Annotated in this window: 57 protein-coding genes and 2 tRNA genes (1 of these 59 running past the window's edge); 30 read left to right on the top strand and 29 right to left on the bottom strand. The window is 71.8% G+C overall.

Going from position 1 to position 52919, the window contains the following annotated elements:
- Window positions 1–1108 carry the 3' portion of an NADH:flavin oxidoreductase/NADH oxidase gene (locus tag GGQ83_RS14000; protein ID WP_184385061.1) on the top strand. 5 nt of this gene lie to the left of the window's left edge, so 1108 of the gene's 1113 nt are visible here — the last part of the coding sequence; its start codon lies off the left edge, out of view; it ends in the stop codon at window positions 1106–1108.
- A gap of 360 nt (window positions 1109–1468) precedes the next feature.
- Entirely contained in the window at window positions 1469–2014 is a 546-nt protein-coding gene (locus GGQ83_RS13995) for a helix-turn-helix domain-containing protein (protein ID WP_184385059.1), read from the top strand.
- 68 nt (window positions 2015–2082) lie between these two features.
- Here the strand turns inward: GGQ83_RS13995 and GGQ83_RS13990 are convergent, their stop codons facing one another.
- A complete protein-coding gene (locus tag GGQ83_RS13990) occupies window positions 2083–3078 on the bottom strand; it encodes a Bug family tripartite tricarboxylate transporter substrate binding protein (RefSeq protein WP_184385057.1) in 996 nt (331 codons plus the stop codon).
- A gap of 181 nt (window positions 3079–3259) precedes the next feature.
- Here GGQ83_RS13990 and GGQ83_RS13985 point away from each other — a divergent pair, with 181 nt between their 5' ends.
- Window positions 3260–3934: an AzlC family ABC transporter permease gene (locus GGQ83_RS13985; protein WP_184385055.1), complete on the top strand. Its 675-nt coding sequence runs from the start codon at window positions 3260–3262 to the stop codon at window positions 3932–3934.
- Window positions 3921–4238: a hypothetical protein gene (locus tag GGQ83_RS13980; protein WP_184385053.1), complete on the top strand. Its 318-nt coding sequence runs from the start codon at window positions 3921–3923 to the stop codon at window positions 4236–4238. Before GGQ83_RS13985 ends, GGQ83_RS13980 begins: the two co-directional genes overlap by 14 nt.
- Before the next feature lie 36 nt (window positions 4239–4274).
- Here the strand turns inward: GGQ83_RS13980 and GGQ83_RS13975 are convergent, their stop codons facing one another.
- Window positions 4275–5228 carry a 1-phosphofructokinase family hexose kinase gene (locus tag GGQ83_RS13975; protein ID WP_184385051.1) on the bottom strand — a complete coding sequence of 318 codons (954 nt, stop codon included), beginning with the start codon at window positions 5226–5228 and terminating at the stop codon, window positions 4275–4277.
- A gap of 62 nt (window positions 5229–5290) precedes the next feature.
- Here GGQ83_RS13975 and GGQ83_RS13970 point away from each other — a divergent pair, with 62 nt between their 5' ends.
- The gene (locus tag GGQ83_RS13970; RefSeq protein WP_184385050.1) at window positions 5291–6763 is read left to right on the top strand and encodes a protein adenylyltransferase SelO; all 1473 of its coding nucleotides are present in this window, start codon (window positions 5291–5293) and stop codon (window positions 6761–6763) included.
- A 12-nt stretch (window positions 6764–6775) separates the two neighbouring features.
- Here GGQ83_RS13970 and GGQ83_RS13965 read toward each other — a convergent pair whose 3' ends face one another.
- The 17 genes from GGQ83_RS13965 to GGQ83_RS13885 all read right to left on the bottom strand — a co-directional run bounded on the left by GGQ83_RS13965 (window position 6776) and on the right by GGQ83_RS13885 (window position 17092).
- A complete protein-coding gene (locus GGQ83_RS13965) occupies window positions 6776–8914 on the bottom strand; it encodes a coiled-coil domain-containing protein (RefSeq protein WP_184385048.1) in 2139 nt (712 codons plus the stop codon).
- 28 nt (window positions 8915–8942) lie between these two features.
- A complete protein-coding gene (locus GGQ83_RS13960; RefSeq protein ID WP_260170882.1) occupies window positions 8943–9263 on the bottom strand; it encodes a gas vesicle protein K in 321 nt (106 codons plus the stop codon).
- Window positions 9260–9508, bottom strand: a complete 249-nt coding sequence (locus GGQ83_RS13955; protein WP_207018179.1) for a gas vesicle protein — start codon at window positions 9506–9508, stop codon at window positions 9260–9262. The genes GGQ83_RS13960 and GGQ83_RS13955 overlap by 4 nt, the downstream gene beginning before the upstream one ends.
- On the bottom strand, window positions 9495–10250 hold the full coding sequence (locus GGQ83_RS13950; RefSeq protein WP_184385046.1) for a GvpL/GvpF family gas vesicle protein: 756 nt from the start codon (window positions 10248–10250) through the stop codon (window positions 9495–9497). The genes GGQ83_RS13955 and GGQ83_RS13950 overlap by 14 nt, the downstream gene beginning before the upstream one ends.
- Window positions 10247–11230 carry a GvpL/GvpF family gas vesicle protein gene (locus GGQ83_RS13945; RefSeq protein ID WP_184385044.1) on the bottom strand — a complete coding sequence of 328 codons (984 nt, stop codon included), beginning with the start codon at window positions 11228–11230 and terminating at the stop codon, window positions 10247–10249. The genes GGQ83_RS13950 and GGQ83_RS13945 overlap by 4 nt, the downstream gene beginning before the upstream one ends.
- Window positions 11227–11481 (bottom strand): gas vesicle protein GvpG, encoded by a 255-nt coding sequence (locus GGQ83_RS13940; RefSeq protein WP_242535107.1) that lies wholly within the window; start codon window positions 11479–11481, stop codon window positions 11227–11229. The genes GGQ83_RS13945 and GGQ83_RS13940 overlap by 4 nt, the downstream gene beginning before the upstream one ends.
- On the bottom strand, window positions 11478–12233 hold the full coding sequence (locus GGQ83_RS13935) for a GvpL/GvpF family gas vesicle protein (RefSeq protein ID WP_184385041.1): 756 nt from the start codon (window positions 12231–12233) through the stop codon (window positions 11478–11480). Before GGQ83_RS13935 ends, GGQ83_RS13940 begins: the two co-directional genes overlap by 4 nt.
- A complete protein-coding gene (locus GGQ83_RS13930; RefSeq protein WP_184385039.1) occupies window positions 12230–12445 on the bottom strand; it encodes a hypothetical protein in 216 nt (71 codons plus the stop codon). Before GGQ83_RS13930 ends, GGQ83_RS13935 begins: the two co-directional genes overlap by 4 nt.
- Window positions 12442–12744, bottom strand: a complete 303-nt coding sequence (gvpJ, locus tag GGQ83_RS20445) for a gas vesicle protein GvpJ (RefSeq protein ID WP_207018177.1) — start codon at window positions 12742–12744, stop codon at window positions 12442–12444. Before gvpJ ends, GGQ83_RS13930 begins: the two co-directional genes overlap by 4 nt.
- 3 nt (window positions 12745–12747) lie before the next feature.
- Complete coding sequence (gene gvpO / locus GGQ83_RS13920) at window positions 12748–13002, bottom strand: gas vesicle protein GvpO (RefSeq protein WP_184385037.1); 255 nt, start codon at window positions 13000–13002, stop codon at window positions 12748–12750.
- Between the two features lie 14 nt (window positions 13003–13016).
- Entirely contained in the window at window positions 13017–13316 is a 300-nt protein-coding gene (locus GGQ83_RS13915) for a hypothetical protein (RefSeq protein ID WP_184385035.1), read from the bottom strand.
- On the bottom strand, window positions 13313–14338 hold the full coding sequence (gene gvpN / locus GGQ83_RS13910) for a gas vesicle protein GvpN (protein ID WP_260170881.1): 1026 nt from the start codon (window positions 14336–14338) through the stop codon (window positions 13313–13315). Before gvpN ends, GGQ83_RS13915 begins: the two co-directional genes overlap by 4 nt.
- Window positions 14339–14343: 5 nt before the next feature.
- Window positions 14344–15003, bottom strand: coding sequence for a hypothetical protein (locus GGQ83_RS13905; protein WP_184385033.1), 660 nt, complete (start codon window positions 15001–15003; stop codon window positions 14344–14346).
- 188 nt (window positions 15004–15191) lie between these two features.
- A complete protein-coding gene (locus GGQ83_RS13900) occupies window positions 15192–15689 on the bottom strand; it encodes a hypothetical protein (RefSeq protein ID WP_184385031.1) in 498 nt (165 codons plus the stop codon).
- On the bottom strand, window positions 15686–16201 hold the full coding sequence (locus GGQ83_RS13895) for a hypothetical protein (RefSeq protein WP_184385030.1): 516 nt from the start codon (window positions 16199–16201) through the stop codon (window positions 15686–15688). Before GGQ83_RS13895 ends, GGQ83_RS13900 begins: the two co-directional genes overlap by 4 nt.
- A gap of 5 nt (window positions 16202–16206) precedes the next feature.
- Complete coding sequence (gene pyp, locus GGQ83_RS13890) at window positions 16207–16581, bottom strand: photoactive yellow protein (protein ID WP_184385028.1); 375 nt, start codon at window positions 16579–16581, stop codon at window positions 16207–16209.
- A gap of 28 nt (window positions 16582–16609) precedes the next feature.
- Window positions 16610–17092 (bottom strand): hypothetical protein, encoded by a 483-nt coding sequence (locus GGQ83_RS13885; protein ID WP_184385026.1) that lies wholly within the window; start codon window positions 17090–17092, stop codon window positions 16610–16612.
- 157 nt (window positions 17093–17249) lie between these two features.
- On the opposite strand from GGQ83_RS13885, the gene GGQ83_RS13880 reads away from it, so the two are divergent.
- The 4 genes from GGQ83_RS13880 to GGQ83_RS13865 all read left to right on the top strand — a co-directional run bounded on the left by GGQ83_RS13880 (window position 17250) and on the right by GGQ83_RS13865 (window position 21442).
- Complete coding sequence (locus tag GGQ83_RS13880; RefSeq protein ID WP_184385024.1) at window positions 17250–18509, top strand: AMP-binding protein; 1260 nt, start codon at window positions 17250–17252, stop codon at window positions 18507–18509.
- Between the two features lie 87 nt (window positions 18510–18596).
- Window positions 18597–18809, top strand: coding sequence for a gas vesicle structural protein GvpA (gvpA, locus tag GGQ83_RS13875; RefSeq protein WP_184385022.1), 213 nt, complete (start codon window positions 18597–18599; stop codon window positions 18807–18809).
- Between the two features lie 67 nt (window positions 18810–18876).
- A complete protein-coding gene (locus GGQ83_RS13870; RefSeq protein ID WP_184385020.1) occupies window positions 18877–19644 on the top strand; it encodes a hypothetical protein in 768 nt (255 codons plus the stop codon).
- A 169-nt stretch (window positions 19645–19813) separates the two neighbouring features.
- On the top strand, window positions 19814–21442 hold the full coding sequence (locus tag GGQ83_RS13865) for a hypothetical protein (protein WP_184385018.1): 1629 nt from the start codon (window positions 19814–19816) through the stop codon (window positions 21440–21442).
- Window positions 21443–21456: 14 nt separating this feature from the next.
- Here GGQ83_RS13865 and GGQ83_RS13860 read toward each other — a convergent pair.
- The 4 genes from GGQ83_RS13860 to GGQ83_RS13845 form a co-directional block, all read right to left on the bottom strand.
- Window positions 21457–21533 (bottom strand) — tRNA-Arg (locus GGQ83_RS13860).
- Window positions 21534–21542: 9 nt separating this feature from the next.
- Window positions 21543–22571: a DUF697 domain-containing protein gene (locus tag GGQ83_RS13855; protein ID WP_184385016.1), complete on the bottom strand. Its 1029-nt coding sequence runs from the start codon at window positions 22569–22571 to the stop codon at window positions 21543–21545.
- The gene (locus tag GGQ83_RS13850; RefSeq protein WP_184385014.1) at window positions 22564–23979 is read right to left on the bottom strand and encodes a YcjX family protein; all 1416 of its coding nucleotides are present in this window, start codon (window positions 23977–23979) and stop codon (window positions 22564–22566) included. Before GGQ83_RS13850 ends, GGQ83_RS13855 begins: the two co-directional genes overlap by 8 nt.
- A 9-nt stretch (window positions 23980–23988) precedes the next feature.
- Window positions 23989–25530: an MmgE/PrpD family protein gene (locus tag GGQ83_RS13845; RefSeq protein WP_184385012.1), complete on the bottom strand. Its 1542-nt coding sequence runs from the start codon at window positions 25528–25530 to the stop codon at window positions 23989–23991.
- 134 nt (window positions 25531–25664) lie between these two features.
- On the opposite strand from GGQ83_RS13845, the gene GGQ83_RS13840 reads away from it, so the two are divergent.
- The 8 genes from GGQ83_RS13840 to arsJ all read left to right on the top strand — a co-directional run bounded on the left by GGQ83_RS13840 (window position 25665) and on the right by arsJ (window position 33954).
- The gene (locus GGQ83_RS13840) at window positions 25665–27038 is read left to right on the top strand and encodes a dihydroorotase (protein WP_184385010.1); all 1374 of its coding nucleotides are present in this window, start codon (window positions 25665–25667) and stop codon (window positions 27036–27038) included.
- A gap of 104 nt (window positions 27039–27142) precedes the next feature.
- Window positions 27143–28123: a phosphate/phosphite/phosphonate ABC transporter substrate-binding protein gene (gene phnD / locus GGQ83_RS13835; protein WP_184385008.1), complete on the top strand. Its 981-nt coding sequence runs from the start codon at window positions 27143–27145 to the stop codon at window positions 28121–28123.
- Window positions 28124–28198: 75 nt separating this feature from the next.
- Window positions 28199–29017 carry a phosphonate ABC transporter ATP-binding protein gene (gene phnC / locus GGQ83_RS13830; RefSeq protein WP_184385006.1) on the top strand — a complete coding sequence of 273 codons (819 nt, stop codon included), beginning with the start codon at window positions 28199–28201 and terminating at the stop codon, window positions 29015–29017.
- Window positions 29014–29847, top strand: coding sequence for a phosphonate ABC transporter, permease protein PhnE (gene phnE / locus GGQ83_RS13825; RefSeq protein WP_184385004.1), 834 nt, complete (start codon window positions 29014–29016; stop codon window positions 29845–29847). The genes phnC and phnE (GGQ83_RS13825) overlap by 4 nt, the downstream gene beginning before the upstream one ends.
- Before the next feature lies 1 nt (window position 29848).
- The gene (gene phnE, locus GGQ83_RS13820; RefSeq protein WP_184385002.1) at window positions 29849–30667 is read left to right on the top strand and encodes a phosphonate ABC transporter, permease protein PhnE; all 819 of its coding nucleotides are present in this window, start codon (window positions 29849–29851) and stop codon (window positions 30665–30667) included.
- Window positions 30668–30720: 53 nt separating this feature from the next.
- On the top strand, window positions 30721–31581 hold the full coding sequence (locus GGQ83_RS13815; protein WP_184385000.1) for a metalloregulator ArsR/SmtB family transcription factor: 861 nt from the start codon (window positions 30721–30723) through the stop codon (window positions 31579–31581).
- A gap of 49 nt (window positions 31582–31630) precedes the next feature.
- Window positions 31631–32671 (top strand): ArsJ-associated glyceraldehyde-3-phosphate dehydrogenase, encoded by a 1041-nt coding sequence (locus tag GGQ83_RS13810; protein ID WP_184384998.1) that lies wholly within the window; start codon window positions 31631–31633, stop codon window positions 32669–32671.
- Window positions 32668–33954 carry an organoarsenical effux MFS transporter ArsJ gene (gene arsJ, locus GGQ83_RS13805; RefSeq protein WP_311728195.1) on the top strand — a complete coding sequence of 429 codons (1287 nt, stop codon included), beginning with the start codon at window positions 32668–32670 and terminating at the stop codon, window positions 33952–33954. The genes GGQ83_RS13810 and arsJ overlap by 4 nt, the downstream gene beginning before the upstream one ends.
- Here arsJ and GGQ83_RS13800 read toward each other — a convergent pair whose 3' ends face one another.
- Window positions 33955–35277 (bottom strand): LLM class flavin-dependent oxidoreductase, encoded by a 1323-nt coding sequence (locus tag GGQ83_RS13800; RefSeq protein WP_242535106.1) that lies wholly within the window; start codon window positions 35275–35277, stop codon window positions 33955–33957.
- A 71-nt stretch (window positions 35278–35348) separates the two neighbouring features.
- Window positions 35349–36350, bottom strand: coding sequence for an MFS transporter (locus GGQ83_RS13795; protein ID WP_184384994.1), 1002 nt, complete (start codon window positions 36348–36350; stop codon window positions 35349–35351).
- A gap of 320 nt (window positions 36351–36670) precedes the next feature.
- Here GGQ83_RS13795 and GGQ83_RS13790 point away from each other — a divergent pair, with 320 nt between their 5' ends.
- The 4 genes from GGQ83_RS13790 to argC all read left to right on the top strand — a co-directional run bounded on the left by GGQ83_RS13790 (window position 36671) and on the right by argC (window position 41163).
- Window positions 36671–37105 carry a hypothetical protein gene (locus GGQ83_RS13790; RefSeq protein ID WP_184384992.1) on the top strand — a complete coding sequence of 145 codons (435 nt, stop codon included), beginning with the start codon at window positions 36671–36673 and terminating at the stop codon, window positions 37103–37105.
- Window positions 37102–38184, top strand: a complete 1083-nt coding sequence (gene opgC / locus GGQ83_RS13785) for an OpgC domain-containing protein (RefSeq protein ID WP_184384990.1) — start codon at window positions 37102–37104, stop codon at window positions 38182–38184. Before GGQ83_RS13790 ends, opgC begins: the two co-directional genes overlap by 4 nt.
- A 63-nt stretch (window positions 38185–38247) precedes the next feature.
- Entirely contained in the window at window positions 38248–39930 is a 1683-nt protein-coding gene (locus tag GGQ83_RS13780; RefSeq protein WP_184384988.1) for an acyl-CoA dehydrogenase family protein, read from the top strand.
- 255 nt (window positions 39931–40185) lie between these two features.
- Window positions 40186–41163, top strand: a complete 978-nt coding sequence (gene argC / locus GGQ83_RS13775; protein WP_184384986.1) for an N-acetyl-gamma-glutamyl-phosphate reductase — start codon at window positions 40186–40188, stop codon at window positions 41161–41163.
- 6 nt (window positions 41164–41169) lie between these two features.
- Here the strand turns inward: argC and GGQ83_RS13770 are convergent, their stop codons facing one another.
- The gene (locus GGQ83_RS13770) at window positions 41170–41547 is read right to left on the bottom strand and encodes a hypothetical protein (protein ID WP_184384984.1); all 378 of its coding nucleotides are present in this window, start codon (window positions 41545–41547) and stop codon (window positions 41170–41172) included.
- Window positions 41548–41659: 112 nt separating this feature from the next.
- Between GGQ83_RS13770 and GGQ83_RS13765 the strand changes: the two genes are divergently transcribed.
- Window positions 41660–42631: an MBL fold metallo-hydrolase gene (locus GGQ83_RS13765; RefSeq protein ID WP_184384982.1), complete on the top strand. Its 972-nt coding sequence runs from the start codon at window positions 41660–41662 to the stop codon at window positions 42629–42631.
- Between the two features lie 81 nt (window positions 42632–42712).
- A complete protein-coding gene (locus GGQ83_RS13760; RefSeq protein ID WP_184384980.1) occupies window positions 42713–43282 on the top strand; it encodes a hypothetical protein in 570 nt (189 codons plus the stop codon).
- A 129-nt stretch (window positions 43283–43411) separates the two neighbouring features.
- On the opposite strand, the gene moaB is transcribed toward GGQ83_RS13760, so the two are convergent.
- The 3 genes from moaB to GGQ83_RS13745 all read right to left on the bottom strand — a co-directional run bounded on the left by moaB (window position 43412) and on the right by GGQ83_RS13745 (window position 46687).
- A complete protein-coding gene (gene moaB / locus GGQ83_RS13755) occupies window positions 43412–43951 on the bottom strand; it encodes a molybdenum cofactor biosynthesis protein B (protein WP_184384977.1) in 540 nt (179 codons plus the stop codon).
- Window positions 43952–43956: 5 nt separating this feature from the next.
- Complete coding sequence (locus GGQ83_RS13750; protein ID WP_184384975.1) at window positions 43957–45639, bottom strand: lytic transglycosylase domain-containing protein; 1683 nt, start codon at window positions 45637–45639, stop codon at window positions 43957–43959.
- Window positions 45640–45877: 238 nt separating this feature from the next.
- Entirely contained in the window at window positions 45878–46687 is an 810-nt protein-coding gene (locus GGQ83_RS13745; RefSeq protein WP_184384973.1) for a uracil-DNA glycosylase, read from the bottom strand.
- Between the two features lie 167 nt (window positions 46688–46854).
- On the opposite strand from GGQ83_RS13745, the gene GGQ83_RS13740 reads away from it, so the two are divergent.
- The 7 genes from GGQ83_RS13740 (at window position 46855) to GGQ83_RS13710 (ending at window position 52685) form a co-directional block, all read left to right on the top strand.
- On the top strand, window positions 46855–48483 hold the full coding sequence (locus tag GGQ83_RS13740) for an electron transfer flavoprotein-ubiquinone oxidoreductase (RefSeq protein ID WP_184384971.1): 1629 nt from the start codon (window positions 46855–46857) through the stop codon (window positions 48481–48483).
- Window positions 48484–48597: 114 nt separating this feature from the next.
- Window positions 48598–48981, top strand: coding sequence for a DoxX family protein (locus tag GGQ83_RS13735; protein WP_184384969.1), 384 nt, complete (start codon window positions 48598–48600; stop codon window positions 48979–48981).
- Window positions 48981–49190 carry a hypothetical protein gene (locus GGQ83_RS13730; protein ID WP_184384967.1) on the top strand — a complete coding sequence of 70 codons (210 nt, stop codon included), beginning with the start codon at window positions 48981–48983 and terminating at the stop codon, window positions 49188–49190. The genes GGQ83_RS13735 and GGQ83_RS13730 overlap by 1 nt, the downstream gene beginning before the upstream one ends.
- On the top strand, window positions 49187–49855 hold the full coding sequence (locus tag GGQ83_RS13725; RefSeq protein WP_311728186.1) for a class II aldolase/adducin family protein: 669 nt from the start codon (window positions 49187–49189) through the stop codon (window positions 49853–49855). Before GGQ83_RS13730 ends, GGQ83_RS13725 begins: the two co-directional genes overlap by 4 nt.
- 105 nt (window positions 49856–49960) lie before the next feature.
- Window positions 49961–51721 (top strand): tetratricopeptide repeat protein, encoded by a 1761-nt coding sequence (locus GGQ83_RS13720; RefSeq protein ID WP_184384965.1) that lies wholly within the window; start codon window positions 49961–49963, stop codon window positions 51719–51721.
- 8 nt (window positions 51722–51729) lie between these two features.
- Window positions 51730–52620: a 4-(cytidine 5'-diphospho)-2-C-methyl-D-erythritol kinase gene (locus tag GGQ83_RS13715; protein WP_184384963.1), complete on the top strand. Its 891-nt coding sequence runs from the start codon at window positions 51730–51732 to the stop codon at window positions 52618–52620.
- Window positions 52611–52685 (top strand) — tRNA-Gln (locus GGQ83_RS13710). Before GGQ83_RS13715 ends, GGQ83_RS13710 begins: the two co-directional genes overlap by 10 nt.
- Window positions 52686–52919 lie beyond the last annotated feature (234 nt).

Below are 52919 nucleotides of genomic sequence, written 5' to 3'. Positions count from 1 at the left end.
CCATCTCTTCTCCCCCTGGACGCTTCGCGGCGTCACCTTCCGCAACCGCATCGGCGTCTCGCCCATGTGCCAGTATTGCTGCGCCGAGGACGGGCTGCCCACGCAATGGCACCTGGCCCACCTCGTCTCGCGCGCCGTGGCGGGGCCGGGCATGGTGATGACCGAGGCTGCGGCGGTGACCCCCGAGGGCAGGATCAGCCCCGGCGACCTGGGCATCTGGAGCGACGCCCATCTGGAGGGCCATACGAAGCTCGCGGCCGCCATCGCCGCCGCGGGCTCGGTGCCCGCCATCCAGCTGGCGCATTCGGGCCGCAAGGGCAGCCGCCTGCCGGCCTGGGATTCGGGTGCGGCCGTGCCGGGCTGGGAGGCGCTGGGCCCCTCGGCCGTGCCTTTCGGCAACTACGCGACACCCCGCGCCATGACCGAGGCGGACATCCTGGCCACGCGCGACGCCTTCGTGGCCGCCGCGCGCCGGGCCGTGTCGGCCGGCTACCGGCTGATCGAGATCCATGCGGCGCATGGCTACCTGCTGCACAACTTCCTCTCGCCGCTGTCGAACCGGCGCAATGACGGCTGGGGTGGGGATTTCGAGGGCCGCACCCGGCTGCTGCGCGACATCGCGGCCGCCACGCGCGCCGCCATCCCCGAGGAGGTGGTGCTGGGCGTCCGCATCTCCCACACCGACTGGGTGGAGGGTGGCTGGAGCACGGAGGAGAGCGTGGAACTCTCCCGCCACCTCAAGGCGCTGGGCGTGGATGTGGTGGATGTCAGCTCCGGCGGGCTCGATGCCGGGCAGCAGATTCCGCTCGGCCCAGGCTACCAGGTGCCGGGTGCCGATGCGGTGCGGCGCGGCGCGGGCATCCCCGTGATGGCGGTGGGCCTGCTGACCGAGGCGGCGCAGGCCGAGGCGGTGCTGGCCGAGGGCAAGGCCGACATGATCCTGCTGGCCCGCGCCTTCCTGCGCGACCCCTACTGGGTGCTGAACGCCGCCGTGGCGCTGGGCGCCACCGAGGCCCTGTCCGTGCCGCCGCAATATGAGCGCGGTTGGGGCGGCATGGGCCCGATGCGGATCAACCGTGCGGTCGGCGCGCCCATGCCGCCGCTCTGAAACAAGGGCCCCGTGCCGGCCTTTGTGCCGGCCGGAAAAACCCTGGATTGGCATTCGTCTTTGCATGCGCAAGTCGGCCGTGCCTCTGCACGGCCGCCACCCTTCCGCGTGGCCGCTTTCTGGAACACCCGGTCAGGATTCACCGGTGCATGTAAATTTTACGCCGCGTCACCTGAAATTTCGTTAAAAACAAAATCATGGCGGTCGTTCTTTTGTCATTATGCACGTTCTAGTTGTGCAACCGCTGGGCATCTGGCAGGTTGATCTCATGTTGCTTGGCGGTGGTTCAGGGTGTTCCACCTCATCCGCACCATCTCGTCGGATGCGCCGTCAGGTTCCCTGAACAGGAGTGAGACGACCATGGCCGATTCCACCTCACCTGGCGCTTCGTCCGCGGTTGGCTCGCGCAACGCCGTGCCCCCCACGCGGAATGCCGCCGGGCCGGGCCGGGTGCAGCGGGCCCGCCGCCCCGCCGCGGAAGCGACCCGCGGGGCGCGCCGCGCCGATGAGACCGATATCGAACTGGGCCAGCGCCTGTGGCAGCTCCGGCTGCACCGCGGCGTCACCCGCCGCGAGGCCGCCGAACGCCTCGGCGTCACCGCGCAGCAGGTCCAGAAATATGAGCTGGGCCAGGACCGCCTGTCCATCGGTCGGTTGGTCCGGCTGGCAGCGCTGCTCGAAACCCCGCTGCCCGTGCTGATCGACGGTCTGGGCGAGCAGGACGGCACGGCCGAGCCCGCGCTGGAGCGTGCCCAGCGCCATGCCGAGAGCTGCGCCCTCATGCAGAGCTTCGCGCTGATCGACCACGGCGAACTGCGCGAGATGGTGCTGAACCTGGCGGACCGCCTGGCGCGCCTGCCCGCCGGTGAGTCCGGCAGCATGCCAGCCTCGACGCCCCGTCGCTGACCGCGGCGCCGCCTTCAACCGCGGCGTGATCCTCCGCTACGGATCACGCCGCGATCCCATGCCTGGGGTCAGGCTTCGGGCCTGAAGCCCGAGGCCTCCACCACCGGACCCCACTTCTCCGTCTCCTCGCGGATCCGTGCTGTGAAGCGCGCGATGTCCTCATGGGCCGGCGTGAACTCGCGCTGCTCCAGGGCCGCGCGGAAGGATGCATTGCCGTTGGCCGTGCGCAGCGCCTCGCTCAGGGCCGTCGCCACCGCCTGCGGGGCGCGTGCCGGCAGAAAGACACCGAACCATTCATCGGCGGTCAGCGCCGGAAAGCCCTGCTCCGCGAAGGTCTGGAAATCCGGGAAGCGCGGGATGCGCTGCGCGGCCGTGGTCGCGATCACGCGCAGCCGCCCGCCTTCCATCTGGGGCACGATGTCGCCGATCACGTTGATGGAGGCCGGCACCTGGCCGCCCAGCAGGTCGGTGATGGCCGGCGCCGCCCCGCGATAGGGCACGTGGTTCAGCTCCACCCCCGCCGCCCGGGCCAGCATCACCCCCGTGAAATGCGGCACCGAGCCCGCGGCCGGCGAAGCATAGGCCAGGCCCCCGCGCTGCCGCGCCAGCGCCAGGAATTCCGCGAGGTTCGTGACCCCCGGCGCGCCAGGCCCCACGGCCATGGCGAAGGGATAGACCACCACCGGCGAAATGGGGCTGAGGTCCCGCAGGGGGCTGTAGCGCAGCCGCTCGCCATAGAGGTGCGGGTAGATCGAGATCATGCTGGCCGGCGTCAGCAGGATGGTGGCGCCATCGGGCTCGGCGCGCATGACCTCCTCGATGGCAAGCCGGCCCGTGGCACCCGCCCGGTTCTCGACGACCACCTGCGGCGCCCAGACGCCCCGCAACCGCTCGGCCAGCTGGCGCGCGGTGAAGTCCACCGTGCCACCGGCGGGGAAGCCCACCAGGATGCGCGCCGGACGGTTGAGCGCGGCCGTCTGCGCGCGAAGAATTCCGGGCGCGGCCAGGAGTGGCACCGCCAGGACGGGCGCGCGAAGAATATCGCGGCGCGAAAATTGTAACATTCTGTCTCCTCCTCCGTGTCTGTTTCAAGCCTGGAACAGAGTGCGCCGAAGGGGCCCTGCGTTTCTCCCCGCCGGCCTCTGCGGGCCATGCTGGGCCCATCATGCCTCATCATGGCCGCCAAACGCCATGGAGGGGGCACCCGCCATGGACGCGCCCCCCGGGCGGGGCCAACATGCCGGCATGAGTTTCCGCCCCGCCTGCCGCGAGGCCCTGGGCGTGCCCGCCCTGGCCATGGCCGCCACCTTCCTGGCCTTCGGCGCGGCGGTGCAGGCGGCGGGGTTCGGGCTGGGCTGGGCCATCGCCGCATCGCTGTTCGTCTATGGAATGCCGGGGCAGCTCGTCCTGCTCGCGGCACTCGGCACGCCGGGTGGCGCGCTGCCGGCCGTGGCCGGCGCCGTCGCGGCCAATGCGCGCTTCGTGCCCATGGCGGTGGCGCTGGCCCCCTGGCTGGGCGGGGGGCCACGACGCTTCCTCGCGCTGCCCTTCATCGCCGTCACCCCTTGGGCCATGGCCATGCGCCGGCTGCCCGCCGTGCCGGTGGAACGGCGGCTGGCCTGGTTCCTGGGCTTCGGCCTCACCTCCTGGACGGTGGCGGGGCTGTCCACGCTGGTGGGGCATCTGGTGGCGCCGCTGCTGGACATCTGGTTCCTGGCGGCCTTGCTTTTCGTGAACCCCCTGTATTTCGGGCTGATCCTGGCAAGTGACCTCGGCCAGCCCTTCGTCCGCCGCGCGGCCATCCTGGGTGTGGCGGCGGCCCCCCTCGCCTTCGTGCTGCCCGCCGCCTGGGCCCTGCTGGGGGCGGGGCTGGTGGGCGGCACGCTGGCCTTCCTCTGGAGCCGCCATGTCGGCCGATGACCTGGCCTTGGCGCTGCTGGTGGCGGCCTGCGCCGCCATGCGGGGCGCGGGGCTTTTCGTGGCGGGGCGCCTGGGGGCGGACCACCCCTTCGTGCGCTGGGCCGCCAGTGTCGCGATGGCCACGCTGGCGGCCTTCGTGACGCTGGCGGTGGTGGCGCCCACCGGCTCGCTCACCCTCATTCCCTGGCAGGGGCGGGTCGCGGGCTTCTGCGCGGCCATGGGCGTGCTGGCCTGGCGGGGCGGGCTCTTCGCGCCCCTGATGGCCGGGCTGGCGGCCACGCTGCTGGTGGCGATGCTGGTGTAGCGCCTGGTCCGGGGCGGCTGCTCATCAGCCGCTCACTCAGGCGCCCTTCAGCATCGGCCGCAGCGCGTCATGGATGGCCTCCACATCGGCGCGGCGCGCATGGGCGGTGCCCTCCGCCGCCACGGTGGCGCCGCCGGCCGCGCTGCCCCAGAGGAAGGCCTCCTCCACGCTCTCGCCCCGCGCCAGCGCCAGGGTCATCGCGGCCACGAAGCTGTCCCCCGCGCCGGAGGCGCCGCGCACCACCACATCGGGCGCGGGCAGGCGCCAGCATTGCCCCTCGGCGCTGACCAGGAGGGCGCCGCGGCTGCCCAGCGTCACCGCCACCAGCCGCGCCGCGCCCGAGGCCGCCAGCTCCTTCGCGGCCGCGATCAGGGCGGGTGTCTCGCGAAGTTCGCGGCCCACCAGCGCCTCGAACTCGCCGAGGCTGGGCTTCACCAGCGCGAGCCCGCCCACATCCAGCGCGGCCTTCAGCGCGGCGCCGGAGGTGTCCAGCACCACGCGCCGCCCCGCCGCCTTGGCCTGGCGCAGCGCGCGGGCGAAGAAATCGGCCGGCACGCCGCGGGCCAGGCTGCCGCTGAGCACCACCCAGCCGCCTTCCTCGCGGTTCAGGGCGTCCAGCGCGGCCTGCCATTCGGCCTCGGCCAGCAGCGGGCCCTCGGGGATGAAGCGATATTCGAGGCCGCTCGAAATCTCATGGATCACCTGGGCGATGCGCGTGCGGCCCGCGATGGGGAGCGCCCGGTAGGGCGTTTCGCCCTCGGCCAGCAATTCCTCCAGGAAGCGCCCCGCCACCCCGCCCGAGGTGACCAGCGCCAGCGTGTCCCCGCCCAATTCCCGCACCACGCGCGAGACATTCACCCCGCCGCCGCCCGGATCATAGCGTTCGTGGAAGGTGCGGGTCTTGCGGACGGCGCGCACGGTTTCCGCCTCGGCGGACAAGTCCACCGAGGGGTTGAGCGTCAGGGTGAGGATGCGTTCGGCCTGGGTCATGGCAGGCATTCTAGCCCCAGCCGCCCCTTGTCGCGGAACCCGCGCGGTTCGATCTCTTCCGCATGCCAGACACGCTCAGCGACATCCGCTTCGGCTTCGACCATTCTTATGCCCGCCTGCCGGAGCGATTTTTCGCGCGCGTGGAACCCACGCCGGTGGCCGGGCCGCGGCTGTTGCGGCTGAACGCCCCGCTGGCGGCCGAGCTGGGGCTGGACGCTCAGGCGCTGACCGGGCCCGCCGGTGCCGCCATCTTCGCCGGCAGCGCCCTGCCCGCCGATGCCGAGCCCATCGCCATGGCCTATGCCGGCCACCAGTTCGGCGGCTTCACGCCGCAGCTAGGCGATGGCCGCGCCATCCTGCTGGGCGAGGTGCTGGACCGCGAAGGGCGCCGCCGCGACATCCAGCTGAAGGGCTCGGGCCCCACCCCCTTCTCGCGCCGCGCCGATGGGCGCGCGGCGCTGGGGCCGGTGCTGCGTGAATACCTCATCAGCGAGGCGATGACGGCGCTCGGCGTGCCCAGCACCCGGACGCTCGCCGCCGCGCTGACCGGCGAGATGGTGCTGCGCGAACCCGGCCCCCTGCCCGGCGCCGTGCTGACGCGCGTGGCGTCCAGCCATATCCGCGTGGGCAGCTTCCAGTTCTTCGCCGCGCGGGGCGACGCGGAGGGGCTGCGCCTGCTGGCCGACCACGCCATCGCCCGCCACGACCCCGAGGCGGCGCGGGCCGAGCACCCCTATCGCGCGCTCTATGAAGGCGTGCTGGAGCGCCAGGCCGCGCTGGTCGCGCGCTGGATGCTGCTGGGCTTCATCCATGGCGTGATGAACACCGACAACACCACCATCTCGGGCGAGACCATCGACTACGGCCCCTGCGCCTTCATGGACGCCTACGACCCCGAGACGGTGTTCAGCTCCATCGACCATGGCGGCCGCTACGCCTATGGCAACCAGCCGCGCGTGATGCAGTGGAACCTGGCGCGGCTGGCGGAGGCGATGCTGCCGCTCTTCGACACGAACGAGGACGCGGCGCTGGATTGGGCGAAATCCGCCATCGCCACCTTCGGCCCGCGCTTCGAGGGCCATTACCGGGCGGGGCTGCTGGCCAAGCTCGGCATCGGCGCGCCGCGCGAGGGCGATGACGCGCTGGCCATGGGCCTGCTCGACGCCATGAAGGCGGGCCGCGCCGATTTCACGAACAGCTTCCGCGCGCTGACCGAGGCCGCCGCCGGCGATGATGCCCCGCTCGCCGCGCAAGTCACCGGCACCGACGCCATCCTGCCCTGGGCCAAGGATTGGCGCGCGCGCATCGCCACCGAACCCGGCGTGGCCGAACGCCTGGCCGCCGCCAACCCGCAGGTGATCCCGCGCAATCATCTGGTGGAGGAGGCGCTGGAGGCCGCCACGCGCGACCTGGACCTCGCCCCCTTCGACGCGCTGCTGGCCGTGCTGCTGCGCCCCTTCGAGGCGCCGCCCGCCCGCTACACCCTTCCGCCCGAGCCGAGCGACCGCGTCTACCAGACCTTCTGCGGCACCTGAGGCGCGGCGCGCTCAGGCCGCGCCCCGCGCCTCGCCGTCCATGGGCTCCTGCCCGGGCGCATCGGCGGCCAGGGCGAGCGCGGTCGCCACCGTCTGCAGCCGGTCTATGGTGGATTGGATGCTCCCCAGCACCTCGCCCACCCGGCCCGACACGGGGGCGGGCCAGGCCTCGCCCGGGCGCTGTACGGCCTGCTCGGCCAGGCTCTCGGCCTCGCCGAGGAGTTCGGCGACCTCCGCCTCCACCTGCCCCACCCGGCGCAGCGCGCCCGAGAGCGGCGCGTGCCGTGGGGTGAGCTCCGCCACCAGCGAGGCCGCGATAGAACCGCGCGGCTCGGGCAGGCTGGGGGCGCGACGGGGTGCCAGGGGTTCGGCCCGCGTCGGCAATGCGGCCTGAAGCTCGGCGATGATCGGGCCCAGCGCGGCGCGCGCATCGGGCATGGCGCGGGCGGAGGTCTCCAGCGCCGCCCCGGCCTCGCGCACCGCGGCCGCGGCACCCGCCAGTTCCTGCGCGGTCTCGCCCAGCCTGGCGCCGCCCTCCACCAGGGCCTCCAGCCGCGTGACGTGGTTCGCCAGGCTCTCCAGCGGCAGGGCCTCGCCCAGGTGCTGGGCGCCCTCCTCCAGCGCGACGGCGACGGCCTCCACCCGCGCCACCTGGACGTCCAGCGCCGCGAGCGGCAGGGCATGGACCATCTGCCGCGCCCCCTGCTCCAGCGCCGCCACCCCGCCCGTGACCTGGGAGAGCTGCGCGGCCAGCACGGTGGTCAGCCGGTCCAGCTGGCCCGCCATCTCGGTCACGGGGATCTTGCCCGCGGCCTGCTCCACCGCCCCGGCCGCGGCGTCCATGCGCGCGATCTGGGTGGTCAGTTCCAGCACGGGCAGCCCGCTTTCCAGCCGCTCGGCCGCGCTCTGCACATGGATCGCGGCGGCGGTGACGCGGTCCACCTGGGCGGCGAGGTCGGCCACCGGGATGACCGAGCCCAGGCCCTGGGCCACGCGGTCCATCTCGGCCGCCAGGGCCGCGACACGCGCCACCTCGGCCGGCAGGCCGGCGAGGGGCTGCGCGGTGGCCGCACCCTCCTCCAGCCGGGCGGCCAGGGCCTCCAGCCGTTCCAGCGGCAGGGCGGGCGGCTCGGTGGGGGTCAGGGCCGACACCCGCTCCGCCGCGGCCGCCAGGGCGGACTGGGCCTCGGCCAGGGCCTCCTGGCCGGCGGTGGAGACGCGTTCCGCCGCCACACCGATCCGCACCACCGCCTCATCGGTCACGCGGGTCATGGCCTGCTGCGCCAGCGAGGCCAGCTCACCCAGCAGGGGGGCGGTGGCGCGGCATTCGGCGGCGGCATTCTCGAAGGCGGGCAGCAGCGCGGCGAAGGGCGCGGGATCGGACGGCGCAGCGGGCGCCGCATGCAGGTTGTCCACCGCCACCTCCAGCCGCTCCAGTCCGCGCGCCTCGCGCTCCAGCGTCGCCTCGGCGCGCCCGGCAAGCTGGCCGAGCGTGGCGCCCAGCGTCTCCACGCGGTCCAGCAGGGAGGCGAGGCGGGGATCGGCCTCGCCAGTCGGCAGGGTTTCCAGCCGTTCGGAGAGAAGGCGCACGCGATGCGCCAGGCGGTCCTGCTGGTCGCCGGCGCGGGCCGTGGCGCGCGCCACCTCCTCCTGCGCCTGGCGGGCGGAACCCAACGCCGCCTGCACCTCCTCCCGCAGGCTCTCGCTCCAGGCGGGCGGGCCAGCCTCGGCGGGCGGGCGGCGGCGCGCGGCCAGCAGCAGGCCGAGCAGCCCCAGCGCGCCCATGGCAAGCGCCGCCAGCGGCAGGGCCGCCTCCAGCGGGGCGGTTGGCGTGCCGGCGGGCAGCGTGGCCAGCGTGCCCTCGATGCGGCCGGCGAGGCCCTGCAGCATGGCCTCCACCCGCAGCGGTTCGCCCGCGCGGTCCTGCAACTCCGCCAGGGCCAGCAGGCGACGGCGGAGTTCGGGCAAGGCCGCGGCCTCGCCGGACTGCGCGCGGTCGAGCTGCGCCAGCGCGGCCTCCCATTCGGGCTGCAGCGGCGCGGGCGCGGGCAGCGGCATCACGGGGCGCGTGCCGAGCCAGAGCGCGGCACCCGCCGCCAGCAGCGCCGCGACGGCCAGGGCCATGAGGGCCGTGAACTGGTTCCGGGACATCATGTCCTCCTTTCCGCGCGGGCGCGGATCACATGAGCCGGCCGAGCGGGCCGAGATCGAGGTTGAGGGTTTCCGGCGCGATGCCGAGCTTGCCGCAGAGGCTCACCACCGCCTCGCGCGCGCGCATCAGGCCGAGGCCCAGGCGCTCGGCTTCCTCGGCGTCCAGGCCGCCGCCTTCCATGCGCCGCACCGCCTGCGCCTCCAGCAGCCGCCGGAGGAATTCCACCAGCGTCAGCACGAGGCGCGAGAGGTCCTGCTCCATGTTCTCGGGGGCGAGGGCGAGCCGCATGGCCACCGGGGCCGCGGCCGCGGCCAGCGCGTGCTGGGCGTCATCGGCCATGGCGATCATGGCCGGGTCTCCGGCCGAACCTGCGCCAGGCGCGCGGCGGTCTCGACCGAGGCGAGCAGCGCCCGCAGCCCGACATGGACCAGGTCCACGCCCGCCACGGAAATCACGAGCTGGCCGTCCAGCACCACGCCGGTGTCCAGCAGCCGGTCCAGCACGTCTACCAACGCCTGCGGCTGGGGCACCAGCGCCTGCGGCTGGGGCGCCTGCGGCTGGGGCGCCAGCCCGCGCGGTTCAGCCATGGGCATGGGCCAGCGCCTCCCGCGCGAAGGCATAGGGCGGCCAGGGGCCGCTGAGGGTGAGGGAGACACCCGTCGCGTCCAGCTCGCTCGCCATGTTCTCCAGCGACGGGGGCGGGGCGCCGGGCAGCAGCACATTGACGCCCAGCATCCCGGCGCGGGTGCGGGCGGGGATCAGCGCGCGCGCATGATCGGCCAGCGCGACCTGGAGACGGGTGGCGGCGGCGTCGAGATGGCGGGCCCGCGCCTCCTCCCGCGCGCGTTCCAGCCGGCGCTCCAGCAGGAAGCGCGTGCCGGGCCCGGCCACCGCGGCCGCGCCGCTCAGCCGCGCGAGCTCCGTGTCATGGGCGGCGAGCCAGGCCTCCAGCCGCGGCGTATCCTCGCGCAGCAGCAGCGTCCATTCCGCGCAGCCCTGGGCGTGGGTCAGGGCGGTGGCGAGCGGGCCCGCGCGCTCGGCCAGCCAGAGCCGCAGCGGCGCCTCGCTGGAAAACACCGCGCCGAAGGCGAGCGGCAGGGCCGTGCCCGCCAGCACGCCGCACACCGCATGGTGCCGCAGCGCCTGGCGGGAGACCCATTCCGGGTCGCTGGCCAGCCCACCCTCGGCGAACCAGGCGGCGGGCACGGGGCTGACCAGGGCGACCACCGCGCCCTCCGTGACCAGGGCAAGCGGCCCCGCCCCCTCCAGCCCCGGCATATCCGGCACGGGCACGCCGGCGGGAAGCGCGGCATAGGCGTAGAGGGCGAGGCTCATGCGGCGAGCTCCGGCAGGATGATGCGCCGTGCGGCGCGGGTGGCGAGATCCTGTTGCGCAAGGCCCTGCCCATCCGCCGGCAGGGCGCCGCGCAGCAGCCGATGGGCCTCGCTGGCGGCGGCGAAGCCGGTGGCGCTGCCGCCGGCACGGTCGGGATGCAGCGTGCCCGCCACCTCCCGCCAGCGCCGCGCGAGCGACCTGCCATCGGCGCGGGCGGGCAGGCCCAGCAGGCGCCAGGCGCCGTTGAGCCGGCCGGCCTCGTCCTCCACCACGCGGAAGGCGCTGAAGGAAAGCGGCGGCAGCGGGCCCGTCAGGTCACAGGACATGCCCTGGGTCAGCGCGGGCGGCATGGCGCCGAGCCCGGCCTCGATGGCGGCCTCGCCCCCCGCGGGCACGAGGATGGTCAGCGAGGTCTCGCCCTCGCCCCCCGAGACATTCTCGGGCGAGAGGGCGACCACGAGGGGCAGCAGCGCGGCGCGCAGGGCCATGGCGCGCTCGGCCCGCGCCTCGGCCAGGATGGCGGCCACGGCATCGGCCACATCCTTCGGGCGCTCGCTGGCGGCGAGGCGGCGCACCGCGTCCCGTCGCGCCGCCAGGATGGCCTCCGGCGCCCAGCGCAGCGTGACCTGCCACTGGTGGCGCCCGCCCTCGCGCGCCAGCGCGGCGCCGAGGGCCGGTGCGGCGGCCTCGATCAAGGCCGCGAACTCGCTGGCGGGACACAGGGCGGCAGCGGGATCCGCCGGCAGGAAGGGCCCCACCTGGCAGGCGATTTCCAGCCGCCGTTGCACGGCGTGCAGGCGCTTGAACATCGCGCTGCGGCCAGCCGGGAAGGCGGTGCGCGGCGCGCTCTGCGCCACGCCCAGCAGCCCACCCACCCGGCACAGCCGCAAGGCCGGGCCAGGCAGGGCGGCCAGGGCGGCTTCCAGCGCGGGGGCCATGGCCGCCTCGGCCACGCCCAGCAGGGTCAGTTGCGGGGTCATGGCGCGCCCTCCGCCAGGGCGGCGCGGATGGCGCGCAGTTCCGCGAGCAGCTCGGCCTCGGCCACGTCATATTCCTCCTCGGTGATTTCGCCGGCATCGAGCCGCTTTTCGAGCTTTCGCAGCCCCGCCTCGATGCGCGCGGGGTCCAGCGCCTCGGCCATCACCGCCTCGCGCAGCTTGCCCGCGATCCAGGAGACGCCGCCCAGCGGGCCCATCACGGGCAGGCCAAGCAGGGTGCCGAGCATGCTCATGCCGCCTCCCGCAGCCAATCGGCGCGCAGCGTCACGAAATTGTACGGGGGAGCGGGGCCGACATATTTGAACGTGACACGCTCGCCGAAGCGCTCGGCCAGCGCCTCCATGCCGGCGTCGAACTGGGACTCCGCCTCGCGCCGCACAAGGAAGGCGCGGCTGAGGATCATGTCCTCTTCCACGCTGCGGAGTTCCACCTCGCGCTCCGCCAAAGGGGCGAGGGTGGCGGCGATGGCCGCGCCATCGGCCTCGCGCCGGCGGGCGAGTGCGGCTTCCACGCGGCGGCCGAGTTCGATGCGCTCGTAGTAGGTCTCCTGCGCGGGGCGGGTCTTGAGCCGGTCGCGCAGGGCGCGGAGTTCGGCATCGCCCTCCACGATCTCGCGCCAGATCAGCCCCTCATGCCATTGCGCCTTCACGCCGAGTTCGACGCGGCCCGCGATGCCCTCCAGGGCCTCGCGGAAGGCGGGCGCGTGGGCGACGAGGCAGCGATGCAGCGCGGCCTCGTCCGGCGCCACGGTGCCGAAGCGCATGGGCAGCACGTCGGAGAGGCGCATGGCGCGTTCCAGCACGGCGGTGTGGGCCAGCATGAAGCGGCGCGTGGCCTCGATGGGCGCGGGCGGAGCCTCGCCCAGCAGCGCGGTGAAGCCCGCGGCGTGCAGCGCCGTCACCTGGCCGCCGGCAAGGCCGGGGCCCAGCCCCTCGGCCGAGAGCGCGCCCGGCGCGATGCCGTAGATATAGAGGCCCGCGCTCATTCCCCGGCCTCCTCGCGCCGCAGCCGCATTTCCAGCGTGGCGTCCTGGCGGTGCTCCGTCCCGTCCCCGAGGCCCACCCGCACCGAGTAGCCGATGATCAGGCTGGCCTGGGCATCGCCATCCACGCGCGGGAGGTCCTGCGCGACTTCTTGCGGCACGACGGCGCGGGCGCGTTCGCTAAGCCGGCGCGAGAGCGAGACGGGCCGCCTCATGGCCGCGCACCCTCCGGCAGCAGTGCCGCTTCGAGGCGCGCCAGCCGCTCGGTCAGCGCCGCGTTTTCCGCGCGCAGCTTCGCCGCATCCTGCGACAAGGCCGCATCGGCCTCCCACCAGCGGATGCCCATTTCCAGCGCGCGGTCCACCGAGGCGATGACGAGGCGCAGCCGCACCGTCAGCAGCTCCACGCCCACCAGGCTGACGGAGATGTCGCCCGCCACCACGATGCCCTTGTCCAGGATGCGCTCCAGGATGTCAGCCAGGCCCGAGCCCGCCACGGAATGCTGCATGGCCATGGCTCAGCCCTCCCCGCCCTGGGCGCGGTGGAAGCGGCCCGTGCGGCGCCAGCGCTGGATCTTGCCCTCATGGTCGAGCAGCACCTCGAAGCTCGCGATCAGGTCCTGGGTGCGCGGGATGGATTTGTGCTCGATCATGTCGATGCCGATGGTCCAGCCATGCTCGCCCGGATCGAGGCGGCTGACCGTGTCGGGCGGCAGCCCCGTGATGGCCGCCATGTCGCGCTTGGTGCGCTCGATGATCTCGGTGAGGTCCATGGGCGTGCTCCGGGTCAGTATTCGAGGATGATGCGGGGGCGGTGCGTGGGGGCGGGCGCGGGGACGGCCGGTGCGTCCTCGGCGCCGCGCATGCGCCGCTGCAGGACGACCATGCGCGCCTCCACCTGCGCGAGGCTGCTCATGGCCCCCGCGCGCTGGCGTTCCAGCAATTCGATCTGGCGGGTCAGCCGCGCGCGGCGTTGCGCGTTCAGCGCGAATTCGGCGGCCACCGCCTCCAGCCGGAATTCATGCGTGTCGTGGCGGGCGAGGCGCGTGCCGCGCCGCGCGTTCACGCGCAGCGGGCGGGGCCTCATGCCACACCCCCGAAGCGGGCATCGCGCCGTGTCGTCGTGGGCGGGCAGAAGTGCTCGATGAGCTTGATGAGCATCTGCCGATGGCGCGCATCGGGCTGGCCGCCCACCCCGGGCTTGAGGCGGCTGCCCAGAAGGTCGAGGCAGAGCTGCACGAAGTCCGGGTCATCGGCGCTGACGGCGAGGCCCTGCACCGCCGTCATCCGCGCGATCATCAGGCTGGCGCGCAGCGTGGGGCGCTGCGTGTATTCGCGGGAGCGGCGGAAGTCGCGCACCATGTCCACGATGGCCGCCGCATCGGCCAAAGGCAGGCCCGAGCGCGCGGCGGTGACGGCCACCTCCGTGCCGCGGTCGAAGCCGTCGAGGTCGAGCGTCACCATGCGGTCCAGCAGGGCGTTCTGCGCCTCGTGCGCGCCCACATGGTCCACGGGGTTGGAGGTGAAGATGGCGCGGAATTCGGGATGCACGCGCGTGTAGGTCTCGCCGCGGCCGGCCTTGGGCAGCACCAGCATGCGTTCTTCCAGCACCGTCAGCAGCACGTTGTTGGCGGCGGGCGGCGCGCGGTTGAACTCGTCATAGACCAGCGTGCAGCCCTCGGTGCAGGCGACGGTCAGCGCGCGGTCGAGCCACATGGGCTCGCTCTCGCTCTCCACCTTGGTCACGCTGGTGATGTAGCGGTCCACGACGCGGCGGCTTCGCGTGCCGCTCTCGCCGCCCACCAGGCGGCGCGTGTCGAAGCTGTCATCGCCCACCAGCAGCACGACCGGACGTTCCAGCCGTTCGGCGAGGTGCAGCGACAGCGTGGTCTTGCCGCTGCCCGCCGGCCCCCGGAAATGCACGGGATAGCCACCTTCGAGGTAGCGCAGGCTGCGCTGCACCAAGGCCTCGGTGGCATCGGTGCTGACGAATTCCGCGCCCGCGCGCAGTTGCAGCGTCGTCTCGCTCTCATTCTCGAGCGCATCACGCGGCGGCGGCGGGGGCATGACGGCACGCGGCCGGGCAAGCGGGGAAGGACGCAGGGACATGGCGCTCAGGCTCCGCCGAGTTCGAGGGTGACGCCGCGGCGCCAGGCGGCGCGCGACCGGGCCAGCAGGGCGGGCTCCGCCGTCCATTGCCGGTGAATGTCGGTGATGCGGGCGAAGCCCGGCGCCAGCGCGGCCCAGAGGGCCGGTGCCCAGGCATCCTCGCCCGCCTCGTTGAAGGCGAGGCCGGGCGCGGCCCCCAGCACCGCGCCGGCGATGTCGCATTCCTGCTGCTCGGTGGCGCGGGTGACCTGGCCCGTGGCGGCGAAGGCCAGGGCGGCGCCGAAGCCGTAGGCCTGGGCCGACGCGACACCCAGCGGCGCCGCGAGCCGCGCGCCCAAGGCCCGCAGCAGCCGCGCCAGCACCACCGGCGAATGCGGCGCGGCGCCGGCGAGCGCCTGCGCGTCAGACCAGGCGATCCCGGGGCGCAAGGGGGCCTCCGACGCATCCTCGCAGGGGGCGAAGAGGGCGAAGACGAAATCCGCCGCGGGGAAGGCTGGGGGCGCCACCAGCCCCGTGGCCTGCGCGAGCGCCGTCCAGAGACGCTCCAGCGCCGCATGCGCGGCCTGCATCTCGGGTTGCAGCACGATCTCGGGCCGCAGCCCATCGCGCAGGCGCACGCGCAGCGGCACGCCCACCAATTCCCGGAACCGGGTCGGGAGGGTCACCTCCACGCTGCCGGTGCCATGTCCGGCGGATCTGATTCGGCGGGTGCCAAGCTCCATGGCGGAACGTCCTGTCCTGCTAGCAGAAGACCTAGCAGCGGGCTCCTTAACGGCCGGTGAAGCTGACGCCCGGCCAAAAAAAAGGGCACCGGCGAACCGGTGCCCCCAGGCGCGCGCCGATGCGGACCGCGTCAGCCGTTCAGCTCGTGCAGGAAGGCCGAGAGCACGGCCTTGTACTGGTTCACCGTCTCGTTGATCTCGTATTTCAGCTTGGCGGCGTGGACGATCAGCTCGGCGGGCGAAAGGTCGGGATCGTCCAGCGAGAAACCGGCCGTCAGGTCCATGCGCGGGTCATAGCCCTCGAAGAAGGCCAGCGCCTCGTCCAGGCTGTCCACCACGGCCACGTGGAACTGGTCGCGCGCGCCCTCGCCCTTCTGGAAGACGCGGATATCGGCGACGAAGCGGCCATCCTCGGTCTGGTAGAGGTTCAGCTCGTGCCAGAGCGGCGTGCCCATGCGGTAGTTGCTCTGGAAGCCGAGCTGCCGGCCGGAGAAGGAGATGGGCCGCGCCCCCGACTTTCGCAGGGTGAACATGCTCCCGCCCGAGACACGGGCCGAGAGCCGCGGATCGGCGGCGATGGGCATGGTGGGGCGGTCGCCCACGGGCTCATAGACGTTCATGACGTTCACGGGTGGTCTCCTCGGTCAGGGCCGGGCGCGGTGCCGGCGGGGGTGTGGTGCGGATGGGGCGCGGGGCCGAGCACGGCCTCCAGCAGGGCGTGCCACAGGCGACGCTGGGCGGCGGCGGCCTCCAGCAGCGCGGCCGCGTTGTGCCCCGCATTGGGCGCGTCGGTCAGCGCGTCCAGCGGCAGGGGCGGCAGGGGGTCGTGCGCGGCGAAGGCGGCGCGCGCCTCCTCCGGGGTTTCGCAGGGGAAGGCCCAGCTGCGCTCGGCCAGGCCATCGAGGCGGGCGCCCTGGCGGATGGCGGCGACCAGCCCGCCATCCTCCCGCTCATAGACCGCCACCTCGTGCCAGCAGCGCGGCGCCGTGCCGCGATTGCCGGCGCTGAACAGCAGGCGTCCGGCGAAGCCCAGCGGCCGCTGGCCGTGCCTGGGCAGCAGCATGTGCAGGAAGCCGCTGGGCTCGGGCGGTGGTGGGGGCGGTTCCGGCGTCAACCGGACGGCGATGCGGTCCTGGAGCATGGCGGTCAGAGGCGCTTGATGAAGATCCAGATGCCCTCGTCGATCGAGGTGGACTTCATGTGCACCCGCACCTTGGAGGGCTGCATCTTGTAGTCGAAGGCGTATTCGAACATCGCGTTGATCGAGCCCTGCGCCACGCCCTGCTGGAAGCGGCCCTGGAAGAGGTGGCCCTTGGTGCAGGGCGCCACGTCGTTGAAGAAGTTCTTGCCCACCACCTCGCCCGAGGTGCGGCCGGTCAGGCCCGCCTGCATGTTGTTATACTTCAGCACCCGCCCCGTGCGGTCCACGAGGATGGCGCCGAAGGGCAGGCGGTCGAGGCGCGCGGGGTCCTGCGAGACGAGGTTGTCCACATGGTCATTGCCGAACTTGATGAGTTCCATGGTCCTGGGTTCCTTGCGTGGATGGGGTTCAGGCGCCCTGGTCGAGGTGCAGCAGCATCTCGCCCAGCAGCGACTGGTACTGACGGGTGATGTCATCCGCCCGCTGGCGCAGCGTGGCCGCGCGCAGCGTGATCATGGCGGTGCTGAGCGTGCGGTCCGCGCAGTCGAGGTCCACCTGGAGGTCCGCCGTCGGGTCGAAGGCGATGAGCCAGGCCATGGCCTCCTCCAGGTTGGGAAAGAGCTCGGCGCGGTGGATGTCGGTGCTGCCCTCGGCCTTGCGGAAGGTCCGCAGCGCGACCGCCACCTCCTCCTGATCGTGGCGATAGAGGGCGATCTCGTGCCAGGCCTCGGTGCCTGGCGCCCAGCTGTTGCCCTCGGCCAGCAACTCCCCGCGCAGGCGAAGCGGACGGCCGCCGCTGACCTGCAGCGTGACCGATTGCGGCTTGCGCTTCAGCCCGCGCGCCGGGGCGGGATCGGGCGCGTCATGCGGCACGGCGTGGGCGGCACTCATGATGGAGGGTCTCCGTGTTTTGGCACCGCGCGGGGCGCCAGGGCCGCCCACCTCTTCGCATGGCCGCCGTGAAGATGCGGTTAAGCCCGCGCGCGCCCCCGCCTTAACCGTGCGTCAACGGGCAGGCGGCCAAGGTCAGGTGTAGGAGGACTCCATCATGGACAGCATGGCCGCGCCACTTCCCCTGCCCGCGCTGGAACGCCTGGTCGCCGCGCTGATCGCCGCCGAGCTGAATGCCGGCGGGCGCCGGCTGAACGGCGCGGAGGTCGCGCGCTGGGATGGCGCGCAACGGCTGGACGCGGAGGGCCTGGCCCTGGACAGCCTGGAGCTGCTGGCCTGCGGCGCCGCGGTGAACGCCTTCTTCCACCTGCACGAGAGCGGCATCGAGGACATGCTGCTGCTGGAGCGGACCATCGCCGGCTGGGCCGGCCTCGTGCACCGCGCGCAGCAGGAAGGCTTCGCGCGCCTTACCTTCACCACCTCGGGCAGCACGGGCACGCCCAAGCCCTGCACCCACGACATCGCGACGCTGGAGGAGGAAGTCGCCTTCTTCGCCGGGCGCTTCGCCGGGCGCGGGCGCGTGGTGGCGCTGGTGCCGCCGCATCACATTTATGGCTTCCTCTTCACCGTGCTGCTGCCGCGCCGGCTGGACGTGCCGTTGCTCGATGCGCGCGGCCTTTCGGCCGGTGCCCTGCGGCGCGCGCTGCGCGGCGATGACCTTCTGGTGGCGCACCCGACCTCGCTGCTGGTGCTGCAGCGCAGCCTGGGCGGGCTGCCGAACGGGCTCCTCGTGACCAGTTCCACCGCGCCGCTGCCCGCGACGCTGCACGCCGCCATGCGCGCGATGGGAGCCGCGGAGATCATGGAGATCTACGGAAGTTCCGAGACCGCGGGCATCGCCACGCGCACCACCGCGGAGGGCCCGTTCCACCTGCTGCCACGCTGGCGTGCCGGCGGCGCGGAGGAAGACGCATCGGTGGTTGAACGCGCCACCGGGCGCGAATTCCCACTGCCCGACCGCGCCACCTGGCCATCGGCGCGCGCCCTGCACCTGAACGGCCGCAAGGACGAGGCGGTGCAGGTTGGCGGCGTCAACATATTTCCGCGTGAGCTGGAGGCGCGGCTGCGCGCGCTGCCCGGCGTGGCCGATTGCGCGCTGCGGTTGGACACCTCGCTGCCGGAGCCGCGGCTCAAGGCCTTCGTCGTGCCCGCGCAGCCGGCACAGGGTGCGGCGCTGGTGGCGGAGGTGGAGGCCCATTGCCGCAGCCACTGGTCCGCGCCCGAACGGCCCGTCCGCATCGCCCATGGCCCCGCCCTGCCACGCAGTGCGATGGGCAAGCCGCGCGACTGGAATCGTGACGAAGAAGATGTCGCGCTTGAGGGAGTTTTTACCAACAGCCGCGATGCTGCCGCGTGACCAGGGAGGTCAGCCGCCGCCGGCGGGGTCTTCCAGGGTCATGAATGACCGCAACCGATTTCTCGTTCCAAGACGGAGGACCCATACGTGACCATCAACAAGAGCCTGGCATCGAGCAGCCTGGCGGAAGTGATCGACCGCATCCTGGACAAGGGCGTCGTCGTGGACGCCTTCATCCGCGTGGCGCTGGTCGGCATCGAGCTGATCGCGATCGAGATCCGCGCGGTCGTCGCCTCGGTGGAGACCTACCTGAAGTATGCCGAGGCCGTGGGCCTGACCACCGACCCCGCCGCGGCCTGATGCGGCGCCCGCCTGGGGGGCAGGCGCCCCCCGGGCCCCTCTGTTTCCACGGCCAGCGAGGACCATGATGACCGACGGGCTGACCGGCAGCACAAGCGAAACCCATACCCTGGGCGGCGTCGCGGCGATCCAGGCGAACCGCGCCGCGCGGCGCCAGATGCGCGCGGGCCTGCGCGAGAAACTGCGGGAGGAGCGGGCGCGGCTGCGCCGCCTGCCCCCCGCCACGTCACCTGAGGAGCCGGTCGAGGTGGAAGCCACCTCGCTGCCGCCGCCCCAAGCCGCACCCCTGCCCAACGAACCCACGCCCGCCGAGATCCACCCGCCAGCCGAGGTGGAATGCACCGTCTTCGGCCAGCTCATCACCGACGCGGCACCGCCCGAGGCGGAACCCGCGCCCCCGGAACCCGCGCCCCCGGAACCCGAAGCCCCGGAACCCGAGGCGCCGGAGCCCGAGGCGCCGGAGCCTGAGCTCGAACCGCTTGTCGAAGCCGCTGCGGCCGACCTCCCGCCGGACGAAGAAGAGGAGCCTGCCGCACCGATCCTCGCTGCCGTGATGGCCCAGGATGCGCCGCCCGATCTCCCTCCCGCGGAGGAAGCGCCGCCCGCCATGGCGGTGGCCGAGGAAGCCATGCAAGACGTGGAGCCCGCCGCGCCCCCTGCCCTCCCTCTCCCCGGCATGGGGCCCGGCATGGTGCTGCGCCTGCGGCACCTCGGCATCGAGAGCACCGCCCAGATGGCCGAAGCCGATCCGGAGGCGCTGCGCCGCGCCCTCGGTCCCATCAGCCGTCTTGTCAATGTCGAGGGCTGGATCGCCGCGGCGCGCGAGACCGCCTGAGCGCGGCGCACGCTTCACCCGGGCGGCCCATGCCCTTCGCGCCATCAAGGGCATGGGCCAAACTGGGGAAACACGGGCGCCACCACATTCCGCATAGCGGTTCGTCGCCTCGCTGTGGCCATCACCACGCCAGCCGGCAGCCTTCGCCGCACCGCGGCGTTTCCGCCAGATGGACAATTGTACGGATGCCCTCGGCCGACCCTCTTCCAAAGAGGCCCAGCCGGCGGGGACGCCACGCGGTGGCAGCCGGCGCATTGGCCGTGGGCAGTCGGGCGAGGTCTGGCTGGCCGAGACGCCCGAGGGGCGCATCGCCACCAAGGTCTTTGTGGGCGGCACCTTGGGCAATTTGATCCACTACGTCCTGACCGGCGCGCCCAACCCCTACATCTGGAACGAGGACGCGGTGCGGACGGCCTTTGAGCGGCGTCGTCTGCTGCACATCCTGATCCCCTTCTGGCTCGGCGATCGGTTGACGATGTCCGACGCGGTCTCGGTCGGCTGGAACCCGGAGCGGATGGTCTGGGAACTGGGCACGCGCTTCGTCGAGGGGCGGACGGTGCCGCTGCTGCACCCCCTGCGCCCGGACGACGCCAATCTGCGCGTGCTGACGCACGAGGTGATGGCACCCCTCCATGCGCATCTGGTCGAGGCTGGGTTCATCGGCACCACCTGGCAGGCGGGCAAGGGCAACCCCGTCGCGCTCAACAATTTCCTGATGACGGAGCCCGGGCGCTTCGTCTTCATCGACGCGGAATCCGGCATTCCGGCCGTGGCGCCGCTGGACCCGTTCCGCATGCTCAGCTTCTACCTGCCGCATTCGCTGCGGATGCGACGGGTGCTGTTCGACGATGTGGACCTGCCCCGGCTGCGACACTACCTGGAGCACGAGGCCGGCCCCCTCGCCGCCGCCCTGGGGACCGACCGCCTGCGGGAGTTGCGGGAGCGCAGCGCGCGCCTTGGGGAACACCAGATCCGTTGGCGCGCCCTGTCGCGCACGGAGCGTGCCGTGGCCTATCACCACTCCAAATGCCGCCTGACCAACGCCCAGGCGGAACATTTCCGCACCCACCCCTGGCAGTGGCGCGGGCGCGAGGCCGGGCGTGGGCTCGCCAAGGCCTCGGCCTGGCTTCGCACGGCCCTGACTCCCAGGCGGCGGCGAGGGCCTGGCCTGGGCGAAAGGGCGCGCGGCTGGGCGGCCAATCTGCGCGGCTTCGTGACCTCGCAGGATTACAGGCACGAGATCGGCCGCCGCTATGTCGAGGGCCGCATCGGGGCCTGGCAGGAACGCGGGCAGCTGTCGGCGGGGGATGCGGCGGCGCTGCGGCGCGACCTCGCGCGGATGGACGAGGCCGGGAGCTACATCTCGGACTTCGGCGCGCATCTCGGGCTGAAGGGCACCTTCCTCCTGCTGGAGCTGCTGCTGCTGGGCGGGCTGGGCCTGCTGGGCGTGCCCTGGCTGATGCTGGGGCTGATCCTGGTGCTCGACGGGCCGATCTACCGCTCGGTCTATACGCTGTGGCGGAGTGCGAGGGCGATCGCCGCAAGGCGGTCCCCACCCTGGGTGGCCCTGCTGGTGGGGCTGGTGCCCTTCCTGGGCAGCCTGGCCTTTCCGGCACAGATGATCTGGTCCGCCCGGGGTGCCGAGGATGACCTGGCGCGATTCATCCTGTGCGACAGCTTCACCCGCATCGGTGAGAAGCTGCCGGTGTGGAACGGCAAGGATTCGCTGGTGGAACACCGGATGAACCGGCTGGGGATGGCGCTGGCCGGAGCTTCGGCGCGCCGGCGGCAGGCATGACCAGGGGATAGAGCTGGCGGACCCGAATGGATTCGAACCATCGACCTCTGCCTTCGGAGGGCAGCGCTCTATCCAGCTGAGCTACGGGTCCCTGACCTGCTTATAGGTGCCGCCCGCCCGGGGCGGAAGCCCCTTCGGCCGAGTTGGCGAAGCCGCCCCGCAGCACATCGCGCAGCCCAGGCGATGTGGCGGGGTCGAAGGGCACCGGGCGGCAGGCCGTCATGGCCAGGAGGCCGAAGCGGGCCATGCGCTGGCCGGTCACGCCGGCCTCGGCGGCGCGGCCCAGCACATAGCCCAACCAATGGCCCCCGGCCGAGGCCATCGCATCCCCCGCCGCATCCACGCCCGCCACCAGCGCGGCATCGGCCACCACGCGCCGCATCAGGCGCCACTCCGCGATCCGGCCGGGCCGCAGCCCGTAGAGCGCGGCCAGCCGACGCAGCAGAAGCACCGCGCGGCCGACGAACAGCAGCAGGTCGGCCAGGGGCGTGGGGCTGACCATGCCCAGGACCGCGGCCCCGCGCGCCGCCTCGGCGATGGCGCGCAGCGCGGGTTCATCCACCGGGCCCAGCACCTCGCACACGAAGGCCGCCTGGATCTGGGCGGCGTCGGAGGCACCCGCGGCCGCCTCGCGCCACCGCGCCAGCGCCGCGGCGTCGGTGGCGCCACGGGCCTGGAGGGAGGCCGCCAGCCGCTCCAGGCTGCGCGCCATGCCCGCCATGTCGCGCGCCTGGGCCACCTGTTCGGCGCGGATCGCCTCGGCCTCGTCGAGCGCGCGCAGCGCCGACAACTCGCGCTGCACGATGCGCCCGACGCCCAGCGCCAGCAGCGCGCCGCCGGCCACGCCCACCCATGCGCCCGGCCCGCCTTCGCCCAGCCAACGCCACAGCGTCTCCGCCAGCCAGGCGAAGCCCAGCGTGCCGGCACCGGCCAGCACCAGCCCGACACCCCCCAGGCCCCGGCGTGCGGGTCGGACGGGTTCGGCGGGCAACAGGGCCGGCACCGGCGGCGCGGGCGTGAAGGCGGCGTGGCCGAGTTCGGGCGCAAACACAGGTTCTGCGGGCGAAACGGGCGGCACGGCGTGTTCAGCGCGCCCGGTCTCGGGGCGGAAGACTTCAGGGTCAGGCATGGCCGTCCAGCAGGAATTCCAGCGCCTCGTCGAGGCCCAGATGCGGCAGGTCGTGCCGCGCGCGGAGCGATTCGGGGTCGGGCAGGAATTCGGGCCAGTCGAAGCCCACCAGCCCCGCCGCCTCCCAGGCCGCCCAGTCGCGCGCGGTGGGCGGGCCGGCGGGCGGGGCGGGGAAGCGGAAGGTCACGCCGCAGTCCAGCGCGCCGGTCGCGCGGTCGCGCACGCAGCCGGCCACCAGGGGGCGGCCCTCCGCATCCTTGCCGTCCCGCGTGGCGGCGATGGCGGAGAGCGCCAGGCTGCGGGCCTGCTCACGCTCGCCCTGGGTGCCGGCGAGGCCACCCAGCAGCATGTCGAGATGGGCACGCAGCCGCTGCCGGCCTTTCGGGGGCAAATAGTCGGCCTTGGTGGCGGCATAGAGCACCCGCACCGCGCCGCCAAAAAATCGCGCCAGGACGCCCATGCGCGGCCGCATGGCCTGGGCCACCTGTGTCAGCGCCGCGCTCGCGTCGGCATAGCCTTCCGGCCCGGAGGAGAGAGCGCCCAGCAGGTCGAACAGGACCACCTGGCGCGTGGTGCCAGGGCCGCGCAGGCTGTCGAAGAAGCCGCGCACATGGTCACGCCGATAGGCCTGGTAGCGGCGCCCCAGCACCGCGGCGAAGCTGCCCGCGGGGACGCGCTTCGCGGAGGCCGGCAGGGGGAAGAAGCGGAATTCCTCCTGCGCCAGGATGGCCGCGCGCCCGCCCACCTTCTCCGGCCGCAGGAACAGGCCGGGCTGCAGCAGGGCGAGGCGACCCTGGGTTCGGGCCGCCTCCAGGAATTCCACGAAGGCCAGGTGCGCGGCCCGCGCCGCCTCGTCCGAATAGGGTTGGGCGGGGTTGATGGCGTTGATCGCGGCCAGGGCGGAACCGGCCAGCGCGGCACGCGGCGGGCGTGCCATGGCGGCCAGCGTGGCCTGGCTCCAGGCCGCGAAATCCTGGTCGAGCATGGGCAGGTCCAGCGCCCATTCCCCCGGATAGTCCAGGATGGTGACGCGGCGCGTCTCGCGCTGTTTCGCGTCAGCGCGGCGCAGCACCCGATCCAACGCGCGCAGCGCCAATCCGGGCGGGTTCTCCAGCGTCAGTTCGAGGGTGATGGCGCGGACGCTGTTGGTCGCTTCCGGCCAATGCGGGCTTTCGGCTCGCAGCGCGGCGAGGTTGGCCTCATAGGGAAAGGCCTCGATGGCCTGCACCGCGCCCTGCGGTGGCACGGGCCGCGCATGCACCAGGCGGCCCGTCCGCGCCGCCCCCCAGGCCGGGAAGGCCTGGGGCACTCGCGGGGCGATGCACAGCGCATGCACCAGCCCCGTGATGAAGGCGGTCTTGCCCGCCCGCGAGAGGCCGGTGACGCAAAGGCGCAGGTCACGGGCCAATGGCGTGCCTCAGAAGATGCCGGGCTTGCTCTCCGCCAGCGTCCCTTTCGGCAGGGCCACATTCAGCGCGGAAAGCTCGCCTGCCTTCAGGCTCAGCACGCCCTCGGCGGCCTCGATGAAGCGGTTGGCCTCGCGCGTGGTGATGATGCCATCCGTCAGCGTCAGGAACTTGCGGATGTAGTCCGCCCGGCCGAAGGGCTTGGCGCCGCGCGGGTGGGCATTGGCCACGCCCAGCTCATCCACCTTCTTCGTGCCGTCCTTGAACAGGATTTCCACGCGCCCGCCGAAGGCCAGCGTGTCGGGGTCCTTCGAGTGGTAGCGCTCGGTCCATTCCGGGGCCTCGCGCGTCTCGATCTTGTGCCACAGCCGCACGGTGTCGGCGCGGCCCGCGCGCTTGGGCGCGTAGCTGTCCACATGGTGCCAGCTGCCGTCCTGCAGGGCGACGGCGAAGATGTACATGATGGAATGGTCCAGCGTCTCGCGGCTGGCCTTGGGGTCCATCTTCTGCGGGTCGTTGGCACCGGTACCGATCACGTAATGGGTGTGGTGGCTGGTGTGGATGATGATCTTCTCGATGCTGTCCCAATCCTCGATGCCCTCGCGCATGCGGAAGGCCAGGTCGATCAGCGCCTGGGACTGGTACTCCGCGCTGTGCTCCTTGGTGTAGCTGTCCAGGATGGCGCGCTTGGGCTCGCCCGCGCCGGGCATCGGCACCTGGTAGTAGTCGGGGTCGTAGACGGTCTTGCGGCCCTTGCTGTCGGCCTGCGTGCGGCCGGCCAGGACCCAGGCGATGACGCTGTCCTCGCCCTCATAGATGGGGCTGGGGGCACCCTCGCCGCGCATGCAGCGGTCCACGGCCTCCACGGCCAGCTTGCCGGCATGGGCGGGGGCATAGGCCTTCCAGGAGCTGATCTCGCCCTTGCGCGACTGGCGGAAGGAGATGCTGGTGTGCAGCGCCTGCTGCACGGACTGGAAGATCACCTCCTGCTTGAGGCCGAGCAGCGTGCCGATACCGGCCGCGCTCGCGGGGCACAGGTGCGCGATGTGGTCCACCTTGTGCTCGTGCAGGCAGATGGCGCGCACCAGGTTGATGTGGATCTCGTAGCCGGTGGCGAGGCCCCGGATCAGGTCGCGGCCCGAACGGCCCATCGCCTGGGCGACGGCCAGCACGGGCGGGATGTTGTCGCCGGGGTGGGAGTAGTCGGCCGCCAGGAAGGTGTCGTGCATGTCCAGTTCACGCACCGCGGTCCCGTTCGCCCAGGCCGCCCATTCGGGGCTGACGGTGGTGCCGGCGGGCATGCCGAACACCGTGGCCCCGCCCTCCTTCTTCTTGTGGCCCAGCGCCATGCCGCGGGCCGAGACGACCGGGCGGCGGTTGATGGCCGCGATCGCCACCGCCGCGTTGTCGATGATGCGGTTGATGATCATGGCGGAGACGGCCTTCTCCACCGCCACCTTGTCGGTGGCCACGCCCGCAATCTTCCAGGCGAGCTGCTCCTCGCGCGGCAGCAGCGCCTTGGAGGGGTGGACCTTTACCGTATGCGTCTGCATGGACAAGCATTTCCTTCCGAAAAGCAGGCAGGTCAACGCTTGGCGATGCGTGCGCCCGCGCCTAGCCTGCTGAATATCGCGCGGGCGGAGTGTATCGGCCGCCCCGCGCATGGCAACTCTGGGGGCAAGCCGAAATGGCGTTCGATCTGGTGGTCCGCGGCGATCTGGTGCTGTCGGACGGCATTCTGGAAGGCGGCTATGTCGCGGTGCGGGGGGGCGTGATCGCCGCCATCGGCCAGGGGGCGCCGCCCGCCGCGGCCGAGACGGTCGATCATTCCGGCATGCTGGTCTTCCCGGGCCTGGTGGACGGGCACATGCACACTAGCAGTTCCACCGGCTGGCCGGGCATCGAGGGCGCGTCCAGGACGGCCGCCGCCGGCGGCGTCACCACCTGCGTGGACATGCCCTATGACGTGCCGACGCCGGTGACGGATGCCGCCATCCTGCGCGACAAGATCGAGCATGTGCACCGGCTGTCGCATGTGGACATGGCGCTTTACGGCACCATCCGGAAGGATGGGAATGTCGAGGACATCGCGGGGCTGGTGGCGGGGGGCGTCTGCTCCTTCAAGCTGTCCACCTATGAATACGACCCGGTGCGCTTCCCCCGCATCGACCACCCCACCATGCTGCGCGCCTTCGCCGAGATCGCGAAGTCCAACCTCATGGTCGCGATCCACAACGAGGACCAGGAGCTGGTGGTGCGCCTGACCGAGCAGGCCCGCGCCGCCGGTGAAACCCACCCCATCATGCATTGCCGCACGCGCCCGCCGCTGTGCGAGACGATGGCGGACCTCGAGATCTTCGAGATGGCGCTGGAGACGGGCTGCCACGTCCACATCGCGCATTCCTCGCTGGCGCGCGGCTTCGACCTGGCCGAGATCTTCCGCAAGCAGGGCGCCCGCACCTCGGGCGAGGCCTGCATCCAGTATCTCTGCATGACCGAGGAGGACCTGCTGCGCCTCGAAGGCTTCGGCAAGTGCAACCCGCCCTTCCGCAGCGCCGAGGAAGTCGAGCGCATGTGGGCGGCGTTGGCGGCCGGCAAGATCGCCTATGTCTCCACCGACCACGCCCCCTGGCCGCGCGACCGCAAGGTCTACCGCGGCGACATCTTCACGGTGGGTGCCGGGCTGACCGGCATGCAGTCCTTCGCGCCGCTGATGTTCACCCTGCTGGAGAAGCGCGGCCTGCCACTGACCCACATGGCGAGCCTCTGCGCCGAGCGCCCCGCGCGCTTCCATGGCCTGTTCCCTAAGAAGGGCGCCATCCGCATCGGCTGCGACGCGGACATGGTCGTGATGGAGCGCGGCCGCTTCCCCTTCGACCCCGCCACCATCCAGGACCGCGAGGATGCCCGCTGGTCGCCCTATGAGGGGATGGAGATGACGGCGCGCGTGGCCTCCACCTATCTGCGCGGCGGCCGCATCTGGGACGGCAAGGCCGTGCTCGCCAAGCCCGGCACCGGCCGCTTCGTGCCGCGCCAGCATGGCGAGTGCTTTCTCGGCTGAGATCAACGTCGGGTGAACACCCGGACATGATTTCACCGAAGTGAAACAGACGCCCCTGGGGATGTTCGGCTAAGCGCCGACCGGACAATTCCCCAGGAGGTCTGATGTTGCTCCGCCGCATGTTCGCCGCCGCCGCGCTGGTCGCGGCCGGCTTCTCCCTCCCCGCCGCCGCGCAGACACAGGACTGCCCGCGCGGCACGCTGGACGCGCGCTTCTGCGACCGCGACGGCGACCTGGTCGCCGATGCGCCCACCAATGCGCGTGAGCTGGTGGACCCCGCCACGCTGGTCTTCGCCTATACCCCGGTGGAAGACCCCGCCGTCTATCGCCGCGTGTGGCAGGAATTCCTGGACCACCTGGCGCGCGAGACGGGCAAGCGCGTGCAGTTCTTCGCCGTGCAGTCCAACGCCGCGCAGATCGAGGCGATGCGCGCCGGCCGCCTGCATGTGGCCGGCTTCAACACCGGCTCCAACCCGTTGGCCGTGAACTGCGCGGGCTTCGTGCCCTTCGCCATGATGGCCGCGCGCGATGGCCGCTTCGGCTACGAGATGGAGATCATCGTCCAGGCCGATGGCCCGCTGCAGCGCCTCGAGGACCTGCGCGGCCGCCTGGTGGCGTTCACGTCGCAGACCTCCAATTCGGGCTTCAAGGCGCCTTCCGCGCTGCTGGCCAGCCAGTTCAACCTCGTGGCCGACCGCGACTTCCGCACCGCCTTCTCGGGCCGGCACGACAACAGCATCCTGGGCGTGGCCAACCGCGACTATGACGCGGCCGCCATCGCCAACTCGGTGATGACGCGCATGGTGGCGCGCAACGCCGTGGACCCCGCGCGCATCCGCACCATCTACCGCAGCGCCTCCTTCCCCACCACGGGCTATGGCCACGCGCACAACCTGAACCCGCAGCTGGCCGAGCGCATCCGCGGCGCCTTCTTCAACTTCAACTGGGAAGGCACCGGCCTGCAGCGCGAATTCGCCTCGGCGCAGCCGCCGCAGGAGGTGTTCATCCCCATCACCTACCGCCAGCATTGGGAAGTGGTGCGCCAGATCGACGCGGCGATGGACGTTTCCTACACCTGCCGCTGACCGGCTGAACCTGCCGCCGCCGCCCGCGCCCCAAAGGCGCCGGGCGGCGGCTTTCCTTTGACCGGACACACCGCCATGCCCGAGAACGCCACCCCCCTCCTCGACATCGCCGGCCTGACCAAGCGCTACCCCACGGGGGACCTCGCGCTGACCGATGTCAGCCTGCGCGTGCCGCCTGGCCAGGTGATGGCGCTGATCGGCCCCTCGGGCGCGGGCAAATCCACCCTCATCCGCTGCGTGAACCGGCTGGTGGAGCCGAGCTCCGGGACGGTGGTGCTGGCTGGGGAGGCGCTGACGACGCTCAGCCGCGGCGCCCTGCGGCGCGCGCGCCGGCGCATGGGCATGATCTTCCAGGAATACGCGCTGGTGGAGCGGCTGACGGTGATGGAGAACGTGCTCTCCGGGCGCCTCGGCTACACCGGCTTCTGGGCCTCCTGGTTCCGCCGCTTTCCTCGCCGCGACGTGGAGGAGGCCTTCCGCCTTCTGGACCGCGTGGGCCTCGCCCACATGGCCGACAAGCGGGCCGATGCGCTCTCGGGCGGGCAGCGGCAGCGCGTGGGCATCGTGCGCGCGCTGATGCAGGACCCGGCCCTGCTGCTGGTGGACGAGCCCACCGCCAGCCTCGACCCCAAGACCAGCCGGCAGATCATGCGGCTGATCGTGGAGCTGTGCGAGGAACGTGGCCTCGCCGCCATCATCAACATCCATGACGTGGCGCTGGCACAGGAATTCGCGCGCCGCATCGTGGGGCTGCGCGCGGGCCGCATCGTCTTCGACGGCGGGCCGGACACGCTGGACGCGGCGGCGCTGACCTCGATCTATGGCGAGGAGGACTGGTCCCGCACGATCCGCCGCCTGGAGACCGAGGAGAACGTGGCGGAGACGGTGGCGTGAGCGCCACGAATGCCGGCACGGCGGGTTTCGACGCCGCCGCCGCCGCACGCGCCTGGCGCCCGCCTCCGCTGATCGAGAGCCCGCTGCTGCGCTATGCCGTCTATCTGGGCGCGCTGCTCTATGTCGTGCTGGGCGTCGTCACCGTCGAGGTGAACTGGACGCGCGCGGCCGAGGGCATGGGCCGCGCGGCGGGTTTCCTCTCGGGCTTCTTTCCGCCCGATTTCGTTTCCAAGGGCGATGACATCTTCGAAGGGCTGATGGAAAGCCTGACGATGACGGTGGTCTCGACCGCACTCGGCATCGCGCTGTCCATCCCGGTAGCACTGGGCGCCTCGCGCAACCTCGCACCCCTGCCCATCTACCTGTTCTGCCGCGCCATCATCGCCGTCAGCCGCACCTTCCAGGAAATCATCATCGCCATCGTCTTCGTGGCGATGGTGGGCTTCGGGCCGCTGGCCGGCATGCTGACGCTGACCTTCGCCACCGTGGGCTTCATGGCGAAGCTCCTGGCGGAGGACATCGAGGACATCGAGGCCGCCCAGGCCGAGGCCGTGCGCGCCACCGGCGCCGGGTGGTTCTCCTGGATCGCGTGGTCCGTGCTGCCCCAGGTGAAGCCGCGGCTCATCGGGCTTTCGGCCTATCGCCTCGACATCAATTTCCGCGAGAGCGCGGTGCTGGGCCTGGTGGGTGCCGGCGGCATCGGCGACACGCTGAACACCGCCTTCGACCGCTACGAGTTCGACACGGCGGCCGCCGTGCTGCTCATCATCATCGCGATTGTCCTCGTCTGCGAATACACGAGCGGCTGGATCCGACGGAAGGTGCAATAGCATGCCCATCCTCGAACGCGCGGGCGGCACGCCCGAATGGAAGCGTCGGACCACGGCGCAGGACCTGATGGTCTGGACGGGATGGCTGGCCGGCGTGGCGCTGGCCGTGGCCTGTTTCCAGTTCATCTCGGACCGCACCATCTGGGCCTTCGTCTGGGACGCGCCGCAACAGGGCGCGGACCTGGTGTCGCGCATGTTCCCGCCGCGCTGGTCGTATGCGGACCAGCTGTGGAAGCCGCTGTGGGACACGATCAATATCGCGACCCTGGGCACGCTCATTGCCATCCTGTTCGGCGTGCCGCTCGCCTTCCTGGCGGCGCACAACACCACGCCGTCGGTGCTGTTCGTGCGGCCGGTGGTGCTGTTCATCATCGTGGCCAGCCGGTCCATCAACGCGCTGATCTGGGCGCTGATCCTGGTCATCATCCTGGGGCCGGGCGTGCTGGCGGGCATCCTCGCCATCGCGCTGCGCTCCATCGGCTTCATCGCGAAGCTGCTCTATGAGGCGATCGAGGAGATCGACCCCAGCCAGGTCGAGGCCCTGCGCGCCTCGGGCGCCAGCAACCCGCAGGTGCTGGCCTGGGGCATGGTGCCGCAGGTGATGCCGGCCTTCGCGGGCATCAGCGTCTTCCGCTGGGACATCAACATCCGCGAGGCGACGGTGCTGGGGCTGGTGGGCGCGGGGGGCATCGGCATGCAGCTCGAAGCCTCCATCAACACGCTGGCCTGGCCGCAGGTGACGATGATCTTCATCCTGATCCTGGGGATGGTCGCGGTCAGCGAATGGCTCTCGGCGCGGGTGCGGCACGCCATCATTTGACTGTCATCGAAATATCAAACTGAAGCGCTGCGTGGCGGGCTAGCTTGCCCGCCATGGAGAGTGAACGCGCCGCCCTCGGCTTCACCGCGCTGGGACAGACCACCCGGCTGGAGCTGATGCGCCTGCTGCTCGGCCGCGGCCCCACCGGGCTCGCGGCCGGCGAGATCGCGGCGGCGCTGGGCGCCACGCCCTCCACCCTCTCCTTCCATCTGCGCGCGCTGGAACAGGCGGGGCTGATCCGCCCCACCCGCATCGGGCGCAGCCTCGTCTATGCGGCGCAGGTCGCGGCGCTGCGCGACCTGCTCGCCTACCTCACCGAACCCTGCTGCGACGGCACGGCCGCGCGCTGCGGCGACCTCGCGACCCTTCTCCCCACCACGGCCCCCCATCGGGCCAAGGAGGCCATGATGCCCGCCTTCAACGTGCTCTTCCTGTGCAGCCGCAACTCCGCGCGCTCCATCATGGCGGAGGCCATCCTGAACAAGCTGGGCGAGGGCCGCTTCCGCGCCTTCTCCGCGGGCTCCGAGCCTTCTCCGGAAGGCCCCATGCCCGAGGTGGTGGCGCAACTCAGCGCGCTCGGCCATGACGTGTCGGGTCTGTCGAGCAAATCCTGGAACCTGTTCATGGAGCCGGACGCGCCGCGGATGGATTTCGTCATCACCCTCTGCGACATCCTGGCCGGCCAGTCCTGCCCCGATTTCGGCGAGACCATGATCACCGCCGCCTGGCCCCTGCCCGACCCCGCCAAGTTCAGTGGCAACGCCGCCGAGCGCGCCAGCCTGCTGAACGAACTCTATGCCGGGCTGCACCGCCGCATCGGCATCTTCACGAGCCTGCCCATCGCGGCGCTCGATCGCATCGCATTGAAGGCACGGCTGAATGAGCTGGCGCATCCGGCGGGAGCCCGGGCATGAAGGTCATGTTGGGAGACATGCGCATGAAAGTCATGTCGGAGACGTGCGCATGAAAGTCGGCATCAACGGGATGGGCCGCATCGGGCGGCTCGCGCTGCGCGCGGCGCTGGGTGCGGCCGAGCGCCAGAACAGCGACCCGCGCGCCGGCAACCGCCTGGACGTGGTCCATCTGAACGAGGTGAAGGGCGGCATCGCCGCCACCGCGCATCTGCTGGAATTCGACAGCGTGCAGGGCCGCTGGCGCGCGGATTTCGCGGCCGATGACAGTGCCCTGCGCGTCAACGACCGGCGCATGACCTTCTCCGAGCACGGCAAGCCTGGCGACATTCCCTGGGGGGATCTCGGCGTGGAGGTCGTGCTGGAATGCACCGGAAAATTCCTCAGCCCCGAGACCCTCCAGGGCCATCTCGACCGCGGCGCCAAGCGCGTGATCGTGGCCGCCCCTGTGAAGTTCGACAGCGTGCTGAACGTGGTGGTGGGGGTGAACGAGACCCTCTATGACCCCGCGCGCCACCCCATCGTGACGGCCGCTTCCTGCACCACCAACTGCCTCGCCCCCGTGGTGAAGGTGGTGCATGAGGCCATCGGCATCCGCCACGGGCAGATCACGACCATCCATGACCCCACCAACACCAATGTCGTGGTGGACGCGCCGCACAAGGATCTGCGGCGCGCGCGCTCGGCCATGCTGTCGCTCCAGCCCACCACCACGGGCAGCGCCACGGCCATCGCGCTGATCTATCCGGAGCTGAAGGGCAAGCTGAACGGGCACGCCGTGCGCGCGCCGGTTCTGAATGCGTCGTTGACCGACTGCGTGTTCGAGATGCGCCGCGAGGTCACGGTAGAGGAGGTGAACGCCCTCTTCGCCGAGGCCGCCGCCGGGCCGCTCGCCGGCATCCTGGGCTATGAGACGCGCCCCCTGGTCAGCGCCGACTATGCCCGCGACACCCGCAGCGCCATCGTGGACGCGCTGTCCACCATGGTCACCGACGGCACGCTGCTGAAGATCTACGCCTGGTATGACAACGAGATGGGCTATGCCTGCCGTATGGTGGATCTGGCCTGCCATATGGAGTCCGTCGGGCTGTGAGGAACTACGCCACCGTCACCGCCGCCTATTGGGGTTTCACGCTGACCGATGGCGCCTTGCGGATGCTGGTGCTGCTGCATTTCTTCCAGCTGGGCTACTCGCCCTTCACACTGGCCTTCCTCTTCCTGCTCTATGAGGCGGCGGGCATCGGCGCGAACCTGATCGGCGGGTGGCTCGCCACGCGCTTCGGCATCGCGCGGATGCTGGCGGTGGGGTTGTCGGCGCAGGTGTCGGGCTTCCTGCTGCTGTCGGCGGTATCGCCCTCCTGGGGGGCGGCGCTGTCGGTGGCGTGGGTGGTGGTGGCGCAGGGCGTCTGCGGCGTGGCGAAGGACCTGACCAAGACGGCCAGCAAATCGGCCATCAAGATCACGCATGACGAAGCACTTCGTACGGCGGCCGATTCACGCCTCCAGGCTTCGCCTTCCAGCGATCGGACGCCGGCTGGCGGCGAAAGCCAGCTTTTCCGATGGGTCGCCTTCTTCACCGGCAGCAAGAACGCCATGAAGGGCCTGGGCTTCTTCCTGGGCGGGCTGCTGCTGGAAGCTTTGGGCTTCCGCGGCGCGCTCTGGGCCATGGCGGCGGCGCTGCTGCTGGTGCTGGCCTTCGTGCTGCTGAGCCTGCCACCGATGATGGGCAAGGCGCGCGCCTCGAAATCCGCGAAGGAACTCTTCGCGAAGAATGCGGGCGTGAACCTGCTGGCCGCCGCGCGCGTCTTCCTCTTCGGCGCGCGCGACGTGTGGTTCGTGGTGGGGCTGCCGGTGTTCCTCTACGCCAGCGGCTGGACCTTCACGATGGTGGGTGGGTTCCTCGCGGTCTGGACCATCGGCTACGGCATCATCCAGGCGGCGGCACCCGCGGTGGTGCGGCGCAGCGCGGACGGCCTCTCCACCGAGGTGCCCGCCGCGCGGAGCTGGTCGCTGGCGCTGGCGCTGGTGCCGGCGATCCTGGCCGCGATGATGCTGGGCGGCGTGCCGCGCGCCGACCTCTTCGTGCCCATCGGCCTGTGCGTCTTCGGCGCGCTGTTTGCGGTGAATTCCTCGGTGCATTCCTACCTCGTGCTGGCCTATGCGGGCAGCGAGAAGGCGGCCGAGGATGTGGGCTTCTACTACGCCGCCAATGCCGCCGGGCGGTTCATGGGCACGCTGCTGTCGGGCCTGCTCTACATGGCGGGCGGGCTGGTGGCCTGCCTCCTGGGGGCCGCCGCCATGCTGGCCATCTGCTGGCTGGTCACGCTGGCGCTGCCCACGCGCCAGCCGCACCACGCACGACCAGGGGCGGCCTGATCAGCGCCGCCAGTCGAAGGGTTCCGCGCGCGGCAGGCCGAGGTTGTCGCGCAGCGTGACCCCGTCGAACTCGCGCCGGAACAGGCCGCGCCTCTGCAATTCCGGCACCACGAGGCGCACGAAATCCTCGTAGCTGCCCGGCATGTGGGTCGCCGCCAGCACGAAGCCGTCGCAGGCGCCCCCCTCGAACCATGCCTGCATCTGGTCGGCCACCTGGGTGGGCGTACCGCTGAAGCAGGTGAATTCGTGGATGGTGCCGCGGCGGCTGATCTCCACGAAGTCGCGCAAGGTGGGGTTGGTCTTGCCGCTGATGCGCACCACGCGGTCGCGCAGCGCCTGCAGGCCCTTGATGCCGGCCAGCTCGTCATCGGTGAAGGCCTCGTCCATGCCCTTGGCGCCGAAGTCGTAGTTCAGCACCTCCGACAGCAGGGCCAGGCCATCAATGGGCTTGGCCAGCCCCTCGATCAGCGCACGCTTCTCGGCCGCCTCTTCCTCGGTCTCGCCCACCACGCAATAGACGGCGGGGCAGAGGCGCACGCTGGCAGGATCACGGCCCGACTTGGCCACCTGGTCCTTGAAGCTCGCATAGGAAAGCTGGGCGGCCGCGATGTCCGGCGAGATCACGAAGACCAGATCACCCCAATGCGCCGCGAATTGCTGGCCACGCCCCGACTGCCCCGCCTGGATCAGCACCGGCCTTCCCTGTGGCGTGCGCGGCACGGTGAAGGGCCCGCGCGAGCGGAAGTACTTCCCCACATGGTCCAGGCGCTTCACCTTCGCCGGGTCCGCGAAGATGCCGCTCTCGCGATCCTGCACGATGGCGTCATCCGCCCAGCTGTCCCAGTGCGACAGCACCACCTCCAGGAACTCATCCGCGCGGTCATAGCGCAGGTCGTGCTCCAGGTGCGTGGTGGCGCCCATGTTGTGCGCCTCGCTGTCGTTCAGCGAGGTGACGACGTTCCACGCCACGCGCCCGCCCAGCATGTGGTCGAGCGTGGCGAAGACGCGGGCCACATGGAAGGGCTCGTAATAGGTGGTGGAATAGGTGGCGCCGAGACCGAGACGCGTCGTCGCCAGCCCCATCGCCGTCAGAATGGAAACGAGGTCCAGCTTCACCACCCGGATGCCGTGCCGCACCGCCTCGCCATGGTCATGGTTGAGGATGTCCGGCATGGCCAGGCGGTCGTCGAAGAAGGCCATGTGGAAGCGCCCCGCCTCCAGCGTGCGCGCGATGCGCTGGTAGTATTCGGGGCTGAGGTAGTCCTGCATCGTGGCCGGATGCCGCCAGGACCCCGGGTAGTTCGAGCAGTTCTGCGCTTGCAAGAAGGCGACAAGGGCCATCTGGCCTGGCCGGGCATGCGACATCGGGGCGTTCCTCAACAGATTTGCGCGGATCATCCCCCAGGCCGCGCGGCCTGACCAGTTGGCGCGAAGCGCCGTGACCACCATGCCACGCCGGCCCCGGCCAATGAGAGCATGCCGGCCAGCGCGAAGGCCGTGGTGTAGCCACCCATGCCGGTGCTCAGCAGCGCCAGCGCGGTGGGCCCGATCACCGCGCCGGTGAAGGTGAGCGAGAGCACCGCGCCGGAGGCCGCCCCCTGCGCGCCCTCCGGCGCCAGCCGCACCGATTCCGCCACCAGCACGCCGTTCCAGCCGGTCGAGGTCGCGCCCAGCAGCACGAACAACAGCACGATCTTCCAGGTGGCCGCACCCGGCGCCAGCGGCAGCAGCGCGAAGAACAGCGTGGCGAACACGCCGATCAGCACCAGCACGCGCAGCCCGCCCTGCCAGGCATCCGCCAGCACCGCCCAGCCGATGCGCGAAAACGCCCCCACCGCCTGGGACAGCCCCACCATCAGCCCGGCCGAGACCGGGTCCCAACCGAAATCCAGCACCAGCATGGCCACCATGTGCGCGCCCAGCGCGATCTGGACCAGCGCATAGGCACCGCCCGTCACCGCCAGCGCGTGCAGCGCCGGCGCGTCGCGCAGCCGGAAGCGCGCAAGCGCCGCAGACGCCACGCCATGCCCCGCATCCCACCCCGCGCGCAGCGGCTGGATGGCCAACGCCAGCAGCACCAGCACCGCCCCGGCCCCCAGAAGACCCACGCGCCAGCCCGCCGCCTCGGCCACGCGCGGCAGGATGAGGCCCCCCAGCGCGACGCCCAGCGGCACGCCCATCTGCTTCACCGCGAAGACGAGGTTCCGGCGCGAGGCCGGCGCCAGCCGCCCCAGCAATTGCGAGGCGGCGGGGTTGGTCAGCCCATAGGCACCGCCCAGCAGGGCCGAGGCGACGATGGCGATCCAGGGGCTGGCACTGGCCAGCAGCGCCGCGCCACAGCCCGCGCAGACCAATGCGAGCTGCGTGGTGCGCAGCGGCCCCACCCGCCGCAGCACCGCACCGCCCCGCCCCGCGCCGAGGTCAGCGCCGCGAAGACGTAGACCAGCCCCACCTGGTAGCCGATCACCGCCACCCCCACCCCGAAATCCGGCGCGGCCTGGGCCACCAGCACGGGCAGCGCGAAGACCGCCAGCGTGGCGAGCGACTGCGCGAGGCCCGTGACGGCCAGCGCCGCGCCAAGGCCAGCCGGCCGGCGGGAGTGGGAATGGCTCATGCGGCCAGTTGGAGAGAGGCGGGCATCAGCCCCGTAACCTCGCATGCACCCCTGGCGAAAACCAGCCAGCCGGGCCGCATGGACCCGGGAAGGATGCCCCGCATGTCGCGCAGCCGCCTCTTCTGGGCCCTCTCCTGGCTCGCCGCCGGATGGATCGCCTGGGAGTTCTTCTACTATTCCCAGTTCAAGCTGAATGGCGCGGAGGGCTCCATCGAGGGCGTCTTCCTGCCGCTTGCCAACTGGATCGGCGCGCCGGCGCTGGAGCCGCAGCTGCGCTGGGGCGTGGTGCTGCTGGAGATCGTGGCGGCGGCACTGGTGCTGAACCAGCCCACGCGCCTCCTGGGCGGGCTGATGACGGTGGGGCTGATGGGCGGGGCCATCTTCCTGCACGTGCTGGGGCCCATCGGCATAGACCCCTACGGTGATGGCGCGATGCTGTTCAAGGAGGCGCTGTTCACCCTCGCCATGGGCGTCTTCCTGGTGGTGGCGCACCGGAGCGACCTGCCGCGCCTGGTCCCGCGTGGCGCCGCGGCATGAACGCCCTGGCGTCGCCGGCGCGCGATGCGCGGCTCGACGCGCTGCGCGGCTGGCTGCAGGTGACGATCTTCATCTCGCACATCTCCGGCAGCGTGGCGGCCGCCTGGATGATCCACCCTGCCTGGGGCCTGTCGGACAGTTCCGAACAGTTCGTCTTCCTCTCGGGCTTCGGCCTGGGCTCGGTCTTTCTCTGGAAGCAGGCACGGCACGGCTTCGCCCAGGCCTGCCGTGACCTGGCCACCCGCATGGCACGGCTGTGGCGCATGCACATGCTGGTCTTCATCAGCTTCGGGCTGATGGTGGCGCTGGCCTCCACCCGCTTCGATGTCGAGGTCTGGCCGCACGCCATCAAACGCCCGTGGGAGGCGCTGCTGGGCGGCGCGGTGCTGCTCTGCCAACCGCCCTTCATGGGCATCCTGCCGGTCTTCCTGATGGCGATGGCGGTGCTGCCGGTCTTCTCCTGGCTGGCGGCGCGGCATGGCGCGCGGGCGCTCTGGCTGCCGGCCGCGATGTATGTGGCGGCGCAGTTCCTTCCGGCCGACTGGCCGGGGCTGGGCGGCACCACGCTGGCCTTCAGCCCGCCCGCCTGGGTCGCGCTGTTCCTGCTGGGCGCCTGGTTCGGGCGCCAGGCCCTGCGGCATGGGCGGGCCGTCCGCTTCCACCCGGCACTGCTGGCCGCGGCGCTCGCCATCCTGGGGCTGGGGCTGTGGATGCGGGTGACGGACAGATTGCCGCTCGTCCTCACCGGCAAGGAACAGCTGGCCCCGCTGCGGCTGCTGCATGCGGTGGCCCTCGCCTGGCTGGTGGCCGCCCTGGTGCCGATCGGCGTGGGCTGGGCGCGGGGGCGGTTGGGCCGCGTGCTCGGCGCCATCGGGCGGCAGAGCCTGCCGGTGTTCAGCCTGGGCCTCTTCCTGTCCTACCTGGCCAGCCTCGCCCTGGCCGAAATGCCTGGCGCGCAACCCTGGCTGGAGCCCCTGCTGCTGGCCAGCGGCACCCTGGTGCTGGCGGGCTTCGCCGCGCGGCTGGACCGCCGCGCCAGGCCCGCCGCCGCCCCATCCGCGACGGTGGCGGGGCGCTGAGCGCGGCTTGGCGGCAGGTGGGCATCGGGCGCACACTCGGGGCCAAGACATCCGGAGGGCGCCATGCACATCACTCCCATCGGCCGCGCGCCAATCGGCCCCGAGGCGGTGCCGGATTCGGCCGGCACCAACCTCTGGCGGGCAGACCCGGCCTTCGCGCGGCTGCTGCCGCTCTATCTGCCCGCCGATCTGCGCGCGGTGCTGGAGCCGCGCCTGGACCAGCTGGGCGCCCTGGCCGGCGGCGCGCTGGACGGGCTCTCCGCCACCGCCGACCGCAACCCGCCCGAGCTGCACCACCGCAGCCGGCGCGGCGAGGACGCGCAGCACATCGAATACCACCCCGCCTATCGCGAGATGGAGCGCCTGGCCTTCGGCGAATTCGGCCTGGCCGCGATGAGCCACCGCGCGGGCGTGTTCGGCTGGGCCACGCCCCTGCCGCCGGCCGCCAAATACGCGCTCACCTTCCTGTTCGCCCAGGCGGAATTCGGGCTGCTCTGCCCGCTCTCCATGACCGACAGCCTGGCGCGCACGCTGCGCCGCTACGGCCAGCCGGAGCTGGTGGAACGCTATCTGCCGCTGCTGACCAGCCAGGACATGGACGCGCTGCACCAGGGTGCCATGTTCATGACCGAGCAGGGCGCGGGCAGCGACATCGCCAACACCGCCGTCACGGCCGCCCCGCGCAATGACGGCACCCACGCGCTGCATGGCGACAAGTGGTTCTGCTCCAACCCCGATGCGGAGCTCGCCCTGGTGCTGGCGCGAATCGAGGGCGGGCCGCCCGGCCTGAAGGGCGTGGGCCTGTTTCTCCTGCCGCGCACCCTGCCCGACGGCACGCCCAACAGCCTTCGCATCGTGCGGCTGAAGGACAAGCTCGGCACGCGCAGCATGGCGAGTGGCGAGGTGCGGATGGAGGGCGCGCGCGCCTGGCTCATCGGCGACCCCGAGGCCGGCTTCAAGCAGATGGCCGACATGGTGAACAACTCCCGCCTGTCGAACGGGGTGCGGGCCGCGGGCATGATGCGCCGCGCGGTGGCCGAGGCGCTGCATGTCGCCCGCAACCGCCAGGCCTTCGGCCGGCGCCTCGTCGAGATGCCGCTGATGCGCAGGCAGCTGGCGAAGATGCTCATGCGCGCGGAGCAGGCCCGCACCATGGTCTTCCAGACCGCCGAGGCCCTGCGCCGCAGCGATGCCGGCGAGGAGGCGGCGCGACCCCTCCTCCGCATCCTGACCCCCCTGCTGAAATACCGCGCCTGCCGCGACGCGCGCGCCGTGACCGGCGATGCGATGGAGGTGCGCGGCGGCTGCGGCTACATCGAGGAATGGCCCGAGGCCAAGCTGCTGCGCGATGCGCATCTCGGCAGCATCTGGGAGGGCACGAGCAACATCGTCGCACTCGATGTGCTGCGGGCCGCCAAGCGCGAGGGGTCGCTGGAGGCCCTCTCCGCCCATGTGGCCGCGCTGCTGGCCGAGGCGCCGCTGGACGGCGCGGCGCAGGCCTGGGCGCGTGCGGTGGCGCTGGCCGAACGCGCGGGCGGGGACGAGGCGCTGGCCCGGGCGGCGGCGGGTGCGCTCTATCACCTCACCAGCGCGGCCGCGATGAATTGGGAGGCCGCGCGCACCAGCGATGCCAACCGCGCCGCACTTGCCGCCATGGTGCTGCGCCACCGCGTGCTGCCGCGCGACCCGCTTTCGCCGGAGGACCCGGACGCGGCGCTTCTTCCGAGCCTGCTGGACGCGGCATAGACCGCGCGTTGACAGTCGTCGCGTGCCGCCCATAGGCTTCCACCCATGAACGGGCTCCGCCTCCGCACCGCGAACCGACGCCGTTGCTGCTTCCCAGCGGCGGCTTTCGTGGCTGCGTGCAGACAAGCCCCTCCCCGGTGAGCGCCGCGCCCTAGCGGCCCACCCCCGAGGCGGCACCGGCCCGCATCTCGAAACCCCCGCAGCCCCTGGCTTCGGGGGTTTTTCTTTGCCCATTTCCAGCAGCAGGACAGCACCATGACCCTTCGCGTCGGCATTGTCGGCATCAGCGGCTTCGGCGGCGGCGAGGCCCTGCGCCTCATCGCCGGCCACCCGGCCTTCGAACTCACCTACGCGGCGGGCGAAGGCAGCGCCGGCAGCCGCCTCGGCGACCGCTTTCCGGGCGCACCCGCCAGGCTGGCCGGGATGGTGATCGAGACATGGGACCCCGACGCCCTACCCAGCCTCGACCTGCTCTTCGCCTCGCTGCCCACGGGCCGTTCGGCCGCGGCGCTGGCGCGCATCCCAGGCGAGGTGAAGATCGTGGACATCGGCGGCGATCACCGCGACGCCGAAGGCTGGGCCTATGGCCTGGCCGATGTCTGGCCCGACAGGATCAAGGGCCAGACCCGTGTCGCGAACCCCGGCTGCTTCCCGGCGGCGGCGCTGACCGCGCTGGCGCCGCTGCTGGCCAACAGCCTAGTCGCGCCCGGCAACATCGTGATCGACGCCAAGACCGGCATCTCGGGCGCCGGCCGGGGCGGCGGCGGCGGCGGCTTCGGCTATGCCGAAAGCAACGAGAACCTGGTGCCCTACGGCCTGCTCCAGCACGTCCACATGCCCGAAATGGCGCGGACGATCGAGCAACTGAGCGACGGCAGCGCGGCCGGGCTGGTGTTCACGCCACATCTGGTGCCGATGACCCGGGGCATCCTCGCCACCATCTATTGCCGTGGCCGCGCCACCACGCAGGATTGCCTGGAGGCGGCGCGGCGCTTCTATGCCGGGCGCCCCTTCATCCGCGTGACCGACAAGCCGCCACAGACCAAATGGGCCACCGGTTCCAACCTCGCCTTCGTCAGCTACGCGGCCGACCCGACGCGCGAACTGGTCATGGCGATGGGCGTGGTGGACAATCTGGGCAAGGGGGCGGCCGGCCAGGCGGTGCAGAACGCGAACCTGATCTGCGGGCTGCCCGAGACCTTGGGACTGGAGGGCATGCCCGTCTGGCCGTGAGGGCCGTCAGGTCACCAAGGCCAGGACCAGCGCCAGGGCCCAGAACACCAGGGGCACATAGAGCGCGCGCTCGGCATGCCACAGCAGCCGCTCCCGCAGCACGGCCGCGATCTGCGCCTTGGTGCCGGGTTCGGAGAGATAGGCCAGCGGCGGGTTCGCGCTGCGAAGCAACCCGTAGATCTCGGTGTCGCGCACATCGCGCCGCGGCGCCCGCCAGGCCGCGACGAAGAGGGCCATCGCCACCAGGGTGGAGGCCGCCCCACCGACCCGCAGGGCCAGCACCGGGTCGAACATCAGGGAGCCCACCACCAGCACGATGGCCAGCGTCGCGAAGGCGCAGGCACGCCGGATGGACAGGTCCACGAGCGGTCTGAGGCGCGTCATACTGATCCATATTGCCATCATGGCCCTTCCCGTCCAAGCGGAACCCTCCCCCTGTCCGAAGGCATCTTGCGGCCCATATCCTTTCCATCCAGGAAAGACAGGGATCGCTTCCATGCGTGCAGAACGTCGCACCCTCTTCGCCGGCTCGGCGGCCTTCGCCACGGCGCTGGCGCTGCCCGCCGCGGCCCAGGCGCCCGCCGCCGCCCCGGCCGCCGCCCAGCAGGCCCCGGGCTTCTACCGCTTCAAGCTGGGCGGCTTCACCGTCACCACCGTGCATGACGGGTTCTTCCGCCGCCCCGTCGAGGGCTTCGTCCGCAACGCCCCCACCGCCGATGTCCAGGCCCTGCTGGCCGAACAGGGGATGCCGCAGGACACGCTGACCGTCCCCTTCACCATCACCTTCGTGGAAACCCCGCGCGGCCTCATCGTCTTCGACGCCGGCACGGGCGCGCAGATGGCCCCCACGGCCGGCATGCTGGCCGCCAACATGCGCGCGGCAGGGCTGGATGCGGCACGCGTCAATGCCGTCGTGGTCAGCCATTTCCATGGCGACCACATCACGGGCCTGACCACCGCGCAGAACGAGGTGGTCTTCCCCAATGCCGAGATCATCGTGCCCGCCGCCGAATGGGCCTTCTGGACCGATGAGGGCAATGCCGCCCGCGCGCCGGAGGGCCAGCGCGGCACCTTCGCCAACACCACCCGCCGCTTCGCCCCCTACCGCGCCCGCATCCGCCAGGTGGAGGACGGGGCGGAGGTGCTGCCCGGCATCCGCGCCGTCGCGGCGCATGGCCATACGCCGGGACACACGCTCTATCACGTGGCCGATGGCGACGCGCAGATGATGTACCTGGCCGACATCACGAACAGGCCCGAGGTGAACGCCCGCCGCCCGGACTGGCAGATCGTCTTCGACATGGATGGCGACGCCGCCGCCGCCGCCCGCCGCCGCATCATGGACCGCGTGTCGAGCGAACGGATGCGCGTCACCGGCTATCATTTCCCCTTCCCTTCCAATGGCATGATGGTGCGCGACGGGCAGGGCTACCGTTTCGCGCCGGCGGATTGGTCGGGGGTGGTGTAATCCCGCGCCGCAACATGGCATGTTCACGCCGAAGCGGGCCGCGCCCATCCAGGGCGCGGCGCCACGCAGGGTGAGGACACCATGTCGGAACGGATTTTCGAGGATCGGCGCGCGGCCCTGGAAGAGGCCTTCTTCGCACGCCACAACGAGGCCCTGCTGCGCCAGCTGCGCGAGGCCGACCCGGCGCAGAGCACCCATGCGGCGCTCGCCGCGGCCTCCGGCATCAATGACGCCGCGGTGCTGGACCGGCTGACGGGCCTGGGCATCGGTGCCCAGACCTTCGCCGCCTTCGCCCTGGCGCCGCTGGTGATGGTGGCCTGGGCCGATGGCACCCTTTCCTCGGAGGAGCGCAGCGCGGTCCTCTCCGGCGCGCACAAGGCGGGGCTGAAGGCCGGCGATGTCGGGCACAAGCTGCTGGAACAATGGCTGGCCCAGCCGCCGGGCGCCGAGCTGCTGGCCGCCTGGAAGGCCTATGCCCATGCCCTGGTGGCGGACATGCCGCTCGAGCAGCGCCACGCCCTGCGCGACGTGGTGCTGGGCCAGGCCGAGGCGGTGGCCGACGCGGCCGGTGGCTTCCTGGGCCTGGGCAACCGCGTCTCGGCCGTGGAGCGCAAGCTGCTGGGCGAACTGGCGGCGGTGTTCGAGGGCTAGAGCGATATCCGACCGGATGGAATCATCCGGTCGGATTTCTTGCTCTAGAAAACTTGGCTTCTAGAGCAGCGTCTGATCGCCTTTGGCGAATCGCCAAAGGCATGAATCGGCCGCTCGGCAGCTCCCGGTTCAGCCGGGAGCCAAATGCTCCTTCAGGCGCGGCATCAGTTCCACCAGGTTGCACGGGCGATGCCGCGCATCGAGCTGCCAGACCAGGATATCATCCCAGGCATCCTTCACCGCCCCGGTGCTGCCCGGCAGGGCAAACAGGTAGGTACCCCCCGCCACGCCGCCGATGGCGCGCGACTGCATCGTGGAGGTGCCGATCTTCTGGTAGCTCAGCATCCGGAACAATTCGCCGAAGCCCGTGATCTCCTTCTCCAGGACACGGGCGAAGGCCTCGGGCGTCACGTCGCGGCCGGTGATGCCGGTGCCGCCCGTGGTGATGACGCAATCCACCTGCGGGTCCGCGATCCAGTCGCGCAGCTTCCCGGCGATGAGGTCGGCCTCGTCGCGCAGCAGGGCGCGGTCCACGAGCTTGTGGCCCGATGCCTCGATCCGCATGGCTAGCGTGTCGCCCGAGCGGTCGGAGGCGAGGTCCCGCGTGTCGGAGACCGTCAGGATGGCGATGTTCACCGGCACGAAGGTGCCGTTCGGATCAATGGGCATGGGCCCTAGTTGGCGAGGCGCGGCCGCTCGCGCAACATCGCCGTGACCTCGTCGGTGCCGGAGAAGCGGGGGAACTCCCCGGCCGCCAGCGCGTCCAGGCTGGGCGTGGGCAGGTCGAGCCGGCTCGCGTAGATCCAGGAGAAGGTCAGCACACGGCGGACGAAGGCACGGGTCTCGGCCATGGGGATGCTCTCGATGAAGAGCATGGGGTCCTCCGCATGGGCGATGGAGTTCAGCCACCGCGACAGGTTCCCCGGCCCCGCATTATAGGCCGCCAGCAGCCGGATCAGGTCGCCGCCCACCGCCTGCTGCCGCGCCAGATAGTGCAGGTAGCGTTGCCCGATCTCCAGCGAGAAGGCCGGGTCATGCAGCCGGCGTGCCCCCGCTCCCCGGCGCAGCGAGGGGTCGCTCGCCACATAGCTGGCGGTGGCGGGCATGATCTGCAGCAGCCCCCGCGCCCCGGCGCGCGAGACCGCGTTCGGGTTGAAGCGGCTTTCCTGCAGGGCCAGCGCGTAGAGCAGCGAGGGGTCGAGGCGGAAGCCGGAGGGCGGCATCAGGGTGGGCAGCGGGTAGCGCGCGGAATCCCGCGCGAGGCTGCCCTCGCTCGGCAGATCCTCGGCGGCCAGCGAGGCCAGTTCGGTGAAGCCCGCGCGCTGGCTTACGGCCAGGATGCCTTGCAGCATGCGGGGATTGTTGCGGGCGCGGCGATGCAGCAGGCGCAATTCCGCCTCCGCGCGCTCATGCTGGCCGATCTGCAACAAAGCCAGCGCCCGCCATCCGCCCGCCGTCTCGGCGATGGCCGCGGCGAGCAGGGCCGCGGTGCCGCCATCCTCCACATCGCGCTCCCAGGCCAGGCCGGGCGGCAGGCCCAGCGCGCGGCGGGCGATCATGCCATGGAAGGTGCGCGTCTCCTGCGCGGCCAGCAGCATCCAGGGGGCGTATTGGGCCGGGCGGCGGGCGCGGACGGCGGCGCGGGCGGCCCAATAGGCGGATGAGGCGCGCAGGGCGGACGCGGCGCGGTCGGAGCGGGCGGCGCGCTCGAAATAGGCGAAGGCGGCGGCGTAGTCCCCACCCGCCCAGGCCGAGAGCCCCGCCTGGTGGGCGGCCGCGGGGTTGGCGCCGTCGAGGCCCAACGCCTCCTCCGACAGGCGCCGCGCCTCGGCATGGTCGCCCTGGCGGAAGACGACCTGCGCGATCTCGGCGCGAAGCTGGGCGCCATAAGCCTGGCCAATGCCGGCGGCGGAGGTGACGGCGCGCAGCGCGAGGTCCGGCCGGCCCTCGGCCAGGCGGCCCTGCACGGCGCGGTCCAGCGCGGCGCGGCGGACCAGGGCCGCGCTCGGGCGCTGATCTTCCGGAATTTCGGTGGGCGCGGCCTCGCCCGCCTCGGCGGGCGGCGGCGGCGCGGCGGCGCCCCTGGGCAGGCGCGCAATCAGGGTGGCATGGATCGCCGGCGCATCGGGCAAATCGGCGTGTTCGAGCAACCAGGCGTGCAGAACCGATGCCGAGGGCGCGCCCCCGGGGCGCAGCAGCCGCTTGGCCAGCAGGTGCCCGTGCAGGCGCCGATCGGCGACGCGGTCGGCCTCGCGCTGGGCGGCGGCGCTGTCGCCGCGGGCCTGCGCCTCGAAGGCACGGCGCAGCCGGGCAGCATCCGCCGTGGAGAGCGGCTGCGGCAGCGAGGACGCCTCCATAGAGGCCGCGACCCGCACGCGAGAGGGGGTATCTTGTGGTGCGGCCCGTTCCGCGAATGCCCCGCAGGGCATTGTCACGACCATGGCCATGACGGCGGAAGCGGCCATGGCGCAACGGGCCAGAGGGCTCATCGCGCTCATGGCCCGGCAGGGTTAGCAACCCGTTCTCCGGCTTGGCAAGCGATATTCCTGAAGAAAAGCCGAAGACGGGAAGATTCAACCAGCGGCTGTGGTGAAGTTAATCCCGACCCTGACCATTCGCCACATTCTCGCCATCTTCTATGCTGCGTCGCAACAACAGCAGATCGGCCCAGGCATCTCGCTTGGCCAGCGGGTTACGCAAAATATAAGCAGGATGTAGTGTCGGCAGCGCAGGAATGACTTGCCCGTCAAATAACGATACTTGGTGCCACCGACCGCGCAGCCGGGTGATGCCCTCGCGCTGGCGCAGCAGTCCCTTGGCCGCCACACCCCCCGCCAGCACCAGGAAACGCGGCCGGGCCAGGGCCACATGGCGCAGCACGAAGGGCAGGAAGAGGTTCAGCTCCGCATCCGTCGGCGTGCGATTTCCGGGCGGGCGGTAGGGCAGGATGTTGGTGATGTAGAGGCTTGCCTCACGCCCCAGCCCGATGGAGGCGAACATCCGGTCCAGCAGCCGGCCCGAGGCACCGACGAAGGGGCGGCCCAGCCGGTCCTCCTCGGCGCCAGGCGCCTCGCCCACCACCATCACAGGTGCGCCCACCACGCCGTCGGCGAAGACCATGTTGGTGGCTGTCTCGCGCAGCGGGCTGCCGGTGAAGCGGGCCATGGCCTCGCGCAGCGCGTCCAGGCTGTCGGCGCCGGCGGCGAGGGAAGCGGCCTCCTCCTGCACCGGGGCGGCGGGCGGAGGCGCGGCAAGGGGCGCTGATGGTGGTCGCGCGGGCGGGGCTGGTGGCGGGGTCGGCCGCGCGGCGGCGCGGTCCAGCGCCATGGGCATGATCGCCTCATCCGCCCCCATGGCGACCTGCCAGGCCAGTGCCGCGATCAGGGCTTGGCGTTCCGCCTCCATCGGCCACTTCTAGCGTCTGATCGGCTTCCGTGAAACCGCCGCCCGCGCTACCAGACCCGGGCTTTTTTGCAGCGCCGGGCGGAGGAAGGCCCCGTTCGGGCGTTGTGCGAGGGAAGAATTGCGCCGGTCCCGCCTGGGGCCGGCCTCAGTGGGGAAAGGTGCCGGACATGGATGAGCAGCGCGAAAGCATGGAGTTCGACGTCCTGATCGTGGGCGCGGGGCCCGCGGGCCTGGCCGCCGCGATCCGGCTGAAGCAGCTCAATCCCGATGCCGCCGTCTGCGTGGTGGAGAAGGGCGGCGAGGTCGGCGCGCACATCCTGAGCGGCGCCGTGCTGGAACCCCGCGCGCTGGATGAACTCATCCCCGACTGGCGCGACGACCCGCCGGCGCTGGCGACGCCCGCCGGCGAGGACCGCTTCATGCTGCTGACCGAGAAGCGCGCCTTCAAGCTGCCCACGCCGCCGCAGATGAACAACCACGGCAACTACATCGTCAGCCTGGGTAATGTCGCGCGCTGGCTGGGTGCCAAGGCCGAGGCGCTGGGTGTCGAGATCTACCCGGGCTTCGCGGCGTCCGAGACCATCATCGAGGACGGTCAGGTGCGCGGCGTCGTGGCCGGCGTCATGGGCATCCAGAAGAATGGCGAGAAGGGCCCGGACTACCAGCCCGGCATGGAGTTGCGCGCCACCTACACGCTGTTCGGCGAGGGCTGCCGCGGCAGCCTGACCAAGCGCCTCTTCGAGACCTTCAACCTCCGCGCCGACTGCCAGCCGCAGACCTATGCGCTCGGCATGAAGGAGCTTTGGGAAATCCCGAAGGAGAAGCACACCCCCGGCCTCATCTGGCACAGCACGGGCTGGCCGCTGAAGTCGGACACCTATGGCGGTTCCTGGCTCTACATGCTGGGGGACAACCTGGTCTCGATCGGCTTCGTGGTGGGGCTGGACTACCCGAACCCCTGGCTCTCGCCCTTCGAGGAGTTCCAGCGCTTCAAGACCCACCCCGAGGTGCGGAAGATGCTGGAGGGCGGCAAGCGCATCTCCTATGGCGCGCGCGCGCTGAACGAGGGCGGGTTCCAGGCCATCCCGAAGCTGGTCTTCCCCGGCGGCGCCCTGATCGGCGACGGCGCGGGCTTCCTGAACGTGCCCAAGATCAAGGGCACGCACACCGCCATGAAGTCCGGCATGGTGGCGGCCGAGGCGCTGGCGGAGGCGCTGGCGCAGGAGGCGCGGCCGCCGGTGCTGGACGCCTATCCCGAGAAGCTGGCGCAGTCCTGGGTGTGGACGGAGCTGAAGGGTGTGCGGAACATCCGCAACGGCTTCGCCAAGTTCGGCTTCTGGGGCGGCATGGCGAATGCGGCGCTGGACACCTACCTGTTCCGCGGCAAGGCGCCCTGGACCATGAAGCACCACCAGGACCATGAGTCGCTCAAGAAGGCCGCCGACGCCCCGCGCATCGCCTATCCCAAGCCCGATGGCGTGCTGACCTTCGACCGCCTCTCCTCCGTGTTCCTCTCCAACACCAACCACGAGGAAAACCAGCCCGCCCATCTGGTGCTGAAGGACCCCGGCAAGTGGCTGGGCGAGAACTGGGAGAAGTTCGCGAGCCCCGAAAGCCGCTACTGCCCCGCCGGCGTCTATGAGGCGGTGGGCGTGGAGGAGGGCAAGCCCGCGCTGGTGATCAACGCGCAGAACTGCGTGCATTGCAAAACCTGCGACATCAAGGACCCCACCCAGAACATCGACTGGCGCACGCCCGAGGGCGGCGGCGGGCCGAACTATCCGGGCGGCATGTGAGACGGGCACGGGGGGCGCTGTGACAATCCGTCACTTCGCAACCCCGCATCCCCGACGCACAAGCTTCTGCATGTGCCCGGTGATTCGCCGCCGGGCCCGCCGGAAGGACATCACATGACCAACTCCCTCACCCGCTACGCGCCGCATGTGTTGAGCGTGCTGCGCGTCGTCACCGCCTTCATCTTCCTGCTGCACGGCACGCAGAAGCTGCTCGGCATTCCCGCGGCCACACGCATGCCGGACTTCCTCTCGATGCTGTGGGTGGCGGGCGCGCTGGAGATCGTGGGCGGCGTGCTGCTCATCATCGGGCTCTTCACGCGGCCTACCGCCTTCGTCCTGTCGGGGCTGATGGCCTTCGCCTATTTCATCGCCCATGCGCCGCGCAGCATCTTCCCCACGCTGAACGGCGGTGACGCGGCCATCCTCTACTGCTTCGTCTTCCTCTACCTGGTTTTCGCGGGCCCTGGGCCGTGGAGCCTGGACGCGCGGCGCCGCTGATGCCGCTGCTCTCGCTGCTGCGCCAGGGCATGGTGCTGTCGCTGGGCTGGATCGTGGCGGCGACGCTCGTGCTGCGCCACCACGGCTTCCTCTGGGCGCTGCTGCTGGTCGTGATCTGGGCGGCGCTGATCGTGCGCTTCCAGCGCAGCACGGTGGCGCATGCCCGCGCCATCGCGGAGGAGCGCCAGCGGCGAGAGAAGGCCAAGTGAACCTCATCGAGGCCGCGCAGGCGCTGGACCGGCTGGGCTTCATGCCCAGCAAGTCCGGCAACCTGTCGCTCCGCACGGCCCGGGGGTTCATCATCACGCCCTCGGGCCTGCCCTACGAGGCGCTGACCGAGGGCGAACTGGTGGAGCTCGACGTTACCGGCGCGGTGATCGGCGGCCAGCGCCGGCCCTCTTCCGAATGGCGGCTGCACCAGGCCATCTACACCGCGCGTCCCGACGCCATGGCGGTGGTCCACACCCACAGCCCGCGCGCTACCGCATTGTCCTGCGCGCGGCGCGACATCCCGCCCTTCCACTACATGATCGCGCTGGCCGGGGGCGACGACATCCGCTGCGCGCGCTACGCCACCTTCGGCACGCCGGAACTGGCCGAGACCGCGATCGAGGCGCTGGAGGGCCGCCGCGCCTGCCTGCTCGCCAATCATGGCGTGGTGGCCATCGGCCAGGACATCCGCGCCGCCACCACCCTCGCGCGCGAGGTGGAGAACCTGGCCGGGCAATACCTCGACATGCTGGCCGCGCGCCTCGAACCGGCGCTGCTCACGCCCGCCGAAATGGAGGCGGTGCGCGACCAGTTCGAGGGCTATGGCCAGCGTCTGCGCCTCCCTTTGGCCCCCTCGCCGCAGGCAATCTCCCGCCCCGGTTGAGTGCCCGTCGGCGCTTGATGCAAGCCGGCAACACTGTGGCAATTCGGTGTGAATTTCGGCGCGTCACCATGGCGCGGGTCCATGCTGCGCTGCTACATTACATGCATGGCTCACCGCCGCCCTGGCCCCCCTCAGAACCGTCGCCTCCCGCCCGCCGCATGGCTCGCCACGGGCCTGCTCGCGGCTGGGCTGCTGGCGGGCTGCGGCGCGCTTCCGGGCGGCACGGTGGACCGCAGCGCGCGCATTGGCGTCGTCAGCACGGCGCCACCGCCCGGGGCCAGCGCCTTCGGCCGCTTCCTGGTCGGGCGCTTGGCCGCCGAGGAGCAGGATGACGGCATCGCGGCCGACGCGCTGCTGCTGACGCTCCAGGCCGAGCCCGAGCAGCGCGACGTTCTGCAACTCGCCTTCCAGGCGGCGCTGATGGATGGGCGGCCCGATGCGCTGCGCCTGGCGCGGCGCCTGCCGGACAACCTCTCGGCGCAACTCGTGCTCTTTGGTTCCGAGATCGTGGGCGCGCGCTGGGACCGGGCCGAGGCCCGTGTCCGCGCCCTGCCCCGCCCCGGCGCGGTGCAGAGCCTGCAGCCCGTCCTCACCGCCTGGGCCCTGGCGGGGCGCGGCCAGACCGATGCCGCGCTGGCGCTGCTGCGCCCGCTGGCCGATGGCGGGCGGCTGCGCGCGCTGAACGCGCTGCATGCGGCGCTGATCGCCGACATCGCGAACCGCCCCCGCGACGCCGAGCGCTTCCTGCGCATCGCCATGGCGGACCAGCCCGACCCCACCCTGCGGATGAGCCTGCTGGCCGCGGGCATTCTCAACCGCGCGGGTCGGACGACGGAGGCCCAGCGCCTGCTCGACGGGCTGGCCGCCTCGCACGAGGACATGGCCCTGGCCGCGCAGGGCGCCGCCCGCGCCCAGGTGCTGGGCAGCCGCGCCATCGCGAGCCCGGCCGATGGCGTGGCGGAAGCCTATGTGGCGCTGGGCGCCGCCCTGCGCGGCCATGGGCTGGAGGAACTCTCGGGCACGCTGGCGCGCCTGGCGTTGCGGCTGCGGCCGAGCTTCGGCCCGGCGCTGATGCTGCTGGCCGACACGCTCTCGGAGGCCGAACGCCACGAAGCCGCGCTGACCGTGCTGGAACGTGTCGCCGCCAGTGACCCCCTGCATGGCCCGGCCCAGCTGCGCCGCGCCCTCCTGCTGGACCGCCTGGAACGCCTGCCCGAGGCGGAGCGCCTGCTGGCGGACCTCGCGGCGGCCCATCCCGCCCAGCCCCAGCCGCTGCTGCATCTGGGCGACATCCTGCGCCGGCGCGGCCGCTTCGCCGAGGCGGTGCGGGCATACGACGCGGCACTCGCCCGCCTGCCCGAAGTGCGGGAACAGGATTGGCAGATCTTCTACGCCCGCGGCATCTCGCGGGAGCGCGCGGGTGATTGGCCCGGCGCGGAGCAGGACCTGCTGCGCGCGCTCAGCCTCTCGCCCGACCAGCCCTATGTGCTGAACTACCTGGGCTTCAGCTGGGCCGACAAGGGCATCAACCTCGACCGTGCGCGGGAGATGCTGGAACGCGCCCTGGCCCTGCGCCCCGAGGACGGCAACATAGTGGACAGCCTGGGCTGGGCGATGTTCCGCATGGGCGACTACCCGGCGGCCATCCTCTGGCTGGAGCGCGCGGTGGAGCTGGAACCGCGCAACGCCACCATCAACGACCATCTGGGCGATGCCTACTGGATGGCCGGACGCCAGAACGAGGCCCGCTTCCAATGGAGCCGGGCGCTCGCCATGGAGCCAGGCCCGGTGGAGGCCGCGCGCCTCACCACCAAGCTCGCCCAGGGGCTGGCCATGCCCTCCCTGCCCCGCGCCGCCAGCCGCTGACCCGCCCCATGACGCTGGAAGAGGCCGCGCCGGCCAAGGTGAACCTGTTCCTGCACGTCACCGGGCGGCGGGCGGATGGCTACCACCTGCTGGACAGCCTGGCGGTGTTCGGCCCGGCGGCCGATCTGCTGACGGCCACGCCCGCCGAGGGGCTGAGCCTCGCCCTGGAAGGCCCCTTCGGCGCCGCGCTCCAGGCGGAGCCCGACAACCTCGTGCTGCGCGCCGCCCGCGCCCTGGCCGCCGCCGCCGGCGTGGCGCCACGCGCCGCGCTGACCTTGCGCAAGCATCTGCCCGTGGCCTCGGGCATCGGCGGTGGTTCGGCCGATGCGGCGGCCGCGTTGCGCCTGCTGAACCGGATGTGGGGTGCGGGGCTGGATGACGCCGCGCTGCGGGCGCTGGCCGCGCCACTGGGGGCGGATGTGCCGGTCTGCGTGGCCTCCTCCCCCGCGCGGATGCAGGGGGTGGGCGAGCTTGTCTCGCCCGGGCCGCGCCTGCCCCCCTGTGGACTGCTGCTGGTGAACCCGGGCGTGCCACTGGCCACCCCCGCCGTCTTCCGTGCCCGCGCGCCAGGCTTCTCGGCCGAGGCCCGCCTTCCCGCCGCCTGGCCCGACGCCGCCGCCATGGCCGCCGACCTCGCGCATCTCACCAATGACCTGGAGGCGCCCGCCCGCGCCCTCTGCCCCGAAGTGGGCGAGGTGCTGGCGGCGCTGACCGCCCTGCCCGGCGCCCTGCTCGCGCGCATGAGCGGGTCCGGCGCCACCTGCTTCGCCCTGTTCGCCACCCCCGCCGAGGCGCATGCGGCGGAGGGCCTTCTTCCCGCCCAGTGGTGGCGCAGCGGCGGGGGGCTTTACGGCAGGGCCGAAGCCTCGCTACACGCTCCCGGCGCCGTTGGGGTGTAGCCAAGTGGTAAGGCAGCGGTTTTTGGTACCGCCATTCCTAGGTTCGAATCCTAGCACCCCAACCAGCTGACTTCGGAACATGCCGCGTTCACGCAGCCCGCTCCCGCCATCGCCGAGAGCGGGCTCCGGCGGTTCCTCCTCAACGCATCCCGGCCCGGAGCAGCTTCATCCGACCGGATGATTCCATCCGGTCGGATGTTGCTCTAGGCTCCAAACCCAATCAGTTCTAGCTCCGACGCGGCGTTGTGTGATTCAAGCTTTGTGTTGAGCGGAGCATGATCATGGCGGGCGAGTTCTGG

It is taken from the genome of Roseococcus suduntuyensis (assembly GCF_014196305.1).
Lineage (GTDB): Bacteria > Pseudomonadota > Alphaproteobacteria > Acetobacterales > Acetobacteraceae > Roseococcus > Roseococcus suduntuyensis.
This window is presented reverse-complemented; position numbering and strand designations above follow the sequence as displayed.

Excerpts from the sequence above, each read along its gene's own strand:
- GGQ83_RS13995 (WP_184385059.1), top strand. The coding sequence starts at position 1,469 with ATGGCCGATTCCACCTCACCTGGCGCTTCGTCCGCGGTTGGCTCGCGC.
- GGQ83_RS13990 (WP_184385057.1), bottom strand. The coding sequence starts at position 3,078 with ATGTTACAATTTTCGCGCCGCGATATTCTTCGCGCGCCCGTCCTGGCG.
- GGQ83_RS13985 (WP_184385055.1), top strand. The coding sequence starts at position 3,260 with ATGAGTTTCCGCCCCGCCTGCCGCGAGGCCCTGGGCGTGCCCGCCCTG.
- GGQ83_RS13980 (WP_184385053.1), top strand. The coding sequence starts at position 3,921 with ATGTCGGCCGATGACCTGGCCTTGGCGCTGCTGGTGGCGGCCTGCGCC.
- GGQ83_RS13975 (WP_184385051.1), bottom strand. The coding sequence starts at position 5,228 with ATGACCCAGGCCGAACGCATCCTCACCCTGACGCTCAACCCCTCGGTG.
- GGQ83_RS13970 (WP_184385050.1), top strand. The coding sequence starts at position 5,291 with ATGCCAGACACGCTCAGCGACATCCGCTTCGGCTTCGACCATTCTTAT.
- GGQ83_RS13965 (WP_184385048.1), bottom strand. The coding sequence starts at position 8,914 with ATGTCCCGGAACCAGTTCACGGCCCTCATGGCCCTGGCCGTCGCGGCG.
- GGQ83_RS13960 (WP_260170882.1), bottom strand. The coding sequence starts at position 9,263 with ATGATCGCCATGGCCGATGACGCCCAGCACGCGCTGGCCGCGGCCGCG.
- GGQ83_RS13955 (WP_207018179.1), bottom strand. The coding sequence starts at position 9,508 with ATGCCCATGGCTGAACCGCGCGGGCTGGCGCCCCAGCCGCAGGCGCCC.
- GGQ83_RS13950 (WP_184385046.1), bottom strand. The coding sequence starts at position 10,250 with ATGAGCCTCGCCCTCTACGCCTATGCCGCGCTTCCCGCCGGCGTGCCC.
- GGQ83_RS13945 (WP_184385044.1), bottom strand. The coding sequence starts at position 11,230 with ATGACCCCGCAACTGACCCTGCTGGGCGTGGCCGAGGCGGCCATGGCC.
- GGQ83_RS13940 (WP_242535107.1), bottom strand. The coding sequence starts at position 11,481 with ATGAGCATGCTCGGCACCCTGCTTGGCCTGCCCGTGATGGGCCCGCTG.
- GGQ83_RS13935 (WP_184385041.1), bottom strand. The coding sequence starts at position 12,233 with ATGAGCGCGGGCCTCTATATCTACGGCATCGCGCCGGGCGCGCTCTCG.
- GGQ83_RS13930 (WP_184385039.1), bottom strand. The coding sequence starts at position 12,445 with ATGAGGCGGCCCGTCTCGCTCTCGCGCCGGCTTAGCGAACGCGCCCGC.
- gvpJ (WP_207018177.1), bottom strand. The coding sequence starts at position 12,744 with ATGGCCATGCAGCATTCCGTGGCGGGCTCGGGCCTGGCTGACATCCTG.
- gvpO (WP_184385037.1), bottom strand. The coding sequence starts at position 13,002 with ATGGACCTCACCGAGATCATCGAGCGCACCAAGCGCGACATGGCGGCC.
- GGQ83_RS13915 (WP_184385035.1), bottom strand. The coding sequence starts at position 13,316 with ATGAGGCCCCGCCCGCTGCGCGTGAACGCGCGGCGCGGCACGCGCCTC.
- gvpN (WP_260170881.1), bottom strand. The coding sequence starts at position 14,338 with ATGTCCCTGCGTCCTTCCCCGCTTGCCCGGCCGCGTGCCGTCATGCCC.
- GGQ83_RS13895 (WP_184385030.1), bottom strand. The coding sequence starts at position 16,201 with ATGCTCCAGGACCGCATCGCCGTCCGGTTGACGCCGGAACCGCCCCCA.
- pyp (WP_184385028.1), bottom strand. The coding sequence starts at position 16,581 with ATGGAACTCATCAAGTTCGGCAATGACCATGTGGACAACCTCGTCTCG.
- GGQ83_RS13885 (WP_184385026.1), bottom strand. The coding sequence starts at position 17,092 with ATGAGTGCCGCCCACGCCGTGCCGCATGACGCGCCCGATCCCGCCCCG.
- GGQ83_RS13880 (WP_184385024.1), top strand. The coding sequence starts at position 17,250 with ATGGACAGCATGGCCGCGCCACTTCCCCTGCCCGCGCTGGAACGCCTG.
- GGQ83_RS13870 (WP_184385020.1), top strand. The coding sequence starts at position 18,877 with ATGACCGACGGGCTGACCGGCAGCACAAGCGAAACCCATACCCTGGGC.
- GGQ83_RS13865 (WP_184385018.1), top strand. The coding sequence starts at position 19,814 with ATGGACAATTGTACGGATGCCCTCGGCCGACCCTCTTCCAAAGAGGCC.
- GGQ83_RS13855 (WP_184385016.1), bottom strand. The coding sequence starts at position 22,571 with ATGCCTGACCCTGAAGTCTTCCGCCCCGAGACCGGGCGCGCTGAACAC.
- GGQ83_RS13845 (WP_184385012.1), bottom strand. The coding sequence starts at position 25,530 with ATGCAGACGCATACGGTAAAGGTCCACCCCTCCAAGGCGCTGCTGCCG.
- GGQ83_RS13840 (WP_184385010.1), top strand. The coding sequence starts at position 25,665 with ATGGCGTTCGATCTGGTGGTCCGCGGCGATCTGGTGCTGTCGGACGGC.
- phnD (WP_184385008.1), top strand. The coding sequence starts at position 27,143 with ATGTTGCTCCGCCGCATGTTCGCCGCCGCCGCGCTGGTCGCGGCCGGC.
- phnC (WP_184385006.1), top strand. The coding sequence starts at position 28,199 with ATGCCCGAGAACGCCACCCCCCTCCTCGACATCGCCGGCCTGACCAAG.
- phnE (WP_184385002.1), top strand. The coding sequence starts at position 29,849 with ATGCCCATCCTCGAACGCGCGGGCGGCACGCCCGAATGGAAGCGTCGG.
- GGQ83_RS13815 (WP_184385000.1), top strand. The coding sequence starts at position 30,721 with ATGGAGAGTGAACGCGCCGCCCTCGGCTTCACCGCGCTGGGACAGACC.
- GGQ83_RS13810 (WP_184384998.1), top strand. The coding sequence starts at position 31,631 with ATGAAAGTCGGCATCAACGGGATGGGCCGCATCGGGCGGCTCGCGCTG.
- GGQ83_RS13790 (WP_184384992.1), top strand. The coding sequence starts at position 36,671 with ATGTCGCGCAGCCGCCTCTTCTGGGCCCTCTCCTGGCTCGCCGCCGGA.
- opgC (WP_184384990.1), top strand. The coding sequence starts at position 37,102 with ATGAACGCCCTGGCGTCGCCGGCGCGCGATGCGCGGCTCGACGCGCTG.
- GGQ83_RS13780 (WP_184384988.1), top strand. The coding sequence starts at position 38,248 with ATGCACATCACTCCCATCGGCCGCGCGCCAATCGGCCCCGAGGCGGTG.
- argC (WP_184384986.1), top strand. The coding sequence starts at position 40,186 with ATGACCCTTCGCGTCGGCATTGTCGGCATCAGCGGCTTCGGCGGCGGC.
- GGQ83_RS13770 (WP_184384984.1), bottom strand. The coding sequence starts at position 41,547 with ATGACGCGCCTCAGACCGCTCGTGGACCTGTCCATCCGGCGTGCCTGC.
- GGQ83_RS13765 (WP_184384982.1), top strand. The coding sequence starts at position 41,660 with ATGCGTGCAGAACGTCGCACCCTCTTCGCCGGCTCGGCGGCCTTCGCC.
- GGQ83_RS13760 (WP_184384980.1), top strand. The coding sequence starts at position 42,713 with ATGTCGGAACGGATTTTCGAGGATCGGCGCGCGGCCCTGGAAGAGGCC.
- moaB (WP_184384977.1), bottom strand. The coding sequence starts at position 43,951 with ATGCCCATTGATCCGAACGGCACCTTCGTGCCGGTGAACATCGCCATC.
- GGQ83_RS13750 (WP_184384975.1), bottom strand. The coding sequence starts at position 45,639 with ATGGAGGCGTCCTCGCTGCCGCAGCCGCTCTCCACGGCGGATGCTGCC.
- GGQ83_RS13745 (WP_184384973.1), bottom strand. The coding sequence starts at position 46,687 with ATGGAGGCGGAACGCCAAGCCCTGATCGCGGCACTGGCCTGGCAGGTC.
- GGQ83_RS13740 (WP_184384971.1), top strand. The coding sequence starts at position 46,855 with ATGGATGAGCAGCGCGAAAGCATGGAGTTCGACGTCCTGATCGTGGGC.
- GGQ83_RS13735 (WP_184384969.1), top strand. The coding sequence starts at position 48,598 with ATGACCAACTCCCTCACCCGCTACGCGCCGCATGTGTTGAGCGTGCTG.
- GGQ83_RS13730 (WP_184384967.1), top strand. The coding sequence starts at position 48,981 with ATGCCGCTGCTCTCGCTGCTGCGCCAGGGCATGGTGCTGTCGCTGGGC.
- GGQ83_RS13720 (WP_184384965.1), top strand. The coding sequence starts at position 49,961 with ATGGCTCACCGCCGCCCTGGCCCCCCTCAGAACCGTCGCCTCCCGCCC.
- GGQ83_RS13715 (WP_184384963.1), top strand. The coding sequence starts at position 51,730 with ATGACGCTGGAAGAGGCCGCGCCGGCCAAGGTGAACCTGTTCCTGCAC.